71 protein-coding genes and 1 other annotated feature are annotated in these 55,459 nt (G+C 46.0%); of the genes, 68 read left to right on the top strand and 3 right to left on the bottom strand.

All coding sequences use genetic code 11. From position 1 onward, the window contains the following. Window positions 1-8: 8 nt before the first annotated feature. Both disA and pssA read left to right on the top strand, forming a co-directional pair. A complete protein-coding gene (gene disA / locus QP794_RS31585) occupies window positions 9-1,085 on the top strand; it encodes a DNA integrity scanning diadenylate cyclase DisA (protein ID WP_079348924.1) in 1,077 nt (358 codons plus the stop codon). Between the two features lie 43 nt (window positions 1,086-1,128). Continuing rightward, window positions 1,129-1,860, top strand: a complete 732-nt coding sequence (gene pssA / locus QP794_RS31580; RefSeq protein ID WP_094937779.1) for a CDP-diacylglycerol--serine O-phosphatidyltransferase — start codon at window positions 1,129-1,131, stop codon at window positions 1,858-1,860. Between the two features lie 135 nt (window positions 1,861-1,995). Here the strand turns inward: pssA and QP794_RS31575 are convergent, their stop codons facing one another. Continuing rightward, window positions 1,996-2,391, bottom strand: coding sequence for a nucleoside triphosphate pyrophosphohydrolase family protein (locus tag QP794_RS31575; protein ID WP_024633611.1), 396 nt, complete (start codon window positions 2,389-2,391; stop codon window positions 1,996-1,998). A gap of 174 nt (window positions 2,392-2,565) precedes the next feature. Between QP794_RS31575 and QP794_RS31570 the strand changes: the two genes are divergently transcribed. The 63 genes from QP794_RS31570 to QP794_RS31260 all read left to right on the top strand — a co-directional run bounded on the left by QP794_RS31570 (window position 2,566) and on the right by QP794_RS31260 (window position 51,327). Then, the gene (locus tag QP794_RS31570) at window positions 2,566-3,651 is read left to right on the top strand and encodes a PIN/TRAM domain-containing protein (RefSeq protein WP_285080669.1); all 1,086 of its coding nucleotides are present in this window, start codon (window positions 2,566-2,568) and stop codon (window positions 3,649-3,651) included. A 102-nt stretch (window positions 3,652-3,753) separates the two neighbouring features. Then, window positions 3,754-4,446 (top strand): 2-C-methyl-D-erythritol 4-phosphate cytidylyltransferase, encoded by a 693-nt coding sequence (gene ispD, locus QP794_RS31565; protein ID WP_285080668.1) that lies wholly within the window; start codon window positions 3,754-3,756, stop codon window positions 4,444-4,446. Continuing rightward, window positions 4,443-4,919 carry a 2-C-methyl-D-erythritol 2,4-cyclodiphosphate synthase gene (gene ispF / locus QP794_RS31560; RefSeq protein WP_024633608.1) on the top strand — a complete coding sequence of 159 codons (477 nt, stop codon included), beginning with the start codon at window positions 4,443-4,445 and terminating at the stop codon, window positions 4,917-4,919. Before ispD ends, ispF begins: the two co-directional genes overlap by 4 nt. Before the next feature lie 33 nt (window positions 4,920-4,952). Continuing rightward, window positions 4,953-6,416 carry a glutamate--tRNA ligase gene (gene gltX / locus QP794_RS31555; protein WP_285080667.1) on the top strand — a complete coding sequence of 488 codons (1,464 nt, stop codon included), beginning with the start codon at window positions 4,953-4,955 and terminating at the stop codon, window positions 6,414-6,416. Window positions 6,417-7,010: 594 nt separating this feature from the next. Continuing rightward, window positions 7,011-7,676 carry a serine O-acetyltransferase gene (cysE, locus tag QP794_RS31550; protein ID WP_285080666.1) on the top strand — a complete coding sequence of 222 codons (666 nt, stop codon included), beginning with the start codon at window positions 7,011-7,013 and terminating at the stop codon, window positions 7,674-7,676. A gap of 29 nt (window positions 7,677-7,705) precedes the next feature. Further along, window positions 7,706-9,106: a cysteine--tRNA ligase gene (gene cysS, locus QP794_RS31545; protein WP_285080664.1), complete on the top strand. Its 1,401-nt coding sequence runs from the start codon at window positions 7,706-7,708 to the stop codon at window positions 9,104-9,106. After that, window positions 9,103-9,627: a Mini-ribonuclease 3 gene (locus tag QP794_RS31540; protein ID WP_285080663.1), complete on the top strand. Its 525-nt coding sequence runs from the start codon at window positions 9,103-9,105 to the stop codon at window positions 9,625-9,627. The genes cysS and QP794_RS31540 overlap by 4 nt, the downstream gene beginning before the upstream one ends. A gap of 85 nt (window positions 9,628-9,712) precedes the next feature. Further along, a complete protein-coding gene (gene rlmB, locus QP794_RS31535) occupies window positions 9,713-10,459 on the top strand; it encodes a 23S rRNA (guanosine(2251)-2'-O)-methyltransferase RlmB (RefSeq protein WP_024633603.1) in 747 nt (248 codons plus the stop codon). A gap of 5 nt (window positions 10,460-10,464) precedes the next feature. Continuing rightward, a complete protein-coding gene (locus QP794_RS31530) occupies window positions 10,465-10,986 on the top strand; it encodes an NYN domain-containing protein (RefSeq protein ID WP_024633602.1) in 522 nt (173 codons plus the stop codon). 171 nt (window positions 10,987-11,157) lie between these two features. Then, the gene (gene sigH / locus QP794_RS31525; RefSeq protein ID WP_024633601.1) at window positions 11,158-11,802 is read left to right on the top strand and encodes an RNA polymerase sporulation sigma factor SigH; all 645 of its coding nucleotides are present in this window, start codon (window positions 11,158-11,160) and stop codon (window positions 11,800-11,802) included. A gap of 304 nt (window positions 11,803-12,106) precedes the next feature. After that, window positions 12,107-12,256 (top strand): 50S ribosomal protein L33, encoded by a 150-nt coding sequence (gene rpmG / locus QP794_RS31520; RefSeq protein ID WP_072735843.1) that lies wholly within the window; start codon window positions 12,107-12,109, stop codon window positions 12,254-12,256. Between the two features lie 21 nt (window positions 12,257-12,277). Beyond that, a complete protein-coding gene (gene secE, locus QP794_RS31515; RefSeq protein ID WP_024633600.1) occupies window positions 12,278-12,469 on the top strand; it encodes a preprotein translocase subunit SecE in 192 nt (63 codons plus the stop codon). 22 nt (window positions 12,470-12,491) lie between these two features. After that, the gene (gene nusG / locus QP794_RS31510) at window positions 12,492-13,025 is read left to right on the top strand and encodes a transcription termination/antitermination protein NusG (protein ID WP_024633599.1); all 534 of its coding nucleotides are present in this window, start codon (window positions 12,492-12,494) and stop codon (window positions 13,023-13,025) included. A 68-nt stretch (window positions 13,026-13,093) separates the two neighbouring features. Next, window positions 13,094-13,519 (top strand): 50S ribosomal protein L11, encoded by a 426-nt coding sequence (gene rplK / locus QP794_RS31505; protein WP_024633598.1) that lies wholly within the window; start codon window positions 13,094-13,096, stop codon window positions 13,517-13,519. 95 nt (window positions 13,520-13,614) lie between these two features. Further along, the gene (gene rplA / locus QP794_RS31500) at window positions 13,615-14,307 is read left to right on the top strand and encodes a 50S ribosomal protein L1 (RefSeq protein ID WP_024633597.1); all 693 of its coding nucleotides are present in this window, start codon (window positions 13,615-13,617) and stop codon (window positions 14,305-14,307) included. 67 nt (window positions 14,308-14,374) lie between these two features. After that, window positions 14,375-14,523: a sequence feature (ribosomal protein L10 leader region), on the top strand. A gap of 23 nt (window positions 14,524-14,546) precedes the next feature. Beyond that, on the top strand, window positions 14,547-15,050 hold the full coding sequence (gene rplJ, locus QP794_RS31495; RefSeq protein WP_079348932.1) for a 50S ribosomal protein L10: 504 nt from the start codon (window positions 14,547-14,549) through the stop codon (window positions 15,048-15,050). A 71-nt stretch (window positions 15,051-15,121) separates the two neighbouring features. Continuing rightward, on the top strand, window positions 15,122-15,484 hold the full coding sequence (gene rplL / locus QP794_RS31490; RefSeq protein ID WP_079348933.1) for a 50S ribosomal protein L7/L12: 363 nt from the start codon (window positions 15,122-15,124) through the stop codon (window positions 15,482-15,484). Window positions 15,485-15,580: 96 nt separating this feature from the next. After that, window positions 15,581-16,198, top strand: coding sequence for a class I SAM-dependent methyltransferase (locus QP794_RS31485; protein WP_285080672.1), 618 nt, complete (start codon window positions 15,581-15,583; stop codon window positions 16,196-16,198). Window positions 16,199-16,590: 392 nt separating this feature from the next. Further along, a complete protein-coding gene (gene rpoB / locus QP794_RS31480) occupies window positions 16,591-20,136 on the top strand; it encodes a DNA-directed RNA polymerase subunit beta (RefSeq protein ID WP_024633593.1) in 3,546 nt (1,181 codons plus the stop codon). A 112-nt stretch (window positions 20,137-20,248) separates the two neighbouring features. Continuing rightward, complete coding sequence (rpoC, locus tag QP794_RS31475) at window positions 20,249-23,863, top strand: DNA-directed RNA polymerase subunit beta' (RefSeq protein WP_024633592.1); 3,615 nt, start codon at window positions 20,249-20,251, stop codon at window positions 23,861-23,863. A gap of 215 nt (window positions 23,864-24,078) precedes the next feature. After that, window positions 24,079-24,327 (top strand): ribosomal L7Ae/L30e/S12e/Gadd45 family protein, encoded by a 249-nt coding sequence (locus QP794_RS31470; RefSeq protein WP_024633591.1) that lies wholly within the window; start codon window positions 24,079-24,081, stop codon window positions 24,325-24,327. A gap of 152 nt (window positions 24,328-24,479) precedes the next feature. Next, on the top strand, window positions 24,480-24,902 hold the full coding sequence (rpsL, locus tag QP794_RS31465; RefSeq protein WP_017692070.1) for a 30S ribosomal protein S12: 423 nt from the start codon (window positions 24,480-24,482) through the stop codon (window positions 24,900-24,902). A gap of 87 nt (window positions 24,903-24,989) precedes the next feature. After that, window positions 24,990-25,460, top strand: a complete 471-nt coding sequence (gene rpsG / locus QP794_RS31460; RefSeq protein ID WP_024633590.1) for a 30S ribosomal protein S7 — start codon at window positions 24,990-24,992, stop codon at window positions 25,458-25,460. Window positions 25,461-25,507: 47 nt separating this feature from the next. After that, window positions 25,508-27,586, top strand: a complete 2,079-nt coding sequence (fusA, locus tag QP794_RS31455; protein WP_024633589.1) for an elongation factor G — start codon at window positions 25,508-25,510, stop codon at window positions 27,584-27,586. Window positions 27,587-27,683: 97 nt separating this feature from the next. Continuing rightward, a complete protein-coding gene (gene tuf / locus QP794_RS31450; RefSeq protein ID WP_024633588.1) occupies window positions 27,684-28,874 on the top strand; it encodes an elongation factor Tu in 1,191 nt (396 codons plus the stop codon). 439 nt (window positions 28,875-29,313) lie between these two features. Then, window positions 29,314-29,622 (top strand): 30S ribosomal protein S10, encoded by a 309-nt coding sequence (gene rpsJ / locus QP794_RS31445; protein WP_017692074.1) that lies wholly within the window; start codon window positions 29,314-29,316, stop codon window positions 29,620-29,622. A 46-nt stretch (window positions 29,623-29,668) separates the two neighbouring features. Then, window positions 29,669-30,292 (top strand): 50S ribosomal protein L3, encoded by a 624-nt coding sequence (rplC, locus tag QP794_RS31440; RefSeq protein WP_053779208.1) that lies wholly within the window; start codon window positions 29,669-29,671, stop codon window positions 30,290-30,292. 25 nt (window positions 30,293-30,317) lie between these two features. Beyond that, complete coding sequence (gene rplD / locus QP794_RS31435; protein ID WP_017692076.1) at window positions 30,318-30,941, top strand: 50S ribosomal protein L4; 624 nt, start codon at window positions 30,318-30,320, stop codon at window positions 30,939-30,941. Then, window positions 30,941-31,231 carry a 50S ribosomal protein L23 gene (gene rplW, locus QP794_RS31430; RefSeq protein WP_024633586.1) on the top strand — a complete coding sequence of 97 codons (291 nt, stop codon included), beginning with the start codon at window positions 30,941-30,943 and terminating at the stop codon, window positions 31,229-31,231. Before rplD ends, rplW begins: the two co-directional genes overlap by 1 nt. A gap of 30 nt (window positions 31,232-31,261) precedes the next feature. After that, window positions 31,262-32,092, top strand: a complete 831-nt coding sequence (gene rplB, locus QP794_RS31425) for a 50S ribosomal protein L2 (protein WP_024633585.1) — start codon at window positions 31,262-31,264, stop codon at window positions 32,090-32,092. A gap of 71 nt (window positions 32,093-32,163) precedes the next feature. Next, complete coding sequence (gene rpsS / locus QP794_RS31420; protein WP_024633584.1) at window positions 32,164-32,442, top strand: 30S ribosomal protein S19; 279 nt, start codon at window positions 32,164-32,166, stop codon at window positions 32,440-32,442. 35 nt (window positions 32,443-32,477) lie between these two features. Then, a complete protein-coding gene (gene rplV / locus QP794_RS31415; protein WP_024633583.1) occupies window positions 32,478-32,810 on the top strand; it encodes a 50S ribosomal protein L22 in 333 nt (110 codons plus the stop codon). Between the two features lie 15 nt (window positions 32,811-32,825). Further along, on the top strand, window positions 32,826-33,491 hold the full coding sequence (rpsC, locus tag QP794_RS31410; protein ID WP_024633582.1) for a 30S ribosomal protein S3: 666 nt from the start codon (window positions 32,826-32,828) through the stop codon (window positions 33,489-33,491). Window positions 33,492-33,493: 2 nt separating this feature from the next. Then, window positions 33,494-33,928: a 50S ribosomal protein L16 gene (rplP, locus tag QP794_RS31405; protein ID WP_024633581.1), complete on the top strand. Its 435-nt coding sequence runs from the start codon at window positions 33,494-33,496 to the stop codon at window positions 33,926-33,928. After that, window positions 33,918-34,115, top strand: coding sequence for a 50S ribosomal protein L29 (rpmC, locus tag QP794_RS31400; RefSeq protein WP_017692083.1), 198 nt, complete (start codon window positions 33,918-33,920; stop codon window positions 34,113-34,115). Before rplP ends, rpmC begins: the two co-directional genes overlap by 11 nt. Window positions 34,116-34,163: 48 nt before the next feature. Next, window positions 34,164-34,430 carry a 30S ribosomal protein S17 gene (gene rpsQ / locus QP794_RS31395; protein WP_024633580.1) on the top strand — a complete coding sequence of 89 codons (267 nt, stop codon included), beginning with the start codon at window positions 34,164-34,166 and terminating at the stop codon, window positions 34,428-34,430. A gap of 35 nt (window positions 34,431-34,465) precedes the next feature. Further along, window positions 34,466-34,834, top strand: a complete 369-nt coding sequence (rplN, locus tag QP794_RS31390) for a 50S ribosomal protein L14 (RefSeq protein ID WP_024633579.1) — start codon at window positions 34,466-34,468, stop codon at window positions 34,832-34,834. 39 nt (window positions 34,835-34,873) lie between these two features. Continuing rightward, window positions 34,874-35,227, top strand: a complete 354-nt coding sequence (gene rplX / locus QP794_RS31385) for a 50S ribosomal protein L24 (RefSeq protein ID WP_024633578.1) — start codon at window positions 34,874-34,876, stop codon at window positions 35,225-35,227. Window positions 35,228-35,259: 32 nt separating this feature from the next. Next, window positions 35,260-35,802, top strand: a complete 543-nt coding sequence (gene rplE, locus QP794_RS31380) for a 50S ribosomal protein L5 (RefSeq protein WP_024633577.1) — start codon at window positions 35,260-35,262, stop codon at window positions 35,800-35,802. A 73-nt stretch (window positions 35,803-35,875) separates the two neighbouring features. Beyond that, the gene (locus tag QP794_RS31375; RefSeq protein ID WP_013312154.1) at window positions 35,876-36,061 is read left to right on the top strand and encodes a type Z 30S ribosomal protein S14; all 186 of its coding nucleotides are present in this window, start codon (window positions 35,876-35,878) and stop codon (window positions 36,059-36,061) included. Window positions 36,062-36,093: 32 nt separating this feature from the next. Further along, window positions 36,094-36,492: a 30S ribosomal protein S8 gene (gene rpsH, locus QP794_RS31370; protein ID WP_017692088.1), complete on the top strand. Its 399-nt coding sequence runs from the start codon at window positions 36,094-36,096 to the stop codon at window positions 36,490-36,492. 30 nt (window positions 36,493-36,522) lie between these two features. Then, window positions 36,523-37,065, top strand: a complete 543-nt coding sequence (rplF, locus tag QP794_RS31365) for a 50S ribosomal protein L6 (RefSeq protein WP_024633576.1) — start codon at window positions 36,523-36,525, stop codon at window positions 37,063-37,065. A gap of 117 nt (window positions 37,066-37,182) precedes the next feature. Further along, entirely contained in the window at window positions 37,183-37,551 is a 369-nt protein-coding gene (gene rplR, locus QP794_RS31360) for a 50S ribosomal protein L18 (protein WP_024633575.1), read from the top strand. Between the two features lie 27 nt (window positions 37,552-37,578). After that, on the top strand, window positions 37,579-38,076 hold the full coding sequence (rpsE, locus tag QP794_RS31355) for a 30S ribosomal protein S5 (RefSeq protein ID WP_024633574.1): 498 nt from the start codon (window positions 37,579-37,581) through the stop codon (window positions 38,074-38,076). Between the two features lie 12 nt (window positions 38,077-38,088). After that, window positions 38,089-38,274: a 50S ribosomal protein L30 gene (gene rpmD / locus QP794_RS31350; protein WP_024633573.1), complete on the top strand. Its 186-nt coding sequence runs from the start codon at window positions 38,089-38,091 to the stop codon at window positions 38,272-38,274. A 43-nt stretch (window positions 38,275-38,317) separates the two neighbouring features. Next, on the top strand, window positions 38,318-38,758 hold the full coding sequence (gene rplO, locus QP794_RS31345) for a 50S ribosomal protein L15 (protein ID WP_024633572.1): 441 nt from the start codon (window positions 38,318-38,320) through the stop codon (window positions 38,756-38,758). Continuing rightward, on the top strand, window positions 38,758-40,056 hold the full coding sequence (gene secY / locus QP794_RS31340; protein ID WP_285080657.1) for a preprotein translocase subunit SecY: 1,299 nt from the start codon (window positions 38,758-38,760) through the stop codon (window positions 40,054-40,056). The genes rplO and secY overlap by 1 nt, the downstream gene beginning before the upstream one ends. Before the next feature lie 90 nt (window positions 40,057-40,146). Then, window positions 40,147-40,791 (top strand): adenylate kinase, encoded by a 645-nt coding sequence (locus QP794_RS31335; protein ID WP_024633570.1) that lies wholly within the window; start codon window positions 40,147-40,149, stop codon window positions 40,789-40,791. A gap of 4 nt (window positions 40,792-40,795) precedes the next feature. Then, window positions 40,796-41,548: a type I methionyl aminopeptidase gene (gene map, locus QP794_RS31330; protein WP_285080656.1), complete on the top strand. Its 753-nt coding sequence runs from the start codon at window positions 40,796-40,798 to the stop codon at window positions 41,546-41,548. Between the two features lie 10 nt (window positions 41,549-41,558). Continuing rightward, entirely contained in the window at window positions 41,559-41,867 is a 309-nt protein-coding gene (locus tag QP794_RS31325) for a KOW domain-containing RNA-binding protein (protein ID WP_024633568.1), read from the top strand. 3 nt (window positions 41,868-41,870) lie between these two features. Next, complete coding sequence (gene infA, locus QP794_RS31320) at window positions 41,871-42,086, top strand: translation initiation factor IF-1 (protein ID WP_017692098.1); 216 nt, start codon at window positions 41,871-41,873, stop codon at window positions 42,084-42,086. A 152-nt stretch (window positions 42,087-42,238) separates the two neighbouring features. Next, window positions 42,239-42,352 carry a 50S ribosomal protein L36 gene (gene rpmJ / locus QP794_RS31315; protein ID WP_003333770.1) on the top strand — a complete coding sequence of 38 codons (114 nt, stop codon included), beginning with the start codon at window positions 42,239-42,241 and terminating at the stop codon, window positions 42,350-42,352. 20 nt (window positions 42,353-42,372) lie between these two features. Continuing rightward, window positions 42,373-42,741, top strand: coding sequence for a 30S ribosomal protein S13 (gene rpsM / locus QP794_RS31310; RefSeq protein WP_024633567.1), 369 nt, complete (start codon window positions 42,373-42,375; stop codon window positions 42,739-42,741). Window positions 42,742-42,760: 19 nt separating this feature from the next. Then, complete coding sequence (gene rpsK / locus QP794_RS31305) at window positions 42,761-43,156, top strand: 30S ribosomal protein S11 (protein WP_017692100.1); 396 nt, start codon at window positions 42,761-42,763, stop codon at window positions 43,154-43,156. 136 nt (window positions 43,157-43,292) lie between these two features. Further along, the gene (locus QP794_RS31300) at window positions 43,293-44,237 is read left to right on the top strand and encodes a DNA-directed RNA polymerase subunit alpha (RefSeq protein ID WP_017692101.1); all 945 of its coding nucleotides are present in this window, start codon (window positions 43,293-43,295) and stop codon (window positions 44,235-44,237) included. A gap of 34 nt (window positions 44,238-44,271) precedes the next feature. Then, window positions 44,272-44,637 (top strand): 50S ribosomal protein L17, encoded by a 366-nt coding sequence (gene rplQ / locus QP794_RS31295; RefSeq protein WP_017692102.1) that lies wholly within the window; start codon window positions 44,272-44,274, stop codon window positions 44,635-44,637. A gap of 159 nt (window positions 44,638-44,796) precedes the next feature. Next, window positions 44,797-45,570, top strand: coding sequence for a tRNA pseudouridine(38-40) synthase TruA (gene truA, locus QP794_RS31290; protein ID WP_079348936.1), 774 nt, complete (start codon window positions 44,797-44,799; stop codon window positions 45,568-45,570). 206 nt (window positions 45,571-45,776) lie between these two features. Beyond that, a complete protein-coding gene (rplM, locus tag QP794_RS31285) occupies window positions 45,777-46,214 on the top strand; it encodes a 50S ribosomal protein L13 (protein ID WP_024633564.1) in 438 nt (145 codons plus the stop codon). 19 nt (window positions 46,215-46,233) lie between these two features. Beyond that, window positions 46,234-46,626, top strand: coding sequence for a 30S ribosomal protein S9 (rpsI, locus tag QP794_RS31280; protein WP_024633563.1), 393 nt, complete (start codon window positions 46,234-46,236; stop codon window positions 46,624-46,626). 752 nt (window positions 46,627-47,378) lie between these two features. Further along, the gene (locus tag QP794_RS31275; protein WP_079348937.1) at window positions 47,379-48,071 is read left to right on the top strand and encodes a phosphoadenylyl-sulfate reductase; all 693 of its coding nucleotides are present in this window, start codon (window positions 47,379-47,381) and stop codon (window positions 48,069-48,071) included. A gap of 79 nt (window positions 48,072-48,150) precedes the next feature. Continuing rightward, window positions 48,151-49,320 (top strand): sulfate adenylyltransferase, encoded by a 1,170-nt coding sequence (gene sat / locus QP794_RS31270; protein WP_285080653.1) that lies wholly within the window; start codon window positions 48,151-48,153, stop codon window positions 49,318-49,320. 68 nt (window positions 49,321-49,388) lie between these two features. Beyond that, window positions 49,389-50,147 (top strand): N-acetylmuramoyl-L-alanine amidase CwlD, encoded by a 759-nt coding sequence (gene cwlD, locus QP794_RS31265; RefSeq protein WP_285080652.1) that lies wholly within the window; start codon window positions 49,389-49,391, stop codon window positions 50,145-50,147. A gap of 79 nt (window positions 50,148-50,226) precedes the next feature. Continuing rightward, window positions 50,227-51,327, top strand: coding sequence for an Mrp/NBP35 family ATP-binding protein (locus tag QP794_RS31260; RefSeq protein WP_024633559.1), 1,101 nt, complete (start codon window positions 50,227-50,229; stop codon window positions 51,325-51,327). Between the two features lie 94 nt (window positions 51,328-51,421). Here QP794_RS31260 and gerD read toward each other — a convergent pair whose 3' ends face one another. Then, window positions 51,422-52,180, bottom strand: a complete 759-nt coding sequence (gerD, locus tag QP794_RS31255; RefSeq protein ID WP_285080651.1) for a spore germination lipoprotein GerD — start codon at window positions 52,178-52,180, stop codon at window positions 51,422-51,424. 125 nt (window positions 52,181-52,305) lie between these two features. On the opposite strand from gerD, the gene QP794_RS31250 reads away from it, so the two are divergent. Beyond that, a complete protein-coding gene (locus tag QP794_RS31250; RefSeq protein ID WP_285080649.1) occupies window positions 52,306-52,938 on the top strand; it encodes a KinB-signaling pathway activation protein in 633 nt (210 codons plus the stop codon). Window positions 52,939-53,083: 145 nt separating this feature from the next. On the opposite strand, the gene pdaB is transcribed toward QP794_RS31250, so the two are convergent. Beyond that, window positions 53,084-53,860, bottom strand: coding sequence for a polysaccharide deacetylase family sporulation protein PdaB (pdaB, locus tag QP794_RS31245; RefSeq protein WP_285080648.1), 777 nt, complete (start codon window positions 53,858-53,860; stop codon window positions 53,084-53,086). 121 nt (window positions 53,861-53,981) lie between these two features. Between pdaB and QP794_RS31240 the strand changes: the two genes are divergently transcribed. Continuing rightward, window positions 53,982-54,599: a stage II sporulation protein M gene (locus QP794_RS31240; protein ID WP_285080647.1), complete on the top strand. Its 618-nt coding sequence runs from the start codon at window positions 53,982-53,984 to the stop codon at window positions 54,597-54,599. A gap of 209 nt (window positions 54,600-54,808) precedes the next feature. Then, the gene (locus QP794_RS31235; RefSeq protein WP_017692114.1) at window positions 54,809-55,039 is read left to right on the top strand and encodes a hypothetical protein; all 231 of its coding nucleotides are present in this window, start codon (window positions 54,809-54,811) and stop codon (window positions 55,037-55,039) included. Window positions 55,040-55,459 lie beyond the last annotated feature (420 nt).

The following is a 55,459-nucleotide window of genomic DNA, read 5'->3' as shown; positions in this document are numbered from 1 at the left end:
ATAACAAGATGAAAGATTCGAGCCAACTGGATAATATGAACGAATTGTTAAGGCTGATCGCACCAGGTACACCTTTCCGCGAAGGTCTGGAGAACGTGCTGCGCGCCAAAACGGGTGCACTGCTGGTTGTAGGATACAGCCCTGAAGTGATGGAAGTGGTGGATGGAGGATTCTCGATTAACTGTGATTTCTCTCCGAACTATCTGTATGAACTCGCCAAGATGGACGGTGCCATTATCCTTAGCGAGGATTTGAAGCGTATTCTATACGCCAATACTCAGCTCATTCCTGACTCATCCATCTCTTCATCTGAGACGGGGATCCGTCACCGGACGGCTGAGCGTGTCGCGAAACAAACAGGTAAATTAGTCGTATCTATATCGCAGCGCAGGAATATTATCACCTTATATCAAGGAACACTACGGTATTCCCTCAAGGAAATCGGGGTTATTTTGACCAAAGCGAATCAAGCGATCCAAACCCTGGAGAAATACAAAGCTGTATTGACACAGTCCCTTACGAATCTGAGTGCCTCCGAGTTCGAGGAACTGGTCACGATTCCTGAGGTGGTAAATGTCATTCAGCGTACAGAAATGGTTATGCGCATCAAAACGGAAATCAAACGTTACATTCATGAACTCGGCAACGAGGGACGTCTGATCTCCATGCAGATGGAGGAACTCGTTGGTACAACGGAAGAGGAAGCCTGGTTGCTGTATAAGGACTATGCCCGTGTTGACAGTGATGACAAAATCCGTGAGATTATCGTGGGTCTGAAAAGATTGTCGGACGATGAATTGCTGGATGCACATCATATTGTACGTCTGCTGGGATACCCTTCATCAGCGGCCACCTCCGAAGATTCGGTTGCGCCTCGCGGATATCGGGTATTAAATAAGATCCCCCGCCTGCCGAATGTCATTATCCATAACCTGGTGGGTCAATTCGAACAATTGCCTCATGTCATTATGGCTACAATTGAAGAGCTGGACGAAGTGGACGGGATTGGAGAGGTACGTGCCCGAACCATTAAGGAAGGTCTCAAGCGTTTGCAGGAGCAAATGTTTATTGACAGACAGATGTAAGGGTTTGCCTATAACGGCTTGAAAATAATGAGGTGAAATAACGATGTTAACCAGATTCATTCCGAATCTCTTTACCTTGGGTAATCTGTTTCTTGGAATGATGGCAATCCTGCTTGCAATTGATGGGAATTATAGTTTGGCAGCCATTTTGGTCATTATTGCGATGTTGCTTGACGGCCTCGATGGTCGTGTGGCACGGGCACTGAATGCCCAGAGTGAATTTGGTAAAGAGCTGGATTCATTGTCTGACATGGTGTCATTTGGTGCAGCTCCGGCCCTGATTATATTCATGGTCTCGTTTCAGGATGCAACTCCGGTTCTTGCCTGGATCGCAACCGCAAGCTTTCCCATTTGTGGTGCCATCCGGCTTGCCCGGTTTAATGTTCGCCCCGGTATCCCCGGGTACTTCACAGGCTTGCCGATTCCAGCAGCCGGAGGTGTACTGGCTACACTGTCCCTGTTTAACAAGGATATCGGTCCTGTAAGTATGATGATTGCGACGCTGCTGTTATCATATCTGATGGTAAGTTCGCTGAAATATCCCAATTTCAAAAAGGTTGGTCTGCCTCGTAAAGCGATTTGGATTGCACCATGGGTCATCGTCTTTGCGGTAGTGGTGGCAGTCATGTTCCCAGAACAACTATCCAAATTGATCTTTATTCCACTTGTGATATACGCTCTATATGGAATGAAGCATAATATGCGGACGGCAGCCTCACGTAACCGGGCCAAAAAGCGTAAGGAAGAGAAGTCTTCACGTCCTTCCGATCGCTAGGCATTCCATCATTCTGGAAATCGGTCGGTCTGTGTCTCCTATATCAAAACAATACAAAGAAAGCACGTACGCTCCTGAACGGAGAATGCGTGCTTATTTTTGTTTTTCAAATCTATACCTTAACTTAACCATTGTTTACGACAAATTGAACATCCCTAACGTCGAACATTTCTGTGACTCGTGATTTACGACTTCTTCCATGTTGATGTCCAGCAGATTGCAGAGAGCCGACATATAAAACAGGTTCCGCCCCAGTTCAGAGCTGATCACCTCTTTACAATTCTCGCACAATTCACCTTCCACATGCGTTTCCAGCAGCCCTTTGGATTGAGCGATATCGCTCTCCGGGGCATATTTCTGCTTGGTGGCGTGCAGCTCAATGCAGCCGCATTCGGTAATGGCCTTGGACACGGCACGGTTGACAGAAGCTCCGGCTTGTCCCGTCTTGGACAGTACATCAATCAGGCTGCGATGACGCAGCAACAGCTCGGAAACTTGATCCTGAAAAGCCTGTAAACTTAGCGTACTCATTTTGCTACTCACCTCGGGATATGAATTGAATTCATTATATGCCAATAATTTACCTTCTTTCAACTGACGATTTCAACATTTCCAAAAAGTTCTTGTAAAGCGGGATTAGCAATCCGGGAATTGGATCATACTGGATATAAAGATGAAGATATATTGAAGGAGGTGCAGGGACTTATGTGGAAAAAAGGCATTTTAACTTTTACAGGATTGTGCGGTGCATGGTTCGGCTACACGGCATATCATCTGGCAGGAAAATCTGTCCCTTGGATGGCTGAATGGATTCAGTCAGCAGGACTGTTAGGGGCTGGGGTAGCAACGTTATTAGGAGCAGTAATGTTTATGTCTGTATGCAACATCGGTGGAACATTAATGGCAACCAGACTGCAGAATGGGATTGATTCTCTAGCAAAGGTGCCGATGAATGAATTGGCTGCAGGTGCCGCTGGTACCGTTGCTGGTTTACTGGTAGCCTTGCTTTTATATCCTTGTGTGGCATGGCTGGGGACAGCTGGAGAAGTGCTGCAGGTGGCACTGACGGTCGTAAGTAGCTATGCAGGCTATATGCTTGCCATGGCAAAGAAAGACGATCTGGCGGCATTCTGGATGTCAGGACGCTGGGGTCATCCCGAGGTGGACGAGGAAAGACGGCTGGAAGAGCACAAAATTTTGGATACCAGTGTCATTATCGATGGTCGCATCGCAGATATATGCAAAACCGGATTTATTGAGGGCACGATTGTAATCCCGGAATTCGTTCTGGAGGAATTGCAGCACATTGCTGATTCATCGGACTTGCTCAAGCGAAACAGAGGACGCAGAGGGCTTGATATACTGAATAAAATTCAGAAGGAATTGGATGTTAAAGTACTCATCTACGAGGGAGATTTCGAGGAAATTTCTGAAGTGGACAGCAAGCTGGTCAAGCTCGCCAAGGTGCTTCAGGGTAAAGTCGTCACCAACGACTTCAACCTGAACAAGGTCTGCGAATTGCAAGGAGTATCCGTGTTAAACATCAACGATCTTGCCAATGCGGTTAAGCCGGTGGTACTACCAGGTGAGGAGATTATGGTGCAGATTATCAAGGATGGCAAGGAGCATGGTCAGGGTGTAGCCTATCTGGATGATGGCACAATGATTGTTGTGGAGGGCGGACGTGAGTACATCGGCATGATGATGGAAGTGCTGGTGACCAGTGTGCTGCAGACGTCAGCAGGACGAATGATTTTTGCCAAGCCGAAACTGTTGGAAAAAGCCCAATAAAGCGGTATGATGGGTAGTGTATCGTTTAACGATATTTTATATCGAAAGTAGATATTTTGTATCTTAAGACGATAAACTGACAGACAAGGCAGGGATTGCGGCATGGATAAAGGGTGGGGTGTTGTCATTGTGGCAGCAGGTCGAGGGACCCGGATGGGAACGACCGAGAGCAAGCAGTTTCTGCTGCTGCAGGACAAGCCCGTTTTCATACATACGCTCGAAGTGTTTGCGGCTTTGGACGAGGTCAGCGAAATGGTGCTGGTCACAGGATCTGCCGATGTTGAACGCTGCCTGGTTTGGGTAAAAGAATACCGACTGGAATCACGTGTCCGTGTCATCCCCGGAGGGAAAGAGAGACAGCATTCTGTCCACGAAGGCCTTAAGGCATTGGGGACGGATTGGGTCCTCGTTCACGACGGGGTACGCCCTTTTATAAACCGTGAGCAGATTATGGGGTGTATGCAGGCCGCCATGTCGGGTGGAGCAGCTGTACTGGCTGTTCCAGTGAAGGATACGATCAAACAAGTCAATGCGGAGGGAATCGTTACAGCGACGCCTGACCGCAGCAGTCTGTGGAGCATTCAAACCCCGCAGGCTTTTCGTCTTTCTTCCCTGGTGCTCGCATACGAATCGGCGGAACGGGACGGATTTCTCGGAACGGATGACGCGATGCTGGCTGAACGTCAGGGAATGTCGGTCAAGGTTGTGGAAGGCAGTTATACGAACATCAAATTAACGACACCGGAAGATTTGGAATACGCTGCGTTTATCCTGGGGGGAGAGAAGAAGCGATGATACGTGTAGGACAAGGATTTGATGTACACCAGCTGGTAGAGGGACGCCCATGCATTATTGGCGGGGTGACGATTCCTTATGAAAAAGGACTGCTGGGCCACTCGGACGCAGATGTGCTGCTGCATGCTATTAGTGATGCCATTCTTGGTGCGCTTGCGCTTGGGGATATTGGCAAACACTTCCCGGATACGGATCCGGAGTTCAAGGATGCCGATAGCCTGAAACTGCTGGAGCATGTGTGGCAGTTGGTGAAGGATCGCGGATACCGTCTGGGGAACATCGATTCAACCATTATTGCACAGAAACCGAAGATGGCACCTTACGTTCCGCAGATGGCCGAGATTATTGCCAAGGCACTGGAAGCGGATGTAACTCAGGTGAATGTCAAAGCGACAACAACAGAGCAACTGGGATTCCCCGGACGGGGAGAGGGCATAGCAGCCCAATCGGTTGTTTGCCTTGTTCGCGTGTGATATTATCAACCAATTAGAGACGGAGGGGATATTATGAGCACCGAAGTTCGCGTGCGTTACGCGCCAAGTCCAACGGGACACCTGCATATCGGGAACGCCCGTACAGCGCTGTTTAACTATTTGTATGCCAAACATAATAACGGCAAATTCATTATTCGTATTGAGGATACGGACGTGAAACGCAACATTGCCGGTGGTGAAGAAAGCCAGCTGAAATACCTGAAATGGCTCGGAATCGAGTGGGACGAAAGTATTGATGTCGGCGGAGAGTACGGACCATACCGTCAGACGGAACGTCTGGACATCTATCGTAAATATACGCAGGAATTGCTGGACAAAGGTCTGGCTTACCGCTGTTATTGCACAGAAGAAGAGCTGGAACAAGAACGCGAGGAACAGACAGCTCGTGGAGAAACACCGCGTTATTCGGGCAAACACCGTGATCTGACACCGGAGCAACAGAGTGCATTTGAAGCGGAAGGCCGTGTGGCAAGTATCCGTTTCCGTGTACCGACAGAACAGATATATACGTTTGATGATATGGTAAAAGGTACAATCTCATTCAACAGCAAGGAATCCGGCGACTTCGTTATTGTGAAAAAAGACGGCATTCCCACGTACAACTATGCAGTTGCTGTGGATGATCACCTGATGAAGATCTCTCACGTCCTGCGTGGTGAGGATCACATCTCTAACACACCGCGTCAATTGATGATCTATGAAGCGCTTGGCTGGGAGCCTCCGCAATTCGGTCATATGACGCTGATCGTGAATGAAAACCACAAAAAGCTGAGCAAACGGGATGAGTCCGTTATTCAGTTTATTGAACAATATGATCAGCTCGGCTATTTGCCGGAAGCGATGTTTAACTTCATCTCCCTGCTTGGCTGGTCGCCTGAAGGAGAAGAAGAGATCTTCTCGCAGGAGCAGTTAATCTCCATTTTTGATACGAAGCGTCTGTCCAAGAGCCCGGCGGTATTTGATACCCATAAGCTGGCTCACTTGAACAACCATTACATCAAAAATGCGGACCCGGATCGCATTGCAGAAATGGCGATTCCCCATCTGCAAAAAGCGGGACGTATTGCTACTGAGCTGTCTCCTGAACAGAAAGAATGGGCATATACGCTTGTTCATCTCTACCAGGAACAGATGAATTCTGCCTCCGATATCGTGGAATTGTCGGAAGTGTTCTTCCGTTCCCACCTGGAGCTGGAAAGTGAAGGTGCCGCTGTACTGGCTGAAGAGCAGGTGCCAACCGTTCTGAAAGCATTTGCTGATAAGGTACAGGCAAGCGACGAATTTACACCAAGCAAGATGGCTGCGCTGATCAAGGAAGTTCAGAAGGAGACCGGATTTAAGGGCAAACAGCTGTTTATGCCAATCCGTGTTGCTCTGACAGGACAGACTCATGGCCGCGATCTAAACCAAACGATTGTATTGCTTGGCCGCGATACGGTTATTGATCGATTGCATGCTCAGGTTAAAGGCGCGTAAGAGTACCCCTGTTTTAGTCTGCTTTGGACTTAAGGGTGGAGCTTCGTTCAGACCGATGTGAAGGAAGATTGTTGTCAGTCCATAACCTTTTCGCTATAATAGCAACACAAAGGTTAAATGGTATGATTTTATCATTCATCATAAAAACAGCAAAGACCGGGAGAAGTAGGCTGAACCGGACAGATTCAGAGAGGATGGTCCTGCAGTAGAGAACAAGATTCTATGCTGCGGTGGCTGTGAGCCATCCGCTGTCCGCCAGTCGAAATGCACCCGTGAGCTGCACAGCCGAATCCGGCCCCGCCTCTTGTTTTGTAGAAGAGAGGAAAACGTCAGGGTAGGTTGTGACGGTTGGTTCCCGTTACGGAACTGTTGAGGGTTCATTCTTGTGCAAGGATATGAAGCAGCTATAACACGTTGCTCAGTTCTTGTATGTTAAGGCATGAACCGAGCAGAGTGGGACCGCGATAAACGCCTCTGCAGCTTAAATAGCTGCAGGGGCGTTTTCTGTTTAGGTCGAGTCGGAAGTACACTACCATGAGGGCCGCGCCATCCGGTAAGCCGGAGGACGAAGACCTGAACAAGAGGGGAACGAGCATGTTCAAGAAGATCAGATCAGATATCCAGGCGGTGTTTGAAAACGATCCGGCGGCCCGGGGTTGGTTTGAGGTTGTATTTACCTACTCGGGGCTGCATGCGATATGGGCGCACCGGATGGCACACTTTTTATACAAGCGGAAATGGTTTTCTTTCGCCCGCTTCATTTCACAGGTCAGCCGTTTTATGACAGGCATCGAAATCCATCCTGGGGCTACCATTGGCAATCGGTTGTTTATTGACCATGGCATGGGAGTTGTAATTGGGGAAACGTGTGAAATCGGGGATGATGTTGTCATTTATCAGGGGGTCACGCTTGGCGGAACGGGTAAAGAAAAAGGGAAGAGACATCCGACAATTGGCAATAATGTGGTTATATCATCCGGGGCGAAGGTGCTTGGTTCCTTCAGTGTGGGGGATCAATGCAATATTGGTGCGAACTCGGTTGTGCTGAAGGAAGTCCCTTCAAACAGCACCGTTGTAGGCATACCGGGCAGAATCGTGAAGCAGGATGGGCGTCGGGTGGACCGTCTGAATCAGCAGCTTCCCGATCCGGTCATCGATTCCCTGCGCAGTATGCAGCAAGAGATCGAACAATTGCGTGAAGAAGTGCGTACTTTGAAGAGTACCCGTGAAAGTGAGTTTTCCCGTGGTACAATAGAATAATGATGGAAACGGATGAAAGGAAAGTGACTATGACGCTTCAAATTTACAATACGATGAGTCGTACCAAAGAGAATTTTATTCCCCAAGAGCCAGGAAAAGTGAAAATGTATGTGTGCGGGCCAACGGTATATGATTACATTCATATCGGAAATGCACGTCCGGTTATTTTTTTCGACACGGTTCGCGGATACCTGGAACAGACCGGTCATGAGGTGAACTATGTCGTGAACTTCACGGATGTCGATGACAAGCTCATTCGTAAAGCCGAGCAGCTTGGGACGGATGTTCCTCATGTCGCCGAGAAGTTTATTGCGGCTTATTACGAAGACCTCGAAGGGCTGGGTATTCCAAAGGCAAGCAGTAATCCTAGAGTAACGGAAAACATGCCGCTCATTATTGATTTTATCCGCGAGCTGGTTGAAAAGGACTTTGCCTATGAAAATGGCGGTGACGTATATTATCGCACAGGCAAATTCGCGGAGTATGGCAAACTGTCGAAGCAAAACCTTCAGGAATTACAGTTTGGAATTCGCATTGGTGTAGATGAGCGCAAAGAGCACCCGGAAGACTTTGTACTCTGGAAAGCTGCGAAGCCGGGTGAGATCTTCTGGTCCAGTCCGTGGGGCGATGGTCGTCCAGGCTGGCATATTGAGTGCTCTGCCATGGCACGGGAGTATCTGGGGGATACACTGGATATTCACGGTGGAGGACAGGATCTGCAGTTCCCGCACCATGAGTGCGAATGCGCTCAATCCGAGGTGTTGACGGGCAAACCGCTCGCAAACTACTGGATGCATAATGGATTTATCCGTATCGATAATGAAAAAATGTCGAAATCACTCGGAAATGGTGTGCTTGTTAAAGACCTTCGAAATCAATACAAACGCGAAGCCATTCGATACTTCATGTTGTCTACTCACTATCGCAATCCGTTGAACTTTACGGAAGATACGATGGAGCAGGCGCAGAACAGTGTAGACCGGATTGCCAATAGCGTAGGCAACCTGAAACATCGCTTGCAGGCTGTAAGTGTGGACCAGGCTGTGTCGGAAGAGTTCGCTGCTAGGCTGGAGCAAATTCGTCAGCAGTATCATCAAAAAATGCAGGATGACTTCAATACGCCTGATGCAATCACAGCGCTGTTTGAGTGGGCTGGGGAAGCTAACCAACTGCTGCAGCAAGATGTGGTTAATGCTGCGGACATTCGTGCCCTGTTGGAATTGTTCAGTGAGTTGAATGCGGTGCTTCGCATTTATACCGAGGCGGAACCAGAACTCTTGGACGAAGAAATTGAACGTCTAATTGAAGAACGTAACGAAGCGCGTAAGACCAAAAACTGGGCACGTGCTGATGAAATTCGGGATGAACTGTCTGCGCAGGGCATCTTGCTTGAGGATACGGCTCAAGGAATGAGATGGCGGCGCAAATGAGCGAGGAACAACTGAATAAGTTGTCTGAATCTGTCGAGTATGTCGAGCAACCGAAGGAACAACAGCCAGATGAACAGTCTCTGCAAGTTGACCAAGGGGGATGGTTTCCTTATCCCCCATCTCGGCCTGCGCGGTTGATTCCACCCATTGCTCTTGCCTATATTGGGGATGCGGTATATGAGGTAGCCGTACGACAGTATCTGTTATCTAAAGCCAACATGCGCCCCAACCATCTGCACCGTAGTGCGACAGGCTTGGTATCGGCGAAGGCACAGAGCCGTATTCTCACTGGTATAGAGGCTGAGCTGACCGAGGAAGAACGTGACATTGTCAGACAAGGTCGTAATGCCAAGTCCGGCAGTATTCCCAAAAACGCAGACGTTTTGGAATATAGACATGCCACAGCTTTGGAGTGTCTGATCGGTTACCTGTATAGCAGTGGTCGGCATGATCGCATGATTGAACTGATTCGTCAGGGTATCGAGCATGCCGAACAAAATTCGCAATTACCTACAAAATAATACTAATTACAACAAAACCGCTCTGTAAGGTACGCTGATCATGGCGTAGTAAATTACAAGGCGTTATAGAGAGGATCGAATAAAGATGGAAGAAGAATGGATCGCCGGTAAGCACTCCGTGACGGAGGCGCTGCGTTCAGGCCGGACCATTAATAAAATATGGATTGCAGATACCGCGCAAAAACATCTGACTCAACCGATTATCACAGAAGCGAAAAAACTGGGTATTGTCATTCAGCATGTAGACAAGCGTAAACTGGATCAGACGGTCCCGGGCGTTCAACACCAGGGAGTGGTGGCACAAGCGGCACCTTACGCTTATGTGGAGGTTGAAGACATTCTTGCTGCAGCGGCTGCAAAAAATGAACATCCATTTTTGATTTTGCTGGATGAGATTGAAGATCCTCATAATCTTGGATCGATTTTGCGGACGGCTGACTGCACAGGTGCCCATGGTGTCATTGTACCGAAACGTCGCTCAGCTGCAGTTACAGTGACCGTATCCAAAACATCTGCAGGTGCGGTAGAGTACGTGCCCGTTGCTCGTGTAAGCAATCTCGGTCAAACCATTGATCGTCTTAAGGAAGAGGGCGTTTGGGTTGTGGGTACGGATGTTGCTGCTCAGGAGAGCGTGTTCGGGAACGGAGTCTTTACAGGCCCGGTAGCCCTCGTGATCGGGAACGAGAATAAGGGGATGGGACGGCTCATTCGTGAAAAATGTGATGTGCTGATCAAATTGCCGATGCAAGGACAGATTAATTCCCTGAATGCTTCCGTGGCAGCGGGGGTTGTCATGTATGAAGTGCTCCGCTCGCGCCAAGCGCAGGACTAGAAGATATGGCTGATTCCCGTGATGTGCTTCTTGTAGACGGGTACAACATGATTGGTGACTGGCCGGAGCTATCCCGATTGGCGGAGAGTGGGCTGGAGGAGGCCCGCAACAGGCTTCTCTCTCGTCTAGCCGACTATCAGGCATTCTCCGGCTTGAGAGTCATTGTTGTTTTTGACGCCTACCTCGTGCCTGGACTCGGTAAATCCTTTACACAGAGCAAAGTACAGATCTTTTTCACAAAGGAAAGAGAGACGGCAGACGAATGCATTGAGAGACTCGTTCGGGAACTAAGCACGCGAAGACGCCAAATCTATGTGGCTACAAGTGATATGGTAGAGCAGCATGTCATTTTTGGACAGGGAGCTCTGCGTGTATCCGCAAGGGAATTGCTCATCGAAGTAGAGCAGAACGAAAAAGAGTTACAGAAACGTCTGGAAGAAGATCAAGCTAAAGCAACCCGAAATACGCTTGGCGGGAAGTTAAGTCCGGATGTTTTGAAGCAGTTTGAGCGATGGCGCCGGGAATAACAGCACGGTTTTACAGAAATTAGAATTTTGAAACTCTTGACAATTATGTTATTGATGTTCTTTTTTAGGCAGAGCGTGGTTGACGGTGTGAGGTACCATCATATATACTGATCCTATATTTCATAGAGTAGAGTAACGGGGTACCTTGCGTTGCAGCCGGAGGGATTGTCTGTGAGTGTCGACCTCAAAGATATCATGTTATCCAAGTATGATTACCAAAGTGACGAAGACATTGTCGAAGCGGTCCGTGAAGGTGAAAGCGAAGCGCTGGAGTTTTTGATTAACAAATATCGTAACTTTGTACGCGCCAAGGCAAGATCTTATTTTCTGATTGGAGCTGACCGGGAGGATATCATTCAAGAAGGAATGATTGGACTCTATAAATCCATTAGGGATTTCAAAGGGGACAAGCTCGCTTCTTTCAAAGCTTTCGCCGAGCTGTGCATTACACGACAGATTATTACGGCAATCAAGACAGCAACACGTCAGAAGCATATTCCGCTTAATTCTTATGTATCACTGGACAAGCCTATTTATGACGAAGAGTCCGATCGTACGTTACTCGATGTGATTTGTGGAACACAGGTCAGCGATCCGGAAGAGCTTATCATCAATCAGGAAGAGTTTGTTGGCCTGGAAGATAAGATGTCTGAGATTTTGAGTGATCTGGAACGTAAAGTATTGATGTTGTATCTGGACGGGAGATCTTATCAAGAGATTGCAGTGGATTTGGACAGGCATGTGAAGTCCATTGATAATGCACTTCAGCGCGTGAAGCGCAAACTTGAAAAGTACCTGGAAGTTCGAGATAATTGAACACATGTTGTCGTTGACGGAAAAGGCTCGGGGTTTGAGTCTTTTTTTGCTGCTTCAAGTTTATAAAGTAAAAGAATGATTATACTAGTAATCGCTTGGTCCATGCAGGAGAAGAGAAAAAACAGAGATGCGAAACCAAATGTGTTGGCAAGGAACTTTTACCCAATAATGAGAGGCTAATCTTTCATTGACAGGGTTATACCCATATGATAAAGTGTTTTAGGTAGGCCTAAATTCGCGGCTTTTTTTTAGGATCAATTTAGAGACTCCGCTTCAATGTGGAAGTCTTCGGGAGGTGTACATCATGCGGGTAATTATTACTTTGGCTTGTACGAATTGCAAACAAAGAAATTACACTACGACGAAAAACAAGCGTAATCACCCCGACCGCATGGAGATGAAGAAATTTTGCAAGTTTTGTAACGAGCAGACTTCTCATCGCGAAACCAGATAGTTTTTTGGAGGTGTAGTCGGCGTGAAACGTAGTTTCAAATCTCTGATTTCCTTTTTCTCTGAAAGCTGGGCTGAACTTAAAAAAGTTCGCTGGCCTAATCGTAAAGAGCTGACCAACTACACATTGATCGTTCTTGGTACTGTTGTGGTTATGACGCTGTTTTTTTGGGTCGTTGATATCGGCATCTCCGCTGTGATCGAAGCGATTATTTAAGAAGGGTCCCAGGTGGCTTGATATGGAAAAAAGATGGTACGTCGTTCATACCTATTCAGGGTATGAGAATAAGGTCAAAGCCAATTTGGAAAAACGCGTAGAGTCCATGGGCATGGAAGACAAGATTTTCCGCGTTCTTGTTCCTATGGAAGAAGAAGTGGTGAACAAAGACGGTAAGAAAAAAACCGTTATGCGTAAAGTTTACCCCGGTTATGTCTTGGTCGAAATGGTCCAGACGGATGACTCTTGGTATGTTGTTCGCAACACACCAGGTGTTACGGGATTTGTCGGTTCGACAGGTTCCGGGTCCAAACCAACAGCCTTGCTGCCTGAAGAAGTGGAACAAATTCTGAAGCATATGGGCATGGTTGAGCCGAAGCCTAAAATTGAATTCGATATTAAGGAATCCGTACGTATTAAAGTTGGTCCTTTTGCGAATTTTGTGGGCTCCGTGGAAGAAATCTTGGTAGACAAAAGCAAGTTGAAAGTGCACGTGAACATGTTTGGACGGGAAACACCGCTTGAGTTGGAATACACGCAAGTGGAGAAGATATAGTTTCTTCAAGTTTCTTGTGGGAGGGCTGAGAGGCCCGTTAACCACTATTTTGCAAGGAGGTGTCAATCATGGCAAAAAAGGTAATCAAAATGGTAAAACTGCAAATTCCAGCAGGTAAAGCGAATCCAGCGCCTCCGGTAGGTCCAGCTTTGGGTCAAGCAGGTGTCAACATCATGGCATTCTGTAAAGAGTTCAACGCTCGTACAGCCGATCAAGCGGGATTGATTATTCCTGTTGAAATCACAGTATTCGAAGACCGTTCCTTTACTTTCATTACTAAAACTCCACCAGCAGCAGTTCTGTTGAAAGTGGCAGCTAAAGTAGAAAAAGGATCCGGCGAACCGAACAAGAAAAAAGTAGCTACCGTTAAACGTGATGCGGTACGTCAAATCGCGGAACAAAAAATGCCTGACCTGAATGCTGCTGACGTTGAGTCTGCAATGCGTATGGTCGAAGGTACTGCCCGCAGCATGGGTATCACCATCGAAGACTAATTTTTCATCTGAAACATGGCTTCGTAAAGCCGGCCGATTCGCGGCCGGTTGATGTGGGAGGTATATCCGCTAACACCACAAAGGAGGAATATAACATGGCTAAACACGGTAAAAAATACCTGGAAGCTGCCAAGCTGATTGACAGCGAAGCAACTTACGAGCCTTCAGAAGCTGTAGAGCTTGTGAAAAAGGCAGCCACTGCAAAATTCGATGAAACGATCGAAGCAGCAGTACGCTTGGGCGTTGACCCACGTAAACAAGACCAGGCAGTACGTGGTGTTGTTGTCTTGCCACACGGCACAGGTAAAACACAACGCGTATTGGTATTTGCAAAAGGTGACAAAGCGAAAGAAGCGGAAGCGGCTGGCGCGGACTATGTTGGTGATGCAGACATGATCAACAAAATCCAACAAGGCTGGTTCGAATTCGACGTCTGCGTAGCGACACCGGACATGATGAGTGAAGTAGGTAAATTGGGCCGACTGCTCGGCGGTAAAGGTCTGATGCCTAACCCTAAAGCCGGAACGGTAACTTTCGATGTATCCAAGGCTGTTCAAGAAATCAAAGCCGGTAAAATCGAATATCGTCTGGATCGTGCAGGTCAAATTCATGCACCGATCGGTAAAGCTTCTTTCTCTGCAGAGCAACTGAATGAGAACCTTAAAGCTCTCATGGATGCTTTGACTCGTGCTAAACCGGCGGCAGCAAAAGGTGTTTATCTGAAGAATGTAAGTCTTTCTTCCACGATGGGCCCTGGAGCACGCGTGAACGCAGCTTCTTTTAGATAATATCACTTGACAGGCTTGTCCTGTTCTGATAATCTATAAAAGTTGTGAGTCCGAGTGACTGACCGTTGACATTTGAATATGCTTACCGTAGACAGTAGGTGCCATTTTGGCTTAATTTCCTGCCGAGGTGTGATTATAGAACTTAGAACGATGCAAATCGGTTATGAGTATATATCAAGCCTTCGTGATTCTACGGAGGCTTTTCTTAATGGGATAAATTTGATCAGGAGGTGTACAGTTTGGCAAACGCAAAAGTGATTCAAGCAAAACAAGAATCCGTTGATGCAGTAACAGCAAAATTGCGCGAGAGCGTTACTAGCGTTGTTGTTGACTATCGCGGTTTGAACGTTGCCCAAGTAACTGAGCTGCGTAAGCAGCTTCGTGAAGCCGGAATCGAATTCCAAGTGCTGAAAAACTCGTTGCTTCGCCGCGCAGCAGCTGCAGCAGAACTGACAGAACTTAACGAAGTACTGTCAGGTCCTAGTGCAATTGCATTCAGCGTAGACGACGTAGTGGCTCCAGCCAAAATTCTGAACGACTTCGCGAAAAAGAACGATGCACTGGAATTGAAAGGTGCAGTCGTAGAAGGTCGCGTAATTGGAGTAGAAGAAGTCAAAGCATTGGCAGAATTGCCATCCCGCGAAGGTCTCCTCTCCATGCTCCTCAGCGTGCTTCAAGCGCCAGTGCGCAACTTCGCGCTTGCGGTTAAAGCTGTTGCTGAAAAAGAAGAACAAGGCGCGTAAGCAACTTGATCTGAACGCTGCTTAGCAGTGATGAAATACAAAAAAATAATATTATATATGGAGGTTCAATCATGAGTAAAGAGCAAATCTTGGAAGCAATCAAAGGCATGACTGTACTGGAACTGAATGATCTCGTTAAAGCAATCGAAGAAGAATTCGGCGTAACTGCTGCAGCTCCAGTAGCTGTTGCAGGTGGCGGAGCTGCTGCAGCTGAAGCTGAGCAATCCGAGTTCGACGTAATCTTGACTAGCGCTGGTGCTTCCAAAATCAACGTTATCAAAGCAGTTCGCGAAATCACAGGTCTTGGCCTGAAAGAAGCAAAAGAAGTAGTTGACAACGCTCCAAAAGCGTTGAAAGAAAAAGTTAGCAAAGAAGAAGCAGAAACGGTTAAAGCTAAGCTTGAAGAAGCAGGCGCTACAATCGAAGTTAAATAATTTGGCTTTCATTAGCTAAATGAACAAAACAACAAACCCCTTGACTTATATCAAGGGGTTTGTTGCTGTAATTGTAAATGGAAAGTGAGTGAGGACATGTCCAATCATTATTATTCGGACAAACCGCAGGTGGCACATGACAGACGGGCTACAGAAGCGGAGCTACGCGGATGGAAATTACGACTCGTTACGGATGCAGGGGTATTTTCCAAAAACGGAATCGATTACGGCAGCAGAGTGCTGATTGATGCTATAGAGTTGCCTGCTGGAGCTCATGTACTGGATGTGGGTTGCGGGTATGGACCAATTGGTCTTACAGCAGCTAAACTTGTACCGGATGGACATGTCACCATGATCGATATCAATGAGAGAGCCGTTGAGCTTTCCAAGGAAAATGCAAAAGCGAATGGTATAACGAATGTAACGGTTATGCAAAGCAATCTTCTGGCTGAAGTTGAAAAGGAAGACTATGACGCGATTCTGACGAATCCTCCGATCCGTGCGGGTAAGGAAACCGTGCATTTGATCTTTGAACAGGCGTATCGTCATTTGAAGGTGGGCGGAGCGTTATGGATTGTCATTCAGAAAAAGCAGGGAGCACCTTCGGCAAAAGCGAAGCTGGAATCTCTCTTTGGACGAGTGGAGGAAGTAACGAAGGATAAAGGCTACCGAATTTTCAAAGCGGTAAAATTGGAAGAGGCGCCTTTAGGCTAAATCCTGATTTGTAAAGTAAGCAGGGGAGCATTTTTTTTGCAATAGGACTATTGACTTGAAATTCAGGTCGTGGTATTATTGTAAAATGTCAGTATTAAGATGCCCTATTTGGCTTTAGCTAACTAAAAATGTCAACCTTTTTTACGCCGAACGGGCTTATTATGCCAACGTTTGGCGTATAATATGTACATTTTGGGCAAACTGGGGATAAGTATGTTTTGGAAAGACATCCGCCGATAAAAGTTGCTCTTTTTTCGAACGACATTCGAGTAAGGGCTTTTCTTTATTTGTGGATGCATTGCTTTGCTCTGTATGTGTACCATTATAAGGTTACAAACAGAGGTTCGCAACGAAATTTTTAAAGTGAGTAGACATTGAGGGGTGAGTTTAAGTTGGCAGGACATCTTGTTCAATATGGTCGACGCACTCGGCGCAGTTATGCACGAATTAACGAGATACTCGAAGTTCCGAACCTGATTGAAATCCAACAAAAATCTTACGATTGGTTTTTGGAGGAAGGGTTGCGCGAAATGTTCCAGGATATCTCGCCGATCCAGGATTTTACAGGTAACTTGATTTTGGAATTTATCGACTACAGTCTCGGTGAACCGAAGTATACAGTAGATGACGCGAAAGAGCGCGACGTTACTTATGCAGCACCGCTTCGGGTCAAAGTCCGGCTCATTAATAAGGAAACCGGCGAAGTCAAAGAGCAGGAAGTATTCATGGGAGATTTCCCGCTGATGACCGACACCGGCACATTTATTATTAATGGTGCGGAACGGGTTATTGTCAGCCAGTTGGTTCGCTCTCCTAGCGTTTACTTCAGTACCAAAGTAGATAAAAACGCCAAAAAAACGTATACCGCTACAGTTATTCCTAACCGCGGCGCTTGGCTCGAACTGGAGATGGACGCGAAGGATGTTGTTTACGTCCGGATCGACCGCACACGTAAAATACCGGTGACGGTTCTCCTGCGTGCACTTGGTTTTGGCACAGACGCTGAGATTCTGGATCTGCTCGGTAATGACGAATATATCCGCAACACGCTGGACAAAGACAATACGGATTCTACGGAGAAAGCGCTGATTGAGATTTATGAGCGTCTTCGTCCGGGCGAGCCGCCAACGCTTGATAATGCGAAAAGCTTGCTCGTCGCTCGTTTCTTTGATCCAAAACGTTATGACCTTGCTAATGTGGGTCGTTACAAAATCAACAAAAAGCTGCACATCAAGAACCGTTTGTTCAACCAACGTTTGGCTGAGTCTCTTGTGGATACCGAAACCGGTGAAATCATTGCCGAAGCAGGTCAAATGATAGACCGTCGTCTGTTGGATGAGATCATGCCGCAGCTGGAGAAAAGCGTTGGTTTCCGCACATATCATGTGGCTAACGGCGTTTTGGATGCCAATGATATCCCGATGCAAACGATTGATGTGTTTTCACCGATTGAGGATGGTAAGGTCGTTAAACTGATTGCCAATGCTAACATTGATAAATCAGTGAAGAACGTTACACCAGCTGATATCATTTCCTCTATCAGTTACTTCATTAACCTTTTGCATGGCATCGGAAGCACAGATGATATCGATCACCTGGGTAACCGTCGTCTTCGCTCGGTTGGTGAACTCTTGCAAAACCAATTCCGTATCGGTTTATCCCGTATGGAACGTGTAGTTCGTGAGAGAATGTCCATTCAGGATGCTAACGTAATCACGCCTCAGGCTTTGATTAACATACGTCCTGTTATCGCATCCATTAAAGAGTTCTTCGGTAGCTCCCAATTGTCACAGTTTATGGATCAAACGAACCCATTGGGTGAGTTGACGCATAAACGCCGTCTGTCCGCTCTCGGACCAGGTGGTTTGACGCGTGAGCGTGCCGGCATGGAAGTCCGTGACGTGCATCCATCCCACTATGGCCGGATGTGTCCGATCGAGACACCAGAGGGACCAAACATTGGTTTGATCAACTCATTGTCGACATTTGCCCGTGTGAACGAATATGGTTTCATTGAAGCTCCTTATCGCTGGGTAGATCCGAAGACTGGTGTCGTAACCGAGCAAATCGATTACCTGACAGCAGACGAAGAGGACAACTATGTAATCGCTCAAGCGAATGCGAAGCTGAATGAAGATAGTACATTCGAAGAAGAAGCGATCATTGTACGTTACAACAAGCAGTCGGATAACATCCTTACGATGCCGAGTGAACGCGTTGACTACATGGACGTATCTCCTAAACAAGTTGTATCCGTCGCTACGGCGCTCATTCCGTTCCTTGAGAACGATGACTCCAACCGTGCGCTCATGGGATCAAACATGCAGCGGCAGGCCGTTCCACTCTTGATTCCAAAAGCACCGCTTGTCGGAACAGGTATGGAACATAAAGCCGCGAAAGATTCCGGTGTATGTATTGTCTCCAAATATGACGGGATTATTGAACGTTCTTCTGCGAATGAAATTTGGTTGCGTCGTATTGAAGAAGTTGATGGTCAAGAAGTCAAAGGCGATATCGTTAAATATAAATTACACAAATTTATGCGTTCGAACCAAGGAACATGCATTAACCAACGTCCGATTGTCAAAAGAGGTGCTGTTGTCAAAGCTGGCGACATCCTTGCAGACGGTCCTTCGACGGAAATGGGTGAATTGGCACTGGGACGTAACGTCGTTGTTGCTTTCATGACTTGGGAAGGTTACAACTACGAGGATGCGATCCTGCTCAGCGAAAAACTCGTGAAAGAAGATGTCTACACATCGATCCATATCGAGGAGTATGAGTCTGAAGCACGTGATACTAAGCTCGGTCCTGAAGAGATCACGCGTGACATCCCTAACGTTGGGGAAGAAGCGCTGCGTAATCTGGATGAGCGCGGTATTATCCGTATCGGTGCAGAAATCAGTGCTGGTGACATTCTGGTTGGTAAAGTAACACCAAAAGGTGTAACAGAACTGACTGCAGAAGAGCGTCTCCTGCATGCGATCTTTGGTGAGAAAGCACGTGAAGTACGTGATACTTCCTTGCGTGTACCTCACGGTACTGACGGTATCGTAGTCGATGTAAAAGTCTTCACCCGTGAAAATGGTGATGAACTGCCTCCAGGTGTTAACCAGCTCGTTCGTGTCTATATTGCTCAAAAACGGAAAATTTCCGAGGGTGATAAAATGGCCGGACGTCACGGTAACAAAGGGGTCGTGGCCCGTATCCTGCCGGAAGAAGATATGCCTTTCCTGCCAGACGGTACACCAGTTCAAATCGTTCTTAACCCGCTGGGCGTACCTTCCCGGATGAACATCGGTCAAGTGCTTGAAGTTCACTTGGGTATGGCAGCCATGCAGCTCGGTATTCACGTTGCTACTCCTGTATTCGACGGAGCGAAGGAGTATGACGTCTTCGATACCATGGAAGAAGCAGGTATGCAGCGGAATGGTAAAACCGTTCTGTACGACGGTCGTACGGGAGAAGAGTTCGAACGTGAAGTTACTGTTGGCGTCATGCACATGATCAAGCTGGCGCACATGGTTGACGATAAAATCCATGCTCGTTCCACAGGTCCTTACTCACTCGTTACGCAACAGCCTCTGGGTGGTAAAGCCCAATTCGGTGGACAACGTTTCGGGGAGATGGAAGTATGGGCGCTTGAGGCTTATGGTGCGGCCTATACACTGCAAGAAATCTTGACTGTTAAGTCCGATGACGTTGTAGGTCGGGTGAAAACATATGAGTCCATCGTCAAAGGCGAGAATGTTCCGGAACCAGGTGTTCCTGAGTCATTCAAAGTATTGATCAAAGAGCTGCAAAGCTTGGGTATGGACGTTAAGATTTTGAGCGAAGATGAGCAAGAGATTGAAATGAAAGAAATGGACGATGAAGATGACGCTGCGAGCGATAAGCTCAGCCTCAACCTTGAGGGTACAGAGGTCGGAGCGGAGTAACCGCTTCGGGCGCATGATGACCGGCGCTTTTCATCAGGCTCGCGTCTTGCTCCGGCTTCGGCCGGAGGGGGCGTAACCTAGAATACAGGACTTGGTTAAGGAGGGTTGCTCCTTGTTGGACGTCAACAATTTCGAATACATGAAGATCGGGCTTGCTTCCCCAGAAAAAATTCGTTCTTGGTCCCGCGGAGAAGTGAAAAAACCGGAAACGATCAACTATCGTACGTTGAAACCGGAAAAAGAAGGGCTGTTCTGCGAAAAGATTTTTGGCCCTACAAAAGACTGGGAATGTCATTGCGGTAAATACAAACGCGTCCGTTATAAAGGCGTTGTCTGTGATCGCTGTGGCGTTGAAGTCACACGTGCGAAAGTACGCCGCGAACGGATGGGCCATATTGAGCTCGCTGCTCCGGTATCGCATATCTGGTACTTCAAAGGTATTCCGAGCCGCATGGGTCTCGCTTTGGATATGTCTCCAAGATCTCTCGAGGAGATTATTTATTTTGCATCATATGTAGTAACTGATCCAGGAGAAACTCCACTGGAGAAAAAACAGCTGTTGTCCGAGAAAGAATACCGCAGCTACCGTGAGAAATACGGATATGGGTTCCAGGCTGGTATGGGCGCAGAAGCCGTTAAAAAATTGCTTCAAGACCTTGATATAGACAAAGAGCTTGAATTCCTTAAGGAAGAGCTCCGCACTGCTCAAGGACAACGTCGTAACCGTGCTATCAAACGTTTGGAAGTAATTGAAGCATTCCGCAACTCGGGTAATAAACCTGAATGGATGATCATGGATGTACTTCCTGTTATCCCGCCGGAACTTCGTCCGATGGTACAGCTGGATGGTGGACGTTTTGCAACGTCTGACCTGAATGACCTGTATCGCCGTGTAATTAACCGGAACAACCGTCTGAAACGTTTGCTTGATTTGGGCGCGCCAGACATTATCGTGCAAAATGAAAAACGGATGCTGCAGGAAGCTGTTGACGCATTAATCGACAACGGCCGTCGTGGACGCCCTGTAACGGGTCCTGGTAACCGTCCATTGAAATCTCTCAGCCACATGCTGAAAGGTAAACAAGGACGTTTCCGTCAGAACTTGCTCGGTAAACGGGTTGACTATTCTGGTCGTTCCGTTATCGTAGTTGGACCTTACCTGAAAATGTATCAGTGTGGTCTGCCTAAAGATATGGCACTTGAACTGTTCAAGCCTTTCGTTATGAAAGAACTTGTAAATAAAGGGCTTGCCCACAACATCAAGAGCGCTAAACGTAAAGTTGAGCGCGTAAGTCCTGAAGTATGGGATGTTCTTGAAGAAGTCATCAAGGAGCACCCGGTTCTTCTGAACCGTGCCCCTACGCTTCACCGTCTCGGTATTCAAGCATTTGAACCGATTCTCGTTGAAGGTAAAGCAATTCGTCTTCACCCGCTCGTATGTACGGCATACAATGCCGACTTTGACGGTGACCAAATGGCCGTGCACGTTCCATTGTCCGCTGAAGCTCAAGCGGAAGCACGTATTTTGATGCTTGCATCAGGTAACATTTTGAACCCGAAAGACGGTAAACCGGTTGTTACCCCTTCCCAGGATATGGTGCTTGGTTCTTACTACCTGACCATGGACAACAAGGAAGAAAAGGGAACAGGTATGATCTTGCGTACGGTTAACGAAGCTGTGTCCGCGTACCAACGTGGTACTGCAGGATTGCATGCACGTGTAGCCATCCCGGTTAGAGCGCTTGGCAAAACAATCTTTACCGAAGAGCAACAAGATGCAATGCTGCTGACTACCATCGGCAAAATCATCTTTAATGAGATCTTCCCGGCAAGCTTCCCTTACATCAATGATGCAACTCGTGCGAACCTTTACCAAGGTACTGCAGAGCATTCATTTGTTTATGAGAAGGGTGCTGACCTTAGAGAAGCGATCATGAATGCTCCTTTGGCTGGTGGTGTCGGTAAAGAATATCTCGGTTCTATCATCGCGCGTTGTTTTGAAATTTATCACACAACGGAAACTGCCGTTATTTTGGATAAAATCAAACAACTCGGATTCACATACTCCACTCGTGCGGGTATCACTGTAGCGGTGTCGGATGTTATCGTTCCACCTGAGAAATTTGAAATCCTTAGACAGTCTGAGGAAAAAGCACAAATCGTTACGAACCAGTACCGTCGTGGTCTGATTACGAACGAGGAGCGCTATGACCGCATCATTGATATCTGGTCGAAATCGAAAGATGATATCACCGAGATTCTGATGAAATCGATGGATCGTTACAACTCCATCATGATGATGGTTGACTCTAAAGCACGGGGTAACAAATCGCAAATTACCCAATTGGGCGGTATGCGTGGTCTGATGGCCAACCCGTCTGGTCGAATCATTGAACTCCCAATCAAATCGAACTTCCGTGAAGGTCTGACGGTACTCGAGTACTTTATCTCGACTCACGGTGCCCGTAAAGGTTTGGCTGATACGGCCCTGCGTACAGCGGATTCAGGTTACCTGACTCGTCGTCTCGTAGACGTGGCACAAGACGTGATCGTGCGTGAAGACGATTGTGGTACTGATAAAGGCTTTACGGTAAGCCGTATCCAGGATGGTAAAGAGGTTATTGAGGATCTCTACGACCGTATTGAAGGCAGATACTGCTTCGAGACTGTTCGTCATCCGGAAACAAAAGAAATTATTGCACACCGCAATGAGCTGATTGACTCTGATAAAGCTGAAGCAATCATCAAAGCTGGCGTAACCAAACTGCAAATCCGCTCCGTACTTAGCTGCCGTGCCCGTCACGGTGTCTGCAAGAAGTGTTATGGTCGCAACTTGGCGACTGGTAAACACGTGGAGATCGGTGAAGCAGTTGGTATTATTGCAGCACAATCCATTGGTGAGCCAGGAACACAGCTGACAATGCGTACATTCCACACCGGTGGTGTAGCCGGAGACGATATTACGCAAGGTTTGCCGCGTATCCAGGAGTTGTTTGAGGCTCGTAATCCTAAGGGTCAAGCAACAATCAGTGAAATCGACGGTGTTGTTAAAGAAATTCGCGAAGCGAAAGATCGTCGCGAAATTGAAATTCAAGGTGAAGCAGAATCCAAAGTTTACTCTGTTACCTACGGTTCCCGTGTACGCGTTAGCGAAGGCATGGAAATTGAAGCAGGCGACGAGTTGACAGATGGTTCTATCGATCCAAAAGAAATGCTGCGCATTAAAGGCGTACGTGGCGTGCAGAACTACATTTTGCAGGAAGTACAACGCGTATACCGTAACCAAGGCGTAGAAATCAATGACAAACACGTTGAAGTTATGATCCGTCAAATGTTGCGTAAAATCCGTATCGTCGATGCAGGGGACACTACGTTGTTGCCAGGATCGTTCGTGGATACGCATGAGTACGAAAGAGCTAACAAGACAGCGATTCTGAGTGATAAAGAGCCTGCGGTTGCGAAACCAATCTTGCTCGGTATTACGAAAGCATCCCTGGAAACAGACTCCTTCCTCTCGGCGGCTTCGTTCCAAGAGACTACACGTGTACTGACAGATGCAGCGATCAAAGGTAAAGTCGATCAGTTGCTCGGTCTGAAAGAGAATGTAATTATCGGTAAATTGATTCCTGCAGGTACAGGTATGCACCGTTACCGCAGCATCAAATTTGCTGAGCCGGAAGATGGTCAATCTTCAGTAGAAGAACTTGAACCAGTTTCGGTTGATTAAGATATTTAACTAGATTCATCCTTATCATAAGGTTGAACTAGAGTTTTGTACGCCGGGAGACGACTGCTGTTTCGTACAGAAGGATGTTTCCCGGTGTGGCAAAACTTTAAATAAAATGTTTTAGGATTAGCATTGACATTGCTTGCGCTAGATGCTAATATATCAAAGGTGCGTGAGTAGCTGATTGTATTTGGTCCTATTCGGAGGAATGAACAATGTCTAATGAAAAAGGTCTGCAAGATGCTCATGTCAAAATAGGTACCAAACAGACCACGCGGATGGTTCAGACAGGTATGGCTTCTGAAGTTTATGTGGCTGAAGATTGTGATCCGCAGCTTACTTCCAAAATCATTGCCTTGTGTGAACAACACAATGTGAAGTGCACGAAAGTGGACACAATGAAAAATCTCGGCAAAGCTTGCGGGATTGGAGTAGGAGCAGCAATGGCTGCTGTCGTAAAATGATACGGTAAGGAACGTTTTTGTCCGAGAACTTTTAGGGATTCTCCAAGGCAAAAACTTTTCATTTGTCTTTTTATGAACCGCCTGGGTCTGTGGACTTAGCATAAGAGGTTTATAAAGAAACATGAACAATTGAGGAAGGGGGTGGCAATCACATGCCAACTATTAACCAACTGGTACGTAAAGGACGTCAAGCTAAAGTTGAAAAGTCCAAATCACCAGCTTTGCAAAAAGGGTTCAATGCTTTGAAACGTGAATCAACTAACATCAGTGCCCCACAAAAACGTGGTGTCTGCACTCGTGTAGGTACAATGACTCCACGTAAACCAAACTCTGCACTTCGTAAGTATGCCCGTGTTCGTTTGACGAACCGTCTCGAGGTAACTGCTTATATCCCGGGTATCGGACATAACCTTCAAGAGCACAGTGTTGTGTTGATCCGTGGAGGTAAAGTTAAAGACCTTGCAGGGGTTCGTTATCACATCGTTCGCGGAGCTCTTGATACTGCAGGCGTGAACAACCGTATGCAAGCTCGTTCGAAATACGGTGCTAAACGTCCAAAAGCTAAAAAAGCCTAAAATATTATAAGTAGCAGTCCTGAATATCTTCTGGGTTAATCCCAGGAGGTGTAGGATGTGCTCATGAAGAAAGAAAGGGGGATATCCATGCCACGCAAAGGTCCAGTTACGAAAAGAGACGTGTTGCCAGATCCGGTATACAGCAGCAAGCTGGTTACTCGTTTGATCAACCGCATCATGCTCGACGGAAAACGCGGTGTTGCTCAAAGCATTCTGTATAATGCGTTTAAGTTGATTCAAGAACGTACGGGTAATGACCCGATGGAAGTATTTGAAGCAGCAATCAAGAATATCATGCCAGTCCTGGAAGTTAAAGCTCGCCGTGTCGGCGGTGCCAACTACCAAGTACCAATCGAGGTAAAACCAGAGAGACGTACTGCTTTGGGATTACGTTGGCTCGTGAACTACTCCCGCAACCGCGGTGAGAAAACAATGGAAGAGCGTTTGGCGGCTGAGATCATCGACGCTTCCAACAACACAGGCGCTTCCGTTAAAAAACGTGAAGATACGCACAAAATGGCTGAAGCGAACAAAGCGTTTGCTCACTACCGTTGGTAGGATTCGGTTCACAATAATAACTTCAATTTTGAAGGGAGACCCATTTCATGGCAAGAGAGTTCTCCTTGAAAAATACACGTAATATCGGGATCATGGCTCATATTGATGCGGGTAAAACCACGACAACTGAGCGGATCTTGTTCTACACAGGACGTACGCACAAAATCGGTGAAGTACACGAAGGCGCTGCGACAATGGACTGGATGGAACAGGAACAGGAGCGCGGAATTACGATTACTTCCGCTGCGACTACCGCTGCTTGGAAAGGCCACCGCGTTAACATCATTGATACCCCGGGACACGTTGACTTCACTGTTGAAGTTGAACGTTCCCTTCGTGTATTGGACGGAGCAGTTGGTGTATTCAGTGCGAAAGAAGGCGTTGAGCCTCAGTCCGAAACCGTATGGAGACAGGCTGACAAGTACGGCGTACCTCGTATCGCTTATGTAAACAAAATGGATATCATAGGTGCTGACTTCCTGAACGTTGTATCTGACATGCGTGATCGCCTTCAAGCGAACGCAGTTGCGATCCAACTTCCGATCGGTGCTGAAAATGATTTCAAAGGTATCATTGATATCGTTGCACAAAAGGCTCATATGTACAAAGATGACCTGGGACAAGATATCGAAGAAACTGAAATTCCTGCGGAATTTGCTGATCAAGTTGCAGAACTCCGTAACGAATTGGTTGAGCGTGTTGCTGAACTCGACGAAGATTTGACAATGAAATACCTGGAAGGCGAAGAAATCACTATTGATGAGATCAAAGCTGCCCTCCGTAAAGGTGTAGTTGATGTTAAGATCTTCCCGGTTATCTGTGGATCCTCGTATCGTAACAAAGGTGTTCAACTGATGTTGGATGCTGTTATCGACTACTTGCCGGCTCCAACAGATGTTCCATCTATCACGGGTCATCTTGAAGATGGAACTGAAGCAATTCGTAAGTCATCCGATGAAGAGCCTTTCTCCGCATTGGCCTTCAAAATCATGACTGACCCTTACGTTGGTAAATTGACATTCTTCCGCGTATACTCCGGTGTTCTTCAATCCGGATCTTACGTATTGAACGCAACTAAAAACAAACGTGAGCGTATCGGTCGTATCCTTCAAATGCATGCTAACAGCCGTCAAGAGATCACTGAAGTTTACTCCGGTGACATTGCAGCTGCCGTAGGTTTGAAAGATACGGGTACAGGTGATACACTGTGTGATGAGAAAAATCCGGTTATCCTGGAGTCAATGAACTTCCCTGATCCGGTTATCGAAATCGCCGTTGAACCTAAAACCAAAGCTGACCAAGATAAAATGGGTGTTGCTCTCGGTAAGTTGACAGAAGAGGATCCAACTCTTCGTGCTCATACTGACGAAGAAACAGGCCAAACAATCTTGGCAGGTATGGGTGAGCTTCACCTTGATATCATCATCGACCGTATGCGTCGTGAGTTCAAGGTTGAAACTACTGTGGGTAAACCACAAGTAGCTTACCGTGAAACATTCCGTGCACCAGCGCGCGTTGAAGGTAAATTCGTTCGTCAATCCGGTGGTCGTGGTCAATACGGTCACGTATGGGTTGAGTTCGAACCTCTCGAGGCGGGTACAGGCAGCCAGTTCGAAAGTAAGGTTGTCGGTGGTTCTGTTCCAAGAGAATACATTCAACCAGCTCTTGCAGGTATCGAAGAGCAAATGAAAAACGGCGTTATTGCAGGCTTCCCGCTTGTTGACGTTAAGGCTACAATCGTAGACGGATCTTACCATGATGTCGATTCCAACGAGATGGCATTTAAAATTGCCGGATCGATGGCGCTGAAAGCTGCGAAAGACAAATGTAAGCCGGTTCTGCTTGAGCCAATCATGAAAGTAGAAGTAACCGTTCCAGAAGAGTATATGGGTGACGTTATGGGTATGCTTAACTCCCGTCGTGGCCGCATCGAAGGTATGGATTCCCGTAGTGGAGCCCAAATCATCCGTGCTAAAGTACCTTTGTCTGAAATGTTCGGATACTCTACAACTCTTCGTTCCGGTACTCAAGGACGCGGCGTATTCTCCATGGAGCTCTCTCACTATGAAGAAGTTCCTAAGAGCATCGCTGAAGAGATTGTTGCTAAAACAAAAGGAACCGAGTAGTTTTCTCTCATTGGATGAAAGTGCATAAGAGTCATGTATTCTTTGCACTTCATTTAGTGAAAACATAAAATTATAATTTTAAGGAGGCCACGTTCAAATGGCAAAGGCTAAATACGAACGTAATAAACCCCACGTTAACATTGGTACTATCGGTCACGTTGACCATGGTAAAACAACTCTGACTGCTGCAATCACAACTGTATTGTCCAAAACTTACGGTGGTGCAGCAATCGCATTCGATCAAATCGATAAAGCTCCAGAAGAGCGCGAACGTGGTATCACAATTTCTACATCACACGTTGAGTACGAAACTGATACTCGTCACTACGCTCACGTAGACTGCCCAGGTCACGCCGACTATGTTAAAAACATGATCACTGGCGCGGCACAAATGGACGGAGCTATCTTGGTAGTATCCGCAGCTGATGGCCCAATGCCACAAACTCGCGAGCACATCCTGCTCTCCCGTCAAGTAGGCGTACCTTACATTGTTGTATTCTTGAACAAATGTGATATGGTTGAAGACGAAGAGTTGTTGGAATTGGTTGAGATGGAAGTTCGCGACCTTCTTAACGAATATGAGTTCCCAGGTGATGATACTCCAATCACTCGTGGATCCGCTCGTGAAGCTCTGCAAAACCCTGATGGTGAGTGGGCTCAAAAAATCGTTGAGATGTTCAAAGAAATCGATACGTACATCCCACTGCCTGAGCGTCAAACTGACAAACCTTTCTTGATGCCTGTCGAGGACGTATTCTCCATCACTGGTCGTGGTACTGTTGCTACAGGTCGTGTAGAGCGTGGTACTGTTAAAGTCGGCGAAGAGATCGAAATCGTTGGTATTACTGAAGAAACTAAAAAATCCGTAGTTACGGGCGTTGAGATGTTCCGTAAATTGCTGGATTCCGCTCAAGCGGGTGACAACATCGGCGCATTGCTGCGTGGTGTTGATCGTACTCAAATCGAGCGTGGACAAGTTTTGGCAAAACCGGGTTCTGTTAAGCCTCACACAGAATTCACAGCTCAAATCTACGTTCTGACTAAAGAAGAGGGCGGACGTCACAAACCATTCTTCACTGGTTACCGTCCACAGTTCTACTTCCGTACAACTGACGTAACAGGCATCATTAACTTGCCTGAAGGTACTGAAATGGTAATGCCTGGTGATAACATCACTGTTACTGTTTCCTTGATCTCCCCAATCGCGATTGAAGAAGGAACTAAGTTCTCCATTCGTGAAGGCGGACGTACAGTAGGTGCCGGTTCCGTAGCAAGCATCCAAAAATAATTCAGCTTAACGCTGAGTAAGCATATGCAACAGTGTACTAGAACGAGTAACATTGTATTGTAACGAAGCTTCGGAAGAGTTCTTTATCCGACATCGGATAGAGAACTCTTTTATTATGTAAATGATTCGGAACCTGCGTCATCAGGTTTAAACTTTCATTCGGAATTGTAAAGAAAGATTGGTTAAGGCAGCTAGTATAGAGTAGGAAAACAGCATATTAAACAAATTCATTTCACTCGAAAAGATTAGTTTAAATGTTTTTCTTAAATATGCTTGCAATACGCCCATCTTTTCTATATAATAATGAATGTTGTTCTGTGACGTTGCGATGATGTGAGAGGTTACTGGCACACCCGGCCCCTTTGCCATGGGACAGTGGCTAGAAAATTTTCACGGAGTATGTCCGATAAAAAATTGGGCGATAGAAGGAGGGACTAAAATGGCAAAGCAAAAAATTCGTATTCGTTTGAAAGCTTACGACCACAGAATTCTTGATCAATCCGCGGAGAAAATTGTTGAAACAGCAAAACGTTCGGGTGCTGGTGTATCCGGTCCGATTCCGCTTCCTACTGAAAAACAAATCATTACTATTCTTCGTGCGGTGCACAAGTACAAGGATTCTCGGGAACAATTCGAACAACGTACACATAAACGTTTGATCGACATCGTTAACCCGACTCCACAAACTGTGGATGCCTTGATGCGCTTGGATCTGCCGTCCGGTGTAGATATCGAAATTAAATTGTAATATAAGCTACAACAAAGACCATGTATAAAGGAAAAGAGGTGTCAACATGAAAGCAATCTTAGGAAAAAAACTCGGAATGACTCAAGTATTTACTCCTGAAGGTAACGTCGTTCCAGTAACGGTTATCGAAGCAGGCCCTTGTGTTGTTTTGCAAAAGAAAGACATTGAGAACGATGGCTACGAAGCAATTCAAATCGGTTACTCCGATAAGAAAGAGAAAAATGCTAACAAGCCAGAAGCAGGTCACGCTAAAAAAGCGAACACTGCCCCTAAGCGCTACGTTCGTGAAGTTCGCGGTATCAACATCGCAGAATATGAAGTTGGCCAAGAACTGAAAGCTGACATTTTCGCTGAAGGCGAATTCGTTGACGTAACGGGTGTTTCTAAAGGTAAAGGTTTTGCCGGCGTTATCAAACGTTGGGGACAAAGCACTGGACCTATGTCACACGGTTCGCGTTACCACCGTGGCCCGGGTTCAATGGGTTCGATCCAAGCTAACCGCGTTCCTAAAGGCAAACGCCTGCCAGGACACATGGGACATGATACTGTTACAATCCAACGTCTTGAAGTAGTTAAAGTAGACGCTGAGCGTAACGTGTTGCTCGTGAAAGGTTCCATTCCTGGACCGAAAAACAGTCTCATTAAAGTTAAAGAAACGGTGAAAAAATAACCACTGAAGAAAGGAGGAACACAAAATGCCAAAAGTATCAGTTTACAATGTAGATGGTAGCCAAGTAGGCGAAGTTGAATTGAACGATGCGGTTTTCGGAATTGAGCCGAACCAACACGTTCTGTACGATGCAGTTCTTATGCAGCGCGCTTCCCTTCGTCAAGGTACCCACAAAGTAAAAGGACGTTCTGAAGTACGTGGCGGTGGACGTAAGCCTTGGAAACAAAAAGGTACAGGTCGCGCTCGTCAAGGTTCAATTCGTTCACCACAGTGGAAAGGCGGCGGTATCGTATTTGGTCCAACACCACGGAGCTATGCGTATAAACTGCCTAAGAAAGTTCGCCGTTTGGCGATCAAATCAGCCCTTTCATCCAAAGTGCTTGACAATGACATTATCGTTTTGGACGCTCTCACGTTGAGCACGCCTAAAACTAAAGAATTCGCAGCCATCTTGAGTAACCTCAAAGTGGGACGTAAGGCTTTGATCGTAGCTCCTAGCTATGATGATAATGTAGCTCTTTCCGCACGGAATATTCCAGGCGTGAAATTCGTAGCTGCTGACGGCATTAATGTTCTTGACGTGCTTTCGCACGACAAACTGATCATTACGAAAGAAGCAGTTCAGAAGGTAGAGGAGGTGCTCGCGTAATGAAGGATCCTCGTGATATTGTAAAACGTCCGATTATTACGGAACGTACTGCTGACATGATGAATGACTTGAAATATGTATTTGAAGTCGATATCCGTGCAAACAAAACCGAGATCAAGAAAGCCGTGGAAGCTATTTTCAACGTAAAAGTGAAAAACGTGAACACGCTTCGTGTTCCAGCTAAGCCTAAACGGTACGGACGTTATTCCGGATATACTAGCGAATGGAAAAAAGCGTTTGTAACGCTGACACAAGACAGCAAAACGCTTGAGTTCTTTGAAACTGTATAATTGAATTTTTGAAGTAAGGAGGGAAACCCAGTGCCAATCAAAAAGTATAAACCAACTTCCCCGGCAAGACGGAACATGTCCGTTTCTACATTTGAGGAAATCACCACAGATCAGCCGGAGAAATCGTTGTTGGCCCCATTGAGCAAACAAGCAGGCCGCAACAACCAAGGTAAAATTACAGTTCGTCACCATGGTGGTGGACACAAACGTAAATACCGTATCATTGACTTCAAACGCACTAAAGATGGAATACCGGGCCGCGTTGCTACGATTGAGTATGACCCGAACCGTACATCTAACATCGCTCTGATTCACTATGCTGATGGTGAAAAACGTTATATCATCGCTCCTAAAGGTTTGAAAGTTGGAGATCAAGTATTCTCCGGACCTGAATCAGACATCAAAATCGGAAACGCATTGCCACTCGAAAATATTCCAGTAGGTACTGTTATCCACAACATCGAGTTGAAACCAGGTAAAGGCGGACAATTGGTTCGTGCTGCTGGTACAGAAGCTCAATTGCTTGGTAAAGAAGAAAAATACGTTTCCGTTCGTCTCTCTTCCGGAGAAGTTCGTCGTATTTTGAAAGTTTGCCGCGCAACAATTGGATCTGTTGGTAACCAAGACCACGAGCTTATCAAAATCGGTAAAGCCGGTCGTAGCCGTTGGTTGGGTAAACGTCCTGAAGTTCGTGGTGTAGTAATGAACCCTAACGATCACCCACACGGTGGTGGTGAAGGTCGTGCTCCAATCGGACGTAAATCGCCAATGTCACCATGGGGTAAACCTACTCTTGGTTACAAAACGCGTAAGAAAAATAAAGCTTCTGATAAATACATCATTCGCCGCCGCACGAAGTAATACACACTGTGCATAACTTCGTGAGGCATCTGCGGATGCATAATAGCTACGTTTGAAGGGAGGATCTCCACATGGGTCGCAGTTTGAAAAAAGGGCCATTCATTGATGGCTACATGCTGAAAAAAGTAGAAGAGATGGAAGCATCCGGTAAGAAACTCGTTATTAAAACCTGGTCCCGTCGTTCTACAATTTTCCCGCAATTCATCGGACACACATTTGGCGTATATGACGGTCGTAAACACGTACCAGTATACGTAACTGAGGACATGGTCGGACACAAACTGGGTGAGTTCGCTCCAACCCGTACGTACAAAGGCCATACTGATGATGATAAGAAAACAAGAAGATAAATGAACATCTTTAATGTTTGAGAGGAGGTTACACAATGGAAGCAAAAGCACATGCTAAGTTTATCCGGATTGCTCCTCGTAAAGTTCAACTCGTTGTTGACTTGATTCGCGGCAAGCAAGTAGGTGAGGCGGTTGCCATTCTCCGTCACACTCCGAAATCCGCTTCTCCGATTGTTGAGAAGTTGCTTAACTCCGCGATTGCAAATGCGGAACATAACTATTCTTTGGATGTTAATAACTTGGTCATTTCGCAAGCTTACGTGAACCAAGGACCGACAATGAAACGTTTCCGCCCTCGTGCAATGGGACGTGCAAGTCGTATTAACAAACGTACTAGCCACATCACTTTGGTGGTATCTGAAAAGTAGAAGGAGGGGAAATGTGTGGGCCAAAAGGTAAATCCAGTCGGACTCCGTGTCGGAATTATCCGTGACTGGGAATCTAAGTGGTATGCAGGTAAAGACTTCGGCGATCTTTTGATGGAAGACGTGAAAATTCGTGAATTCCTGAAAAATAAATTGAAAGACTCCGCTATGTCTCGTGTTGAAATCGAGAGAGCGGCTAACCGCGTAAACGTAACGATTCACACTGCGAAACCAGGTATGGTTATCGGTAAGGGTGGTTCGGAAGTTGAAAATCTTCGTAATCAAATTACGAAAATCGCAGGCGGTAAAAAAGTACACATCAACATTTCTGAAATTAAGAACCAAGACCTGGACGCGATCCTGGTAGCTGAAAGCATTGCACAACAATTGGAACGTCGTGTTTCTTTCCGTCGTGCTCTGAAACAAGCTATTCAAAGAACAATGCGCTCTGGTGCAAAAGGTATTAAAACTCAAGTGGGCGGACGTCTTGGCGGAGCTGAGATCGCACGTTCGGAAGGCTACAGCGAAGGAACTGTTCCACTGCACACGCTTCGTGCCGACATCGACTACGGTACAGCAGAGGCTCATACTACTTACGGCCGTATCGGCGTAAAAGTATGGATCTATCGTGGAGAGGTTCTTCCTACGGCTAAGAAACAGGCTGCTAAGGAAGGAGGCAACTAATCATGTTGGTACCAAAACGTGTAAAACACCGTAAGCAACAACGTGGACATATGAAGGGCCAAGCTAAAGGCGGAACTACGCTGAACTTTGGCGAGTATGGTCTGCAAGCTACGGAACCGGCTTGGATTACGAACCGTCAAATCGAAGCGGCTCGTATTGCGATGACTCGTTACATCAAACGTGGTGGTAAAGTTTGGATCAAAATTTTCCCAGACAAACCAATCACTCAAAAGCCTCTCGAGGTTCGGATGGGTAGCGGTAAAGGTAACGTAGAAAAATGGGTTGCAGTTGTGAAACCAGGTAAGATCATGTTTGAACTTGCTGGTGTACCGGAGGATGTTGCACGCGAAGCAATGCGTCTTGCCGCTCACAAACTGCCAATCAAAACGAAGTTTGTGAAACGTGAAGAATTGGGTGGTGAAGCAAATGAAAGCTAGTGAATTTCGCAACCTAACCTCTGCTGAAATCGAGCAAAAGATTGCCGGATTTAAAGAAGAACTCTTTAACCTCCGCTTTCAACTCGCTACCGGTCAGCTGGATAACCCGACTCGAATCCGTGATGTGCGGAAAGAAATAGCTCGTGCTAAAACCATTATCCGTGAAAGAGAATTGGGAATCGGTTAATTAGGGATCGGATGTCTAATCCGTCCGTAATCAGGAAGGAGGCCAACAATGAGCGAAGAACGTAACGCACGTAAAGTGCAAACAGGTAAAGTAGTCAGTGATAAAATGGATAAAACGATCGTTGTTGCTGTAGAAACTTACAAAAAACACGACTTGTACCATAAACGTATCAAGGTTACTAAAAAATTCAAAGCGCATGACGAAGAAAACACTGCGAAAATCGGTGACACGGTGAAAATCATGGAGACTCGTCCGCTTTCGAAAGATAAACGCTGGAGACTTACTGAAGTCGTAGAAAAAGCGATTATCATCTAATGCATCAGCAGCATAGCTGAAAGGAGGAATACTAAATGATTCAACCATTTACACGTTTGACTGTGGCTGACAACTCCGGTGCGAAGGAACTGATGTGTATCCGCGTACTCGGCGGTACGGGACGTCGTACAGCTCAAATCGGTGATCTGATCGTTTGTTCTGTAAAACAAGCAACACCAGGCGGCGTTGTCAAAAAAGGTGATGTAGTTAGAGCGGTTGTCGTTCGTACGAAACGTTCTGTACGTCGTAAAGACGGTTCCTACATCGGTTTTGATGAAAATGCAGCGGTTGTTGTAAAAGACGACAGAAGCCCACGTGGAACACGTATTTTCGGACCTGTTGCTCGTGAACTCCGCGAGAAAGACTTCATGAAAATCGTTTCCTTGGCCCCAGAAGTTATCTAAAGCTTAATCTCGTGATGTTAGAAACAGGAGGTGTACGAAATGCCAAGAGTGAAAAAAGTTCTGGAATCCCATAACAATAAACTTCATGTTAAAAAAGAAGATACAGTTATGGTGATCAGCGGTAAAGACAAAGGTAAAAAAGGCCGTGTCATCGCTGCTTATCCTCGTGAGAACCGTGTCCTTGTGGAAGGTGTTAACATGATTAAAAAACACCAGAAGCCTAACCAGCAAAATCCGCAAGGCGGCATTATCGAGAAGGAAGCTCCGATTCACGTTTCCAACGTAATGCACATCGATCCAAAGAGCGGAAAAGTAACCCGTGTAGGTTACAAAGTGTTGGATAACGGAAAGAAAGTGCGCGTTGCTAAACGTTCCGGAGAAATTATCGACTAATTGAACCGAATGAGAAAGGAGGTCTATGATTCATGGCAGCAAGAATGAAAGAACGTTACCTGAACGAAATTGCTCCTGCTTTGATGCAGAAGTTTAACTATACAACGGTAATGCAAGTGCCGAAAATCGAGAAAATCGTTATCAACATGGGTGTGGGCGACGCTGTCCAAAACTCCAAAGTGTTGGATTCCGCAGTAAACGATTTGCAATTGATCGCAGGTCAAAAACCTGTAATCACTCGTGCTAAAAAATCTATTGCAGGTTTCAAACTACGTGAGAACATGCCTATCGGTGTGAAAGTAACATTGCGCGGCGAGCGCATGTACTTCTTCCTCGATAAATTGCTCAACGTTACGCTTCCTCGTGTCCGCGACTTCCGCGGTGTATCGAGCAAAGCTTTCGACGGACGTGGTAACTATACACTGGGTCTGAAAGAACAACTGATCTTCCCAGAGATCGAGTATGATAAAGTAGACAAAGTCCGCGGTATGGACATTGTCATTGTTACAACGGCGAAAACAGACGAAGAGTCCCGTGAATTGCTCACGCAACTGGGAATGCCTTTCGTAAAATAATGTTACTATAACGTTTCCGGGTGTCTGGAAAGACTCCCTTTTCTCCGAAATTATTTAGGAGGTGTCAGGCTAAGTGGCAAAAACTTCGATGAAAGTTAAACAACAACGTACACCAAAGTTTAAAGTACGTGCTTATACACGCTGTGAGCGTTGCGGACGTCCACATTCGGTACTGCAGAAGTTCAAAATTTGCAGAATTTGCTTCCGTGAATTAGCTTATAAAGGCCAGATCCCTGGCGTGAAAAAAGCAAGCTGGTAAAAAGTCCTGAACGGGAAGGAGGTTAACTCACAATGACTATGTCTGATCCAATTGCAGATATGCTTACTCGTATTCGTAACGCGAACACAGTTCGTCACGAAACGGTAGAAATGCCTGCTTCGACAATGAAAAAACAAATCGCCGACATCCTGAAGCGTGAAGGTTTCATCCGTGATGCTGAAGTTATCGACGATAACAAACAAGGGATTATCCGTGTTTTCCTGAAATACGGTCAAAATAACGAGCGTGTTATTACTGGTCTGAAAAGAATCAGTAAACCTGGTCTTCGTGTTTACACGAAAAGCAACGAAGTACCTCGTGTACTTGGTGGTCTGGGTATCGCTATTATCTCGACATCCAAAGGTATCATGACGGACAAAGAAGCTCGTCAATCGAAATCCGGCGGAGAAGTCGTCTGCTACGTTTGGTAATATAACGTCACAAGATAGGAGGTGCAACATATGTCTCGTATTGGTCGCAAACCAATTACAGTACCAAGTGGTGTGGACATCACACTGGACAACACCGTTATTACGGTAAAAGGACCTAAAGGATCTTTGACTCGTGAACTTCATAAAGACATGAAAGTAACGGTTGAAAACAACGAAATTACAGTTGTGCGTCCTTCCGATAACAAAACTCACCGTTCTTTGCACGGCACAACGCGTAGCGTTGTAAACAACATGGTGAGTGGTGTTACTGAAGGATTCGCAAAATCTCTGGAGCTGGTTGGGGTCGGATATCGTGCAAGCAAATCCGGAGATAAAATCGTTCTGAACGTTGGCTACTCTCACCCGGTTGAAATTACACCGGAAGCGGGAATCGAGTTCGAAGTTCCTTCGAACACGAAAATCATCGTTCGCGGAATCGATAAAGAGCGTGTAGGTGCTTACGCTGCTAAAATCCGTTCCGTTCGTGAACCTGAGCCGTACAAAGGTAAAGGTATTAAATATGAAGGCGAGCGTATCATCCGTAAGGAAGGTAAAGCCGGTAAGAAGAAATAAGATTTTTCTTGCCGCCTTTGCGCGGTTTTCGGCTTGCTTGCTTCTTGTGTTTCTAATATACCCCGTGGCTTCTGGTTTGAAGCCAGCGAGGTAACCTGAAAGGAGTGAATCCCTGAGATGATTACGAAACAAGATAAAAACAAGGCTCGTCTGAAAAGACACCTGCGTGTTCGTAAGAAAATCCAAGGAACGGCAGCACGTCCTCGTTTGAACGTATTCCGTTCTGGTAAACATATGTATGCTCAAATCATCGATGATGTAGCTGGTGTTACGATCGCTTCCGCGTCTACTGTAGACAAAGAATTGAGCGGCGACATCCAAAACGGCGCATCTGTTGAATCTGCTCGTAAAGTTGGCGAACTCGTTGCTAAACGTGCGAAAGACAAAGGCGTTTCAAACATCGTATTTGACCGTAGCGGTTATCTGTACCATGGTCGTATCGCAGCATTGGCTGCAGCGGCTCGTGAAGCAGGACTTGAGTTTTAAGATATTTTTAAAAAGGAGGTTAACGACTTGCGTGTAGATCCGAATACTTTGGAACTGTCTGAAAGAGTTGTAAATATTAATCGCGTAGCTAAAGTAGTAAAAGGCGGACGCCGTTTCAGCTTTAGCGCACTGGTTGTAGTCGGCGACGGCAACGGCTGGGTTGGAGCTGGTATCGGTAAAGCGGGCGAAGTACCTGATGCAATTCGCAAAGGTATTGAAGACGCTAAGAAAAACCTTGTACACGTTCCACTCGTAGGAACTTCGATTCCTCACTTGGTAACAGGTAAGTTCGGCGCAGGACGCGTTCTGTTGAAACCAGCATCTGAAGGTACTGGTGTTATCGCTGGTGGTCCTGTACGTGCGGTTCTCGAACTTGCTGGTGTAGGTGACATTTTGACAAAATCTCTGGGTTCTTCGAATTCCATGAACATGGTCAATGCGACTTTGGAAGGTTTGTCCCGTTTGAAACGTGCTGAAGACGTGGCAAAACTGCGCGGCAAATCCGTCGAAGAGCTTCTGGGTTAAGGAGGGAATCTCATGGCTAAATTAGAAATTACCCTCGTCCGCAGCTTGATCGGACGTCCGGAGACGCAAAGAACAACTGTGAAAACATTGGGCTTGCGCAAAATCAACAGCAAAGTGGTTCAAAACGACAATCCTGCCATTCGTGGTATGATTAACAAAGTAAGCCACTTGGTCGCTGTTAAAGAAGTAGAAGTTTAAAAAAGGGTTAATCCCACAAATCTTTAAGGAGGTGCAACGAACGATGAAGTTACATGAGCTTTCACCATCTCCTGGATCCCGCAAAGAACGTAAACGTCTTGGTCGCGGTCCAAGTAGTGGTACTGGTAAAACATCAGGTCGCGGTCACAAAGGACAAAATTCTCGTTCCGGCGGTGGTGTTCGTCCAGGCTTCGAAGGTGGACAAAATCCATTGTATCGTCGCTTGCCAAAACGCGGTTTCGTAAACCCAACTCGCAAAGAATACGCAGTTGTGAATACTGAAGACTTGAACAGTTTTGCTGAGGGTACTGAAGTAACTCCAGAATTCTTGATGACGAACGGCGTAGTTAAAAACGCTAAATCCGGAATCAAAATTCTGGGTAACGGTGAAGTCACTGTGAAGTTGACTGTTAAAGCTAACAAGTTTTCTCAATCTGCGGTGGAGAAAATTGAAGCTGCCGGCGGTAAAACCGAGGTGATTTAATGTTCAAGACCCTAAAGAATATCTGGCGGGTTGAAGATCTGCGCAAAAGGGTATTATTTACCCTTTTTGTACTGATCATTTACCGCATCGGATCCTTCGTTCCAGTACCTGGGGTTAACAAAGAGGTTTTCGAAGCGACAAATTCTGCGGGTAAAGAAGTTTTTGGACTTCTCAATACGTTCTCGGGTGGAGCGCTCTTTCAGTTCTCGATATTTGCGCTCGGGATCGTGCCTTACATCACTGCGTCTATCATAGTGCAGCTGCTTTCCATGGACGTTATTCCTAAACTAGCGGAGTGGGCAAAGCAGGGTGAACAAGGTAAGAAGAAATCTGCACAACTGACCCGTTATTTAACGGTAGGTCTGGCATTGATTCAAGCGTTTGGTACGTCAATCGGATTCAATCGCTTGTACAATACAGAAATGGTGCCTAACGCAACATTTGCAGATTATATCTTGATCGCAATTGTACTTACAGCCGGTACTTCATTCCTAATGTGGCTTGGTGAGCAGATCACTGAGAAGGGCATAGGAAACGGGATTTCGATTTTGATCTTTGCGGGTATCCTATCAACGGTTCCTAATATTATCAAACAAACGATCGAATCCGACTTCATCCAAGCTGATCAACTGTTCATGAACATTCTTAAAGGGGTAATCGTCGCAATAGTTATTGTGCTGATTATCATAGGTGTCATTTACATCCAGCAGGCGATTCGGAAAATTCCTGTACAGTACGCTAAACGTGTCGTAGGTAACAAAATGTACGGTGGACAGAACACACATATCCCGCTGAAGATTAATGCAGCAGGTGTTATCCCTGTCATCTTTGCTTCATCTCTGTTGATGTTCCCATCGATCATCGCAAACTTCTGGGCTGATCGTACATGGGCACAGTGGATCGGAGCCAATCTCACTACTCACAAACCTCTAGGTATGTTACTGTATGTAGTGATGATTTTCGGATTCACATTCTTCTATACTTTTGTACAGATGAATCCACAGCAGATGGCTGACAACATGAAAAAGAACGGCGGTTACATCCCAGGCATTCGTCCTGGTAAAGCAACCGAGAAATATCTGACCCGTGTCATGACTCGTTTGACAACGGCAGGTGCCATCTTCTTGGCAGTAATTTCCGTTCTGCCTGTAATCTTGGGGGCACTTTCTGGTTTGCCTCAATCTGCGCAAATTGGAGGAACTTCTCTCCTGATCGTTATCGGTGTTGCGCTGGATACGATGAAGCAAATCGAAAGCCAATTGATCAAACGCCACTACAAAGGTTTTATCAATAAATAGGCAATAGGTACCGGTCAAGCTAAGATTTACTTGCCGGCACCTATTGTGCTGTTTGTTGATGTAGGGTAGTCTTGGAGGGAGTGACATAACGTGAACATCCTATTCATGGGCCCTCCGGGGGCAGGAAAAGGAACGCAAGCAGACGTCATTGTGAAAGAGTTCGGTATTCCCCACATTTCAACAGGCGATGCATTTCGTCTCGCGATTAAGCAGGGAACTCCCATTGGCCTGAAAGCCAAGGAATATATGGATCAAGGATTGCTCGTACCAGATGATGTAACCATCGGCATCGTTGAAGAACGTTTGCAGCAGCCTGATTGCAGAGAAGGATTCCTCTTGGATGGATTTCCAAGAACTCTGTCTCAAGCAGAAGCGCTCGATGGCATTCTGGATCGACTGAACTCAGGTCTCGATCATGTAATCAACCTGAAAGTGGACCGCAACAAATTGCTGGCCCGTTTGACGGGTCGTCGCATTTGTAAGAACTGTGGCGCCACTTATCATGTCGTGTTCAATCCGCCCAAGCAGGAAGGTATTTGTGATAAATGCGGCGGTGACTTGTACCAGCGCTCTGATGATAATGAAGAGAGCGTAGGCACACGTCTCGACGAATATATCAACAAAACAGCACCACTCCTCACATTTTATGAGAACAAAGGCCTTCTTCGTCAAATGGACGGAGAGCAGGATATCGATCAAGTTTCTCATGAAATCGTGTCCCTGCTGCGAGGTTAATTGAATGATCATTGGTAAGTCCGAAACGGAACTGGGCTTGATGAGGGAAGCGGGGAGAATTGTTGCGGAAACGCATCGTCTCTTGGCAGAGCATATCGCTCCCGGTATTACGACTGGAGAACTTGACCATATGGCCGATCAATACATCCGCAGTCAAGGAGCTGTGCCGTCTTTCAAAGGTTATAACGGTTTCCCTGCCAGTGTGTGCGCTTCAGTGAATGAAGAGTTGGTGCATGGATTTCCCGGCAAACGAAAGTTGAACGAGGGCGATATCGTTACGTTTGACATTGGCGCGCAGTACCAGGGTTATCACGGAGATTCCGCCTGGACTTATCCAGTCGGCCGTATTTCCGAAGAAGCCCGTCGTCTTCTGGACGTTACCGAGGCTTCGTTATACGCAGGTCTGGCGCTGGTAAAACCGGACGTTCGCTTGTTTACAATATCTCATGCGATTCAGAAATATATTGAAGATGAAGGGTTCTCGGTAGTACGTGAATATGTCGGTCACGGCATAGGAGCGAATCTGCACGAAGAACCACAGATTCCGAACTATGGTCTTCCTGATCGGGGACCACGGCTTAAAGCGGGCATGGTGCTGGCCATAGAGCCGATGGTTAACGCAGGTAGACGGTATGTGAAAACGTTGGAAGATAACTGGACTGTCGTCACTGTTGATGGATCGTTATGCGCCCACTTTGAACACACCGTAGCAGTTACACCGGAAGGCATGGAAATTTTCACAAAACTGAATGCGTAGGTGATAAGGCATGAACAATCAGTCTAATCCGCAGCTCGGTCAACTTGTGAAGATCCGTAAAGGCCGCAATGCGGACCAAGCCGCAGTAATTGTTGCTATAGCGGACAGTAAGTTCGTATATATTGCGGATGGGGACAAACGTAAGTTTGATCAACCCAAGAAGAAGAATATTCTTCATCTTGAGCTCCAGCCGATGATTAGCAGCGAGGTCGTAAACAGTTTAAACGAGAGTGGTCGGGTGACAAACGGAAAGCTCCGCTATGCGGTTCATTCGTTTCTGGAATCCACCAACATTCAAGCTGAAGAGAAAGGAGACTGACTAATGGCCAAGGAAGATGTCATTGAAGTGGAAGGTACGGTTCTCGAGCCGCTACCGAATGCAACGTTCAAGGTTGAGCTTGAGAACGGTCATCAAATTCTCGCTCACGTTTCCGGCAAGTTGCGGATGCACTTTATCCGTATCCTGACTGGAGACAAAGTGGTTGTTCAGTTATCACCTTATGATTTGACAAAAGGTCGTATAACTTACCGTAAATAGTAGTAGACAGTTGCAATGAACTGTGAAGCTTATGAAGCGGGTTTTGCCCGGCAAAACTTGCGAAAGCTTCGAAGCCGGTTTTACAATAGTAAAACAAGGTCAATGCTTACGAAGAGGGTTTTGCTAAGCAAAACTTTGAGGAGGTAATTCACATGAAGGTAAGACCTTCGGTCAAGCCGATTTGCGAAAAATGCAAAGTCATTCGCCGCAAAGGGAATGTTATGGTTATCTGTGAAAATCCGAAACACAAACAAAAACAAGGTTAAAGAAGGGGGTGTAGCGTAAAATGGCACGTATAGCTGGTGTGGATTTGCCACGTGATAAGCGCGTTGAGATCGCCTTGACTTATATTTTCGGAATCGGTAAAACGACTTCCCAGAAAATTCTGAGCACAACAGGCATCAACAAGGACACTCGTGTCCGTGATTTGACGGAAGATGAAGTCAGCAAATTGCGGGAAAGTATCGACAAAGAGGTCAAAGTAGAAGGTGACCTGCGTCGTGAAATCTCTTTGAATATTAAACGTTTGACGGAGATCGGTTGTTACCGTGGAGTTCGTCATCGTCGTGGTCTGCCTGTTCGTGGACAACGTACGAAAACGAATGCTCGTACTCGTAAAGGTCCTCGTCGTACTGTAGCGAACAAGAAGAAATAATAAGGGGGGATAAGAGAAAATGGCTAAACCGAAAAAAGTCGTACGTACTAAACGTCGTGACCGTAAAAATATTGAATCTGGCGTGGCACATATCCGCTCCACGTTCAATAACACTATCGTTACCATTACGGACCCTCACGGAAACGCAATTTCGTGGGCAAGCTCCGGCGGCCTCGGATTCAGAGGTTCCCGTAAATCGACTCCGTTTGCTGCACAAATGGCTGCTGAGACTGCTGCCAAAGCTGCAATGGAACATGGGATGAAAGCCGTTGAGGTTATGGTTAAAGGACCAGGCGCAGGCCGTGAAGCAGCGATCCGCTCTTTGCAAGCTGCTGGTCTTGAAGTTAACCTGATCAAAGACGTAACTCCAGTCCCGCATAACGGATGCCGTCCTCCAAAACGTCGTCGTGTCTAATGAGATTTGCCCCTGCGTGTGGTATATTTCCGGCACAATCTGCTAATAATGGTTGTTTAGGCATACTACTACATGTTTTCGCAAGAGAAGGTAAATGTTTCATAGAGGACCGACGTTTTGAAGGAGGGGTATTGCAGTGATTGAAATCGAAAAGCCGAAAATTGAGACGGTAGACGTCAACGATGATGGCACCTATGGGAAATTCGTAGTAGAACCGCTGGAGCGCGGATACGGTACGACGCTTGGAAACTCGCTTCGTCGTATCTTGCTCTCCTCACTGCCGGGTGCGGCAGTGTCTTCGGTTCAAATCGATGGCGTTCTGCATGAATTTGCTACAGTTCCTGGCGTTATGGAAGATGTAACGGAGGTTATTCTTAACCTGAAAGCTTTGTCGCTCAAAATTCACTCTGACGAGGAGAAAGTGCTCGAGATTGATGCTGAAGGCGAAGGAGCAATTACGGCGGGAGATATCCGTGCTGACTCCGATGTGGAGATCCTTAACCCGGATTTGCACATTGCTACGCTCGGACCAGGTTCGAGACTTCACATGCGTATTTTTGCCAATCGCGGTCGCGGCTACGTCCAGGCAGATCGGAATAAACGCGATGACCAGCCGATCGGCGTCATCCCAGTCGATTCCATCTTCACCCCGATCAGCCGCGTTAACTACGCTGTGGAAAATACGCGTGTCGGCCAAGTAACCAACTACGACAAGCTCACGTTGGAAGTTTGGACTGACGGAAGTATTCGTCCTGAAGAGGCTGTAAGCCTTGGCGCTAAAATTTTGACCGAGCACTTGATGCTCTTCGTGGGTCTTACAGACGAAGCGAAAGACGCAGAGATCATGGTCGAAAAAGAAGAAGACAAAAAAGAAAAAGTACTCGAAATGACGATCGAAGAGCTGGATCTCTCTGTTCGTTCCTACAACTGCCTCAAACGTGCTGGTATTAATACCGTGCAAGAGCTGACCACGAAAACGGAAGAAGACATGATGAAAGTCCGTAACCTCGGACGCAAGTCTTTGGAAGAAGTTCAAGAGAAGCTTGAGGAACTCGGTTTGGGACTCCGTACAGAAGAATAGACAGCCGAGTGCTTGAAGTGAAGGAGGGAAAACAATGGCATACCAAAAGTTGGGCCGTAATTCCAGCGCACGTAAAGCTTTGTTCCGTGACCTGGTAACCGACCTGTTCTTATACGAACGCATTCAGACAACTGAAGCGAAAGCAAAAGAGGTTCGCTCTATTGCTGAAAAACTGATCACTAAAGCGAAAAAGGGAGATCTTCATGCCCGTCGCCAAGTGGCAGCTTATGTTCGCCGCGAAACAATCGATGGTGAGCAAGATGCAATCCAAAAACTGTTTAGCGAATTGTCCGGTCGTTACGCTGAGCGTCCAGGTGGGTACACTCGTATCCTTAAACTGGGACCTCGTCGTGGTGACGCTGCGCCTATGGTTTACTTGGAACTGGTTGACCGCGCGTAAAACAGATGAGATGAGGAAAGGGGACAGAATCACTGATTCTGGATTAACCCTTTTTTTCTCTTCATTTCGGAATTCGTGCTGTAGTAGAAGCTCCGAAAGGGGCTTCTTTTGCTGTTCGGGATAGGCACATGTATAGTATGGAACAAAGGTGTGGTAATGATGCGCAACTTATGTATGACGTTAACTTATGATGGCACTGCCTATTACGGCTTTCAGGTTCAGCCGGGAGGGAACACCATCCAGGACCATCTTGAAGATGCCATTCGTGCTTTGACCGGTGAGAAGGTTAAAATTACGGGATCAGGCAGAACGGATGCTGGCGTCCACGCTCGCAGACAGATCTTCAATTTCCCTACGGAATCCCAGATCCCGATTGAACGATGGTGTATTGCGCTCAACTCCAGATTACCTTCGGATATTATCGTTATTGATGCGGCTGAAGTACCACACGATTTTCATTCTCGCTATGCAGCGAAAAAGAAAACGTATCGGTACACCGTCAATGCGAATCAATTCCCGGATGTATTCAACCGGAGGCTGCAATATCATCATCATGCCAAGCTGGACATTGTGGCAATGCAGGAGGGGTTGCGTCATTTTATTGGTACGTACGATTTCACCTCCTTTGCTTCACGCAAGTCTCAGAAAGAGAATCATGTACGTTCGGTATACGATGCATGGATAGAAGTGGACCGTTCAATGTGTAGGGACCATCCGCGCGATCAGGGTGTCATTCACATCTATGTGAGTGGTAACGGCTTTTTGCAGCATATGGTTCGTATTATTGTAGGTACCTTGCTGGAGATCGGAGAGGGCAAAAGGAAAGCCTCTGATGTACCGAATATGATTGCTGCTTGTAATCGTTCTGCTGCAGGACCTACTGCAGTTAGCTGCGGTTTAATGCTCTGGGACCTCGAATACAGAAAAGATTAAATTTGCGAAGTGAAATGCTTAATTAACACTTGCGATTTAAGCTCCTATCATGTAATATAAAAGTTGTGTTTTCTTAATGGCTTTCCCACAGCCCCAATTAAGAGGGTCACAACGAAAGAACTATCCATCAACACCTAAAAGTTATCACTTAATGAACGAAGATAAATGAATATAATGATGTTGAACATTTTAAGGAGGAACTTTTCATGCGTACCACGTACATGGCGAAGCCTAACGAAGTTGAGCGCCAATGGCACATCATTGATGCCGAAGGCAAAACGCTCGGACGTTTGGCGAGCGAAGCAGCTGCTTTGATCCGCGGCAAACATAAGCCACAATTCACTCCACATGTGGACACTGGCGATTTCGTTGTTATCATCAATGCAGAGAAAATTGTATTGACTGGTAAAAAAATGCAAGGTAAAAAATACTACCGTCACTCGATGCACCCAGGTGGTTTGAAAGTAACTACAGCTGAAGAGATGGTTAAAAACAAACCGGAACGTATGTTGGAGTTGGCTGTTCGCGGTATGCTTCCTAAAACTCGCATGGGCGAGAAAATGAAGCTGAGACTTAAAGCGTACAGAGGCACTGAGCATCCACATGCAGCACAAAAACCAGAAGTTTATGAACTTCGCGGTTAATTAAAAGGAGGACAGTTTCATGGCACAAGTACAATACTATGGGACAGGTCGTCGTAAACATTCGGTAGCTCGTGTTCGCCTTGTACCGGGTGAAGGACGCATTGTCATCAATAAACGTGATATTAATGAATACTTCGGTTTGGAAACACTCAAACTGATCGTAAAACAACCACTGAACCTGACAGAAACACTCAGCAACTATGATGTTCTTGTTATCGCTCATGGTGGCGGAATCTCCGGTCAAGCCGGCGCGATCCGTCACGGTATCTCCCGCGCTTTGTTGAAAGCAGATCCGGAATACCGTGCTTCCCTGAAAAAAGCAGGATTCCTGACTCGTGACCCACGGATGAAAGAGCGTAAAAAATACGGTCTCAAAGCCGCACGTCGCGCACCACAGTTCTCCAAACGTTAATATGCATTACAAGCCTTTGGCCTCGGCCGAAGGCTTTTTTATATTCTATAAACCCATTAGGCTACAATGATCTTTCTTTACTCCAGCTGAGGTTGTGGATTAGCTTCAGATTCTTCTGTAGCTATGTGAAAGTATCTCCCTACAATCCAATGAATTAGAACCACCCCATCTCATCATCTCAGCTCATTATGACGGACTGCGAATTGCATTCCTTCTTCCTCCAATCAAACCCTTCAGCAAATGCAATTCTCCGACGTTCATTAACCTATTTCTTGAATTTAGACTTCACCATGTTTGTAATTAATCATTTTTCATCCCCTATTTTCATCAGTATTTCTTATGGTTTTGATAAAGGTCCCTTACAATTGATGAATAAGATCCATTATCTATTTCATTAATAAATTCACCTTTCCCTTTGATATCCCCAAGGATCTATAGAGTTGTTCTATACTTCGAATGATTCACTTGTGACGATAAATCCAGCAGTGGCAACGTTTTTCAATCATGAATGACTAAGATGAGGTGAGATATGATGAGATTACAGATGGATGATTTTATCTGCTAATCATTTTAAAGGATAATCTACCCCAAATTATTTTCAAAAAAAACAACAAAAAATTGGGCTAAAACTGATGTATTTTACCATATGGCAGGCATTGACATCCCCCATGAAAGATTTATACTATACATAATTCATATTAGATTAGTCGGCTTTAGGGATTGTTGAAATGCAGAATGGGGGAAATGAAGACATGAACTTGTTGGAGAAAGAAGAACTAGCACGGACGAAAGCTGAAGAGTTGGAAAACGCAAGTCCAGAGGATATTATTCGTTATGCTATTGAGACGTTTCCAAATATCACTTTTGCATGCAGCTTCGGTGCGGAGGATGTGGTACTTGTAGATATGCTTCAGAAGATCAGCCCATCCACAGATATTTTTTATCTGGATACCGATTTTCATTTTAAGGAAACATACGAAACTCGTGACAAAATGAAAGAGAAGTACAATCTTGATTTTGTACGTGTTGCACCAAAAATCACTCCTGAAGAGCAGGCAGCTCAACATGGAGAACAATTGTGGAAGTCGGATCCGAATGCTTGTTGTAATATTCGGAAGGTTGAACCGCTGACCCGTATCTTATCCCAATACGATGCTTGGATTACCGGTATTCGGAGAGATCAAGCACCGACGCGTGCAAATTCCAAAAAGGTAGAATATGATGCCAAGTTTGGACTTATGAAGTTCAACCCGATTGCACATTGGACTTCAGAGGATGTATGGGATTATATTCGTGCCAATAATGTCGTATACAATCCGCTGCATGATCAGAATTACCCAAGTATCGGTTGCGAATATTGCACACGTCAGGTTATGCCTGGAGAAGATCCACGTGCGGGACGCTGGTCTGGGAATGATAAAACGGAATGTGGTCTTCATAAATAATTCAGTTCAAAGTAAGTTTGGATAAAGCATTGAATTCACTCTTAATGATATAAAAAATGGAGAACAGGGAGCTGACAAGATGACTTCGATTCTGCCTCATGGAGGTACGCTGATTCAGCGTGTCGTACAAGGAGAAGAACGGGAACAATTATTACGAGAGAGTGAGAAATTGTCCTCTTTACGTATTAACAGCTGGACAATTTCGGATCTGGATCTGATCGGCGTGGGTGCGTTCTCCCCGCTTCAAGGCTTTATGACTGAAGAAGACTATCTTTCGGTATTATCTCGTATGCGTCTTGCTGATGGAACAGTCTGGAGTATTCCTATTACCCTGGCTGTAGACGAGCAACAGGCTGCATCGCTCCAGATTGGTGAGACGGTGGCACTCATTGGTGATAATGATGGGGTAACCTATGGATTGTTGGAAGTGAAGAGCATATATCAGGTAGATCAGGGTGAAGAAGCACGTCGTGTTTTCAAGACGGATGATCCAGAGCACCCGGGTGTGAAAAAACTGCTGGAACGACCTGCAACGTATGTAGGAGGTCCAATTCAAGTGCTGAATCGCCCCAAACCGGCCAAATTCGAACAGTTTTACTTTGATCCCGCTGAGACACGGAAAACGTTCCAGGATAAGGGCTGGAAGACGGTTGTCGGTTTTCAGACGCGTAATCCGGTCCATCGTGCCCATGAGTACATTCAGAAGAGTGCAATGGAGATTGTGGACGCCCTGTTCTTAAACCCGCTTGTGGGCGAAACGAAGTCTGATGACGTACCTGCCGATGTACGTATGAAGAGCTATCTGGTTTTGCTGGAGAACTATTATCCGGCTGATCGTGCATTCCTCGGCGTATTCCCGGCGGCTATGCGTTATGCTGGCCCAAGAGAGGCCATTTTCCACGCGATGGTACGCAAAAATTATGGTTGTACTCACTTTATCGTAGGCCGCGACCATGCAGGTGTGGGTGATTACTACGGAACGTATGAAGCGCAGGAGATCTTTACTAACTTCACACCAGAAGAACTGGGTATCACGCCGTTGTTCTTCGAACATAGTTTTTTCTGCACCAAATGTGGCAACATGGCATCAAGCAAAACCTGCCCGCATGATAAAGAACACCACATGGCTCTGTCTGGCACCAAAGTACGTGGCTTATTACGAGACGGTCAATGCCCTCCACCTGAATTTACACGCCCTGAGGTAGCTGAGGTGCTGATTGAAGGAATGGCCGAGCAAGTCCGCTCCTAACGGTATATTTGTCCATCTTGTCCCATATAGATGATTAGAATCATTTATAGGGACGAGGTGGTTTTTTTATGCGTAAAAATATGGGGAAGAAGCACTTTGTGGTCTGGATCAGGTTACGCACCATGAAGAGGGTCACGTTAAGCCTCTGTTTGCTTGCTATGTTTGTGGCAGTGGTCACGTATGAGCTGCCGTCCTCCAAAATGTCCGGTTACTGGGGGTTGCCATTAGCAGGTAAAGTCATAGCCATTGATGCAGGACATGGTGGCCCGGATGGGGGAGCAGTAAGTAAGCAGGGAGTCATTGAGAAAGATATCAATTTATCGATTGCGTTGTACGTACGAGATTATCTGCAGCAAGCAGGGGCCTTGGTTGTGATGACCCGAGAAATAGACACCGATCTGGCAGCTTCAGATACCAAAGGATACTCCAAACGCAAGACGGAGGATCTGAAACAACGAGTAAGAAGAATCGAGGACAAACAGGCGGATCTCTTTATAAGCATTCATATGAACAGTGTTCCTTCGAACCGCTGGAGTGGTGCACAAGTTTTTTATACACCCAATCATCCCGATAATGAAGGATTAGCCAACCTGCTTCAGCAAGAAATGATTCGTAATCTGGAAAATACAGATCGAATTGCGAAAACGGTCAATACCGTTTATTTGCTTCAGGCACTAAAAATTCCCTCGGCACTTGTGGAGGTAGGTTTCCTTTCTCACCCTGAAGAGGCGCGTCTGCTTGCAGATGAATCCTATCAGCGCAAAGTGGCTGCATCCATCTACAACGGAATTCTCCGTTATTCCTCAGGAGAACGTCCTAAAAGTTAGTCACAATGAGAAATGTAATGATATAATTGGTTCAGCATACCTAATTACATGCCAATAGATAAAGCTGAGGTGCTGTCTGATGTTATCAAAAGAACAGATACTTGAACTATTGCAGCCATTGCAGGAACCGCAATTGGGCGTAAGTCTGACTGAACTGCAGTGGGTCCGTGATGTCATGGTTAAAGAAAATCATGTTGCTCTTACTATGGTGACGCTGGAGAACCGCACAGAGGATACAACTGCTCTAAGCGATGCCGCGCGCAACCTGCTGTCCCAACACGGAGTGAATGATGTACATATTCGTCTGCGTGCAGCGTCTGAGCATGAGCGTGAGAGCCTGAACATAGGACAAGCGGATGAGGAGGACAATCAGGACGAAGTGCTTGTCAAAGGCCATGCAGCAGGGCTGGACGGGCATGAGTTGTTGAGTCCTGAATCCGGTGTTCGTTTTATTGCTGTGGCTAGTGGTAAAGGTGGCGTCGGTAAATCGACGGTAACCGTTAATTTGGCTGCCGCTCTGGCACGCCAAGGCAAGAAGGTTGGTCTGATTGATGCTGATATATACGGCTTCAGTGTACCTGATATGATGGGCATTGAGGAATATCCGGTCGTTGAGGACGGAGTTATCCAACCTGTTGAGCGTTTCGGCGTAAAAGTCATGTCGATGGGATTTTTTATTCGGGAGAATAACCCGGTCATTTGGCGTGGACCCATGTTGGGGCGGATGCTGCGCCAATTCTTTACCGATGTAAATTGGGGAGAGCTGGATTATATGCTGCTTGATCTGCCTCCGGGTACGGGAGACGTCGCACTAGACGTACATCAGATGCTGCCACACAGCAAAGAAATCATCGTTACAACACCGCATGCAACCGCTGCTTTTGTAGCTGCACGTGCTGGCGCCATGGCCATTCAGACGGAACATGAGCTGCTGGGCGTCGTAGAGAACATGGCTTATTATGAATGCAGCAAATGCGGCGAAAAAGATTATGTATTTGGTCGGGGCGGTGGTGGTACTCTTGCCGAGAGCCTTCATACAGAGCTGTTAGCGCAGATTCCACTGGGAGCGCCGGATAATCATATCTCGGAGCCTGATTTTTCCCCATCCGTTTATAAGGCAGAGTCAAGCATCGGTGCGATCTACGATGAGGTGGCCCAGTCTATTGATGCCAAGTTTTAATTTTTCTAATGACGTAAAATATAAAAAAGCCCACGTCCAATGGATGCGGGCTTTTTTAACATGATAACTTTAACATTAAATGATTCTATGCTTCTTATGATCCACCACTACTTCCGTCGCCACCACTGTTGCCATCACTACTACCGTCGCTGCCGCCGCCGCCTCCGCCATCTCCGCCGCTGTCTTTGCTTTGGCCTTCCTGTTTCCCGCCTTGTTCTGTTTTGGGTTGAAGCTCATCCTGAACTACTTTTTTAAGCAAAGTCAGCACTTCCATCCGGAACAAAGGATTTTGCATGACTTCCTGCATAACGGTCATCGTTTGTTTACGATATTCTGGCGTTTTGGTCATGTCCATGAACATCTTGGATACTTCCGGAGACTTCATCACATCGCCAATGGATTTTTGATACGTTGGATCTTTGATTAATTGCATATGCAGTTGCTTGCTTTGGGAATTGATTACTTTGGCGAATTCACCTGCAAACTGTGGATCCGTCATAATTTTCTCGAATTCCTTCTGGTATTCAGGAGCCGTGATGGTATCTTTTACAGCTATACGTATTTGTTCTGAAGATTGCATAGGCATTAGCATTTTCATACCCACTGTTCCTGATCCACCGCCTGAAGCACCACTTTGTCCAGAAGCACCACCACCACCAGAAGAACTTTGTCCAGTGAGAGCTTCCTCGACTGCCTTTTTGCCTTCATCACTTTTAAGAATATCCACGACCATCGTTTTCATCTCTTTATAACCGCCCTGAGGAGGCGAGTAATTCTGATCTGAGCCACAGCCGGCGAGCATGACGGATAGTCCAAGTACGACACAGCATAACTGCCACAAAGGCCGTTTCATGTGCACAACCCCTCCTTGATTAGATACTGGATGTAGTATGTGATGGGAAACCGCTAAATATGTTGAATGATGATGGTTTTTTGCTGTGAAGGTTGGTAAAATAAACTCTCGGGGGTGGAAAACATTTGAATTTACGTAAATGGTTTTTCCTATTTTGGTCAGCTTTGCTTATTGGGGCTGCAGGATCATTAGTGACGGGTCTAATTATGATGTTGGTTAATGGAGAAAAAACGAATGGAATGACCGATTTTTTAATTTATCTCCTCATCTTGTTTGGTTCCGGTATTATGATTAGCGTGTATTCGCAAATGGGTTTTTTCGCATACTTGATATTGAACTATATGGGCAAAGGTGTATTTTCGAAACGCAGTTGGCAAATTGTACAGATTGTTCTAACGGTTTTGGCGTTGCTTGATGTCATGTTTTTACGGTTGTTTGTCGGTGGGGAAAGAGAACGCCTATCCGATATTGTGCTTGGAATCATTATTTTGGCAGCTGGAATTGTTACCGCTTACGTAAAGGTGAAGCAGACACATATTTCGGCGCTGGTGCCTACACTCTTTTTGATGGTGGCTGTTACTGTAGTAGAGACGATCGGTGTGTTGCGAATTGATGTGAATGCGGCTACCATCTTTATTGTGGTTCCTTTGTTAATCTGTAATGCATACCAAATGCTGATATTGCACAGGCTGGTAGATGGGTCGGTGGAGCAGCGGGTGAGTCGAAAAACCGAGCAGATACAAGAAAGCCATGCGTAGCAATTATCTTACAAAAAAAACGCCAAAAAGAGCTAACCTGGTTAGCTCTTTTCATTTATGGCGCTTCAGCGCCTTTTTGCCATGAAATGTCCTGAAGGTTATTATACAGTTGCAGCAACGGCCACGGCCGCATTACTTTGTTCGTTTACTGTGCGCTGGCCTGATCACGAACTTCCGTACCTTTGACACTTGAATGATTGAGCAGCTCGGAAACCGTCACGAATTCATACCCTTGATTTTTTAACTTGTCGATAATGACGGGTAAGGCTTCGTGCGTTTGTTTCGAGGAATCACTGGCGTGCAGCAGCACGATGTCACCCGGATGTGCCTTGCTGACAACACGATCAACGATGGTCTGTACACCAGGGTTCTTCCAATCCTGCGAATCAGTGTCCCATTGGACAACTTGGTAATTCAGACTGCTGGCTACCTTGAGAACACGTTTGTCAAAGTCTCCATTCGGCAGACGTAGCAACTTCGGTTCTTTTCCCGTTAAATCGGTTAAAATGCTATGAGCTGTCAAAATTTCCTTGCGGATTTCCTCTTCAGTCAGACTGCTGTAGTTATCATGTCTGTGGCCATGGCTGCCAATCTCGTATCCTGCGTCTTTGATGGCTGTTACAATCTCGGGGTGTGTCTTACTCCAGGGGGAGGACAAGAAGAAAGTAGCCTTCTGTACTTTGTTATCTTGGAGAACCTTCAGAATAGGCTCTGTCCTTTTATCTCCCCAGCTAATGTCAAAGGTAAGTGCAATAACCTTCTTATCGGTTGGAACGCTGTATACGGCGGATGGTGCGTCCTCCGAGAATACAGAAATATTGCCGCTCTCCAGATAAATAATCCCGATAGCAAAGACGGCAGCAACCAGCACAATCAGGAAACGTTTGATCTTTTTGCCGCTAAATACATAGAACGAGTTCATTTCAATAAGCGCCCCTCTCCCATAAGAAATGCTTGTTTACTCTCCAATGTATGCTCGTACCTCGCAGTTATTCGTATCAGACGTTTGTTTGTCCAACATCTTGATTTCACAGGAGGATATCATGTTAAAATTCAGTACATTTCTTAGAGCGTTAAGTTCCATTCGTGGTGCATTAATCTGGTCGATCGTATTGTTTGTTATTGGAATAGGCACGGGATGGGTGAGTACAGGACCACTTGAGGATATATTGTTGAACCAAATTGGGGGACTCCGGGAGATTAGTGAAAAGCTGGAGCAGGGGAGCAATGTGCAATGGAACTTCTTCCTCTTTATCTTTTTCAATAATGCGATCAAAAGTGTACTCGTAATCTATGCTGGTATCTTCTTTGGCATTCTGCCTGTCGTTTTCCTGTTGATTAACGGAATGGTTATCGGTTTTCTGGTACACACCACAATGAACTATGGGGCCAGCTTCTTTGATATTGTTGTAAAAGGACTTCTTCCACATGGCATTATTGAAATACCGGTCATTATTATCGCATGTGCATTCGGTCTAAGGTTCGGTGGGCTGGTTCTCAAAAGTCTTATTCAATTTGGCGGGGGCAAACGAAATACGATTAGCAGCCAGTGGAGTACGTTTATGCGCACAACGGTAACTGCATCCTTCTGGATTGTTATTTTGCTTCTTGTTGCAGCGATTATCGAAAGTACACTTACCTACAGCCTAGTGCGAGGATAAATTTGTATGGGATGACATTCATAAATTTTCAGAAAGTTGACCATAACAATAAAACGGGTTTCAGTAGCAACCGCAAAAGGACAAACAAAGATGATCCTAGGTTTGCTACTAAACCGGCGCTGTCCGATATATAGCCTGAATTAAAGGGGCTCGAATATGACATACACGGGGACACGCCATTATCCATATGCAGAAAAAGGAGAACTCTAATGCTGGGTATGCTGTTTAACGAGAAGGAATGCAAGGAACTGGATTATGTATTGCGCAAAGAGCTCGATGAAATGTTGTTCGACTTAAGTGACAATCGTCTCGATCAAGAAATTAAATACGCCATTGCGAGTCGCTACAAGACTGTGTTCCGTATGTATGCACGCTTTGCGCCACCTAAAGAGCTATCCAAATATGCTAGAGGCGGTAAATTAAAAAAGTCGAAGCCATAATGCTGTGGTCAGTGGAATATTTGAAGTTCACCTATATAAGAGAGGTGCGGCCCGTAAAGTAAAGCCAGCGCTGTGCCTCCGACATTATGAATTAAAAATAGATTGAATAACCAGCTTTGAAAAGGGAAATGAAGCAATTTGTCGAAAAAGGGTTGACCTTTTTTGTTCAATATGATAAATTAATTTTCGTTCCTTTTTTAAGGAAAAGTTAACCGGAACAAGCGCTGGAATAAAGCGATGAAAATGAAATCGAAAAAAGTGCTTGCAAAGTAAACTTAAACATGATATATTATAAAAGTCGCCGCTGAAAATACGGTGACATGAAAAACGAAACAAATTGAATGTTTGATCTTTGAAAACTGAACAACGAGTGAGTAACGATCTTGCTTGCAAGATCGACGCTGAGAAATCAGTACACGT

The organism is Paenibacillus sp. UMB7766-LJ446 (assembly GCF_030226665.1).
Taxonomy (GTDB): Bacteria; Bacillota; Bacilli; order Paenibacillales; family Paenibacillaceae; genus Paenibacillus; species Paenibacillus vandeheii.
The sequence above is the reverse complement of the archived record's forward strand: the minus strand, read 5'-3'. Positions and strand labels throughout refer to the sequence as shown.

Excerpts from the sequence above, each read along its gene's own strand:
- rpsQ (WP_024633580.1), top strand. The coding sequence starts at position 34,164 with ATGAGCGAAGAACGTAACGCACGTAAAGTGCAAACAGGTAAAGTAGTC.
- ispD (WP_285080668.1), top strand. The coding sequence starts at position 3,754 with ATGGATAAAGGGTGGGGTGTTGTCATTGTGGCAGCAGGTCGAGGGACC.
- infA (WP_017692098.1), top strand. The coding sequence starts at position 41,871 with ATGGCCAAGGAAGATGTCATTGAAGTGGAAGGTACGGTTCTCGAGCCG.
- rpsK (WP_017692100.1), top strand. The coding sequence starts at position 42,761 with ATGGCTAAACCGAAAAAAGTCGTACGTACTAAACGTCGTGACCGTAAA.
- QP794_RS31325 (WP_024633568.1), top strand. The coding sequence starts at position 41,559 with ATGAACAATCAGTCTAATCCGCAGCTCGGTCAACTTGTGAAGATCCGT.
- rplR (WP_024633575.1), top strand. The coding sequence starts at position 37,183 with ATGATTACGAAACAAGATAAAAACAAGGCTCGTCTGAAAAGACACCTG.
- cysS (WP_285080664.1), top strand. The coding sequence starts at position 7,706 with ATGACGCTTCAAATTTACAATACGATGAGTCGTACCAAAGAGAATTTT.
- fusA (WP_024633589.1), top strand. The coding sequence starts at position 25,508 with ATGGCAAGAGAGTTCTCCTTGAAAAATACACGTAATATCGGGATCATG.
- rpsM (WP_024633567.1), top strand. The coding sequence starts at position 42,373 with ATGGCACGTATAGCTGGTGTGGATTTGCCACGTGATAAGCGCGTTGAG.
- rplW (WP_024633586.1), top strand. The coding sequence starts at position 30,941 with ATGAAGGATCCTCGTGATATTGTAAAACGTCCGATTATTACGGAACGT.
- rplQ (WP_017692102.1), top strand. The coding sequence starts at position 44,272 with ATGGCATACCAAAAGTTGGGCCGTAATTCCAGCGCACGTAAAGCTTTG.
- cwlD (WP_285080652.1), top strand. The coding sequence starts at position 49,389 with ATGCGTAAAAATATGGGGAAGAAGCACTTTGTGGTCTGGATCAGGTTA.
- map (WP_285080656.1), top strand. The coding sequence starts at position 40,796 with ATGATCATTGGTAAGTCCGAAACGGAACTGGGCTTGATGAGGGAAGCG.
- rplO (WP_024633572.1), top strand. The coding sequence starts at position 38,318 with ATGAAGTTACATGAGCTTTCACCATCTCCTGGATCCCGCAAAGAACGT.
- rplX (WP_024633578.1), top strand. The coding sequence starts at position 34,874 with ATGCCAAGAGTGAAAAAAGTTCTGGAATCCCATAACAATAAACTTCAT.
- QP794_RS31470 (WP_024633591.1), top strand. The coding sequence starts at position 24,079 with ATGTCTAATGAAAAAGGTCTGCAAGATGCTCATGTCAAAATAGGTACC.
- rplF (WP_024633576.1), top strand. The coding sequence starts at position 36,523 with ATGTCTCGTATTGGTCGCAAACCAATTACAGTACCAAGTGGTGTGGAC.
- rpsI (WP_024633563.1), top strand. The coding sequence starts at position 46,234 with ATGGCACAAGTACAATACTATGGGACAGGTCGTCGTAAACATTCGGTA.
- QP794_RS31235 (WP_017692114.1), top strand. The coding sequence starts at position 54,809 with ATGCTGGGTATGCTGTTTAACGAGAAGGAATGCAAGGAACTGGATTAT.
- QP794_RS31575 (WP_024633611.1), bottom strand. The coding sequence starts at position 2,391 with ATGAGTACGCTAAGTTTACAGGCTTTTCAGGATCAAGTTTCCGAGCTG.
- rplD (WP_017692076.1), top strand. The coding sequence starts at position 30,318 with ATGCCAAAAGTATCAGTTTACAATGTAGATGGTAGCCAAGTAGGCGAA.
- secY (WP_285080657.1), top strand. The coding sequence starts at position 38,758 with ATGTTCAAGACCCTAAAGAATATCTGGCGGGTTGAAGATCTGCGCAAA.
- cysE (WP_285080666.1), top strand. The coding sequence starts at position 7,011 with ATGTTCAAGAAGATCAGATCAGATATCCAGGCGGTGTTTGAAAACGAT.
- sat (WP_285080653.1), top strand. The coding sequence starts at position 48,151 with ATGACTTCGATTCTGCCTCATGGAGGTACGCTGATTCAGCGTGTCGTA.
- rplA (WP_024633597.1), top strand. The coding sequence starts at position 13,615 with ATGGCTAAACACGGTAAAAAATACCTGGAAGCTGCCAAGCTGATTGAC.
- QP794_RS31260 (WP_024633559.1), top strand. The coding sequence starts at position 50,227 with ATGTTATCAAAAGAACAGATACTTGAACTATTGCAGCCATTGCAGGAA.
- QP794_RS31485 (WP_285080672.1), top strand. The coding sequence starts at position 15,581 with ATGTCCAATCATTATTATTCGGACAAACCGCAGGTGGCACATGACAGA.
- rplK (WP_024633598.1), top strand. The coding sequence starts at position 13,094 with ATGGCAAAAAAGGTAATCAAAATGGTAAAACTGCAAATTCCAGCAGGT.
- rpmJ (WP_003333770.1), top strand. The coding sequence starts at position 42,239 with ATGAAGGTAAGACCTTCGGTCAAGCCGATTTGCGAAAAATGCAAAGTC.
- pssA (WP_094937779.1), top strand. The coding sequence starts at position 1,129 with ATGTTAACCAGATTCATTCCGAATCTCTTTACCTTGGGTAATCTGTTT.
- disA (WP_079348924.1), top strand. The coding sequence starts at position 9 with ATGAAAGATTCGAGCCAACTGGATAATATGAACGAATTGTTAAGGCTG.
- ispF (WP_024633608.1), top strand. The coding sequence starts at position 4,443 with ATGATACGTGTAGGACAAGGATTTGATGTACACCAGCTGGTAGAGGGA.
- rpmD (WP_024633573.1), top strand. The coding sequence starts at position 38,089 with ATGGCTAAATTAGAAATTACCCTCGTCCGCAGCTTGATCGGACGTCCG.
- rplE (WP_024633577.1), top strand. The coding sequence starts at position 35,260 with ATGGCAGCAAGAATGAAAGAACGTTACCTGAACGAAATTGCTCCTGCT.
- rplM (WP_024633564.1), top strand. The coding sequence starts at position 45,777 with ATGCGTACCACGTACATGGCGAAGCCTAACGAAGTTGAGCGCCAATGG.
- nusG (WP_024633599.1), top strand. The coding sequence starts at position 12,492 with ATGGAAAAAAGATGGTACGTCGTTCATACCTATTCAGGGTATGAGAAT.
- QP794_RS31540 (WP_285080663.1), top strand. The coding sequence starts at position 9,103 with ATGAGCGAGGAACAACTGAATAAGTTGTCTGAATCTGTCGAGTATGTC.
- pdaB (WP_285080648.1), bottom strand. The coding sequence starts at position 53,860 with ATGAACTCGTTCTATGTATTTAGCGGCAAAAAGATCAAACGTTTCCTG.
- QP794_RS31240 (WP_285080647.1), top strand. The coding sequence starts at position 53,982 with ATGTTAAAATTCAGTACATTTCTTAGAGCGTTAAGTTCCATTCGTGGT.
- QP794_RS31275 (WP_079348937.1), top strand. The coding sequence starts at position 47,379 with ATGAACTTGTTGGAGAAAGAAGAACTAGCACGGACGAAAGCTGAAGAG.
- rpmC (WP_017692083.1), top strand. The coding sequence starts at position 33,918 with ATGAAAGCTAGTGAATTTCGCAACCTAACCTCTGCTGAAATCGAGCAA.
- rplV (WP_024633583.1), top strand. The coding sequence starts at position 32,478 with ATGGAAGCAAAAGCACATGCTAAGTTTATCCGGATTGCTCCTCGTAAA.
- QP794_RS31530 (WP_024633602.1), top strand. The coding sequence starts at position 10,465 with ATGGCTGATTCCCGTGATGTGCTTCTTGTAGACGGGTACAACATGATT.
- rplL (WP_079348933.1), top strand. The coding sequence starts at position 15,122 with ATGAGTAAAGAGCAAATCTTGGAAGCAATCAAAGGCATGACTGTACTG.
- truA (WP_079348936.1), top strand. The coding sequence starts at position 44,797 with ATGCGCAACTTATGTATGACGTTAACTTATGATGGCACTGCCTATTAC.
- rplP (WP_024633581.1), top strand. The coding sequence starts at position 33,494 with ATGTTGGTACCAAAACGTGTAAAACACCGTAAGCAACAACGTGGACAT.
- rpsL (WP_017692070.1), top strand. The coding sequence starts at position 24,480 with ATGCCAACTATTAACCAACTGGTACGTAAAGGACGTCAAGCTAAAGTT.
- rpmG (WP_072735843.1), top strand. The coding sequence starts at position 12,107 with ATGCGGGTAATTATTACTTTGGCTTGTACGAATTGCAAACAAAGAAAT.
- rpsJ (WP_017692074.1), top strand. The coding sequence starts at position 29,314 with ATGGCAAAGCAAAAAATTCGTATTCGTTTGAAAGCTTACGACCACAGA.
- rplN (WP_024633579.1), top strand. The coding sequence starts at position 34,466 with ATGATTCAACCATTTACACGTTTGACTGTGGCTGACAACTCCGGTGCG.
- QP794_RS31570 (WP_285080669.1), top strand. The coding sequence starts at position 2,566 with ATGTGGAAAAAAGGCATTTTAACTTTTACAGGATTGTGCGGTGCATGG.
- gltX (WP_285080667.1), top strand. The coding sequence starts at position 4,953 with ATGAGCACCGAAGTTCGCGTGCGTTACGCGCCAAGTCCAACGGGACAC.
- rlmB (WP_024633603.1), top strand. The coding sequence starts at position 9,713 with ATGGAAGAAGAATGGATCGCCGGTAAGCACTCCGTGACGGAGGCGCTG.
- rpsG (WP_024633590.1), top strand. The coding sequence starts at position 24,990 with ATGCCACGCAAAGGTCCAGTTACGAAAAGAGACGTGTTGCCAGATCCG.
- rplC (WP_053779208.1), top strand. The coding sequence starts at position 29,669 with ATGAAAGCAATCTTAGGAAAAAAACTCGGAATGACTCAAGTATTTACT.
- rpsS (WP_024633584.1), top strand. The coding sequence starts at position 32,164 with ATGGGTCGCAGTTTGAAAAAAGGGCCATTCATTGATGGCTACATGCTG.
- gerD (WP_285080651.1), bottom strand. The coding sequence starts at position 52,180 with ATGAAACGGCCTTTGTGGCAGTTATGCTGTGTCGTACTTGGACTATCC.
- rpsH (WP_017692088.1), top strand. The coding sequence starts at position 36,094 with ATGACTATGTCTGATCCAATTGCAGATATGCTTACTCGTATTCGTAAC.
- tuf (WP_024633588.1), top strand. The coding sequence starts at position 27,684 with ATGGCAAAGGCTAAATACGAACGTAATAAACCCCACGTTAACATTGGT.